Below are 55,522 nucleotides of genomic sequence, written 5' to 3' on the forward strand. Positions count from 1 at the left end.
TCGTCGAAGATCAGCAGACTGCAAATCGTAGCTTATGTCAGTGTCCGAATTTCGGGGGGTAGCTCAGTCCGGCTTCGCCGGAGAGCATTTCGGCCGCCTTGCAGGCCAGTGCAGCGAGCTTTCCATGCGGATAGTCGAAACGGGCCCGGCGCATCGCTTTGATGTTTATGCATTCGGGGTGATCGCTGGCCCTTCGGCATGCGGCCCAATGGACAAGAATGGTCTTGCGCGCCTGCTGGGGGCTGCCCCAACTTTTCCTCATCTCCTCAGGGCTGTCTTGCAACACAAAGGTCCGGTGCCTTACGTCAAGGTCGAACTCGGTTGCCAACCTGCGCAGGCGGGACGAGATGTTGAAACACCAGACGCAAACAACGTCGTGGTAGAAAACGATGGTCAGAGGACGGGCCATCACGCGGCCTCCGACCTGTCTGCGCCCGTCGCAAGCTGTGCGGCGATCCTTGCTACATGCGCGCCTTGGAACCGTGCACCGGCAAGGTCGGTCTCGGTCGGTGTCAGCGCGCCATCGGCACCGGCGATTGTTCCCGCGCCGTAGGGCGCACCACCGATGATCCCCTCCCGAGACGTCTGGCCCGCAAATGTGTAGGGCATCCCGGCGATCAGCATGCCGAAATGCTGCAGCGGAATCTGGGTGGAGAGCAGGGTTGCCTCATGGCCACCATGCTGGGAGCCTGTAGAAGCAAAGACCCCCGCGACCTTGCCGACCAGCGCGTTCTGCGCCCACAGGCCGCCGGCCTGGTCGAGGAACTGCTTCATCTGGCCCGCCATCATCCCGAAACGGGTCGGCGTGCCGAAGAGAATACCATCGTAATTGGCGAGATCGCCAGGAACGGCCTCGGACGTTTCGTCAACAACAAAGCCCGCCTTTTCGCGGACCGCTTCCGGGATTGTCTCGGGAATGCGACGGATATCGACCGTCGTGCCGGCCACGCTACGGGCGCCGTCGGCTTCGGCCTCTGCGAGCGTGCGAACATGGCCATAGCTGGAATAATAGAGAACGAGAATGCGGGTCACAGGAGATCTCCTTGGCTGTGTTTGAACTGCCAGGAAGATCGGTCATTGCGCGCACTGGAATAACCGGCGCGCTGTAAGATCACTCTTTACACAGGTTGACGAATATCAATCCCGCAGGGCCTCTGTGAGATTGTCGAGGAACGCGGTCACACGCGCATCCAGCCCAAGCCGGGAGCCCGTGAGCGCAAAAATTCCAGGTGCCGGTAGTTCGTAGTCCGGGAGCACACGGACGAGCGTGCCGTTTGCCTCTTCGGCATCAGAGATGAAATCAGGCAAGGTCCCGAGCCCCCGTCCTGAGATGAGAAGATCCCGGAGGACAAGGCTATTGCCGACCCGCACCGCTGGGTCGAGGGGCACATCAATGATCCTGTCAAGCCCGTGCAACGTCCATGTCGTCAGGTGATCCGCGAACAGGAACCCCATGATACGGTGTCGAACAATCTCGTCCGGTGACGTCGGGGAGCCATGCTTGGCGACGTATTCGGGAGAGGCAAAGATACGTTGCCGGATGGTTCCGATCTTGCGGGCGATGAGCGCCGAATCCGGCATGATGGGACGGATGCGGATCGAGACATCGAAGCCGCCCTCAATCATGTCGACGACGCGATCATCGAGCGAAAGCGTCACCCGCAAGTCGGGATATTGGTCAAGGAAGTTCGGCAGCATGGGCGCGATCACCACCTGACCGAACGAGCTCGGCGCGTTGATCTTGAGATGCCCGGTGACCTCTCCGGCACCCTCGCGGATGCGGTCCTCGATCTGGTCAACGGCGCTTAGAATTCGGAGTGCCTCGTCATAGAAAAGCTGGCCGTTTTCAGTCAGCGACATCGTGCGTGTGGTGCGTGTCAGCAAGCTTGCGCCAAGGCTTTCTTCCAGAAGCTTGACCTCTCGACTCAAAAGTGCGGGCGACACGCCAAGGTCCTCCGCAGCGCGCGCGAAGTTGCTGCGCTCGACGATGCGGCAAAACGCGTTCATGACCGACAGCTTGTCCATGATTGATTAAAAGCACGATCCGGGTATGAAAGAAATGACCGCATGCGAATGCTTGGCGAAACAGGCACCACGCAAAAGTAAGAATGGCTGTGCCGCAAAGCACTTTTCAGCATGAGTACCGGAAGCCTGAATTCTGGTTCCAGACTCTGGAGACACGCAATGACTCAACGGGGTTTCAAGGTCCGCGCGCTTGGTGAAATCGCCATAAGATGCGTCGACCTCCCTGCAATGACCGCTTTCTACCGGGATGTGATCGGGCTTGAACCTCTCAATGACGCAGACAGTAGTCCCATTGTCTTCTTACGAATTGCAGAGGGGTTCGGCGGGCATACCACCGTTTTGGCCCTGTTTCGTCATGATATCGAGGGTGCAGGTCGGACCTCTGGAAAAGCGACGCCACCCGAAACCGGGCCCGGATCATCTCTGCACCACCTTGCACTCACCTTGCCTTGGGGTGAGCAAGACGCCGTCATCGCATGGTACGAGCATCTTGGTCGTGACTACAAAGTGGAGTATTTCGATTGGGTCGGCTGGCGCGGCGTCTTCACCTTCGATCCCGATGGCAACTCCGTTGAACTCGTCGCCAAGGCCCCGGGCTGGTTTGGCCCGCCGAATGCGTAATCCGAAACATACGTCCGCTGGGTCTTATGGACACCGATTTTCTCGAACGGCCATTGCTGCCGTTCACCTTTTTACCGGACTCTGCAATGCGGCTCCCAAAACCGACCTTTACCCGATGTCTACATCCGGATTGCTAAAGGCCAAAGTCAGACGGTCCTTGAGGTAAGGGAGACGTGCTTGTGCCTTTGCAATCTTGCCAAGATGCAGATCGCCATAGATCACACTCGGCTCTGATCCCGCTCGGGCCAGGTCCTGACCGTCCGGCGTTGCGATAAAGCTTTCCCCAAGAAAGCGCAGCCCGTTCTCGTCGCCCGCGCTGTTGGCATACGCCAGAAAGACCCCGTTCTCATAGGCCCGCGTCGGGATCATCCTTTGCGCAACCCAGCCCCATTGCGCCCCAAGCGCGGTGGGCACGAGGATGATTTCGGCGCCCAGTGCGGCCACATGCCGGGCGGCTTCCGGGAACTCGGCATCGTAGCAGATCAGCGTGGCGATCCGCACATCACGGTAGGTGAACAGCGCGCAGCCTTGGCCGGGCGTGAAATGATCCCGCTCGAACCCCGGCGGGATGGCCAGTTTGCGGTGCCCGCCCAAATGCGCGCCATCGGGGCCAAAGCACTGCGCCGCGTTAAAGATTGCGCCGCCATCGCGTTCCGCAAAGCCGTAGTGGATGGCGACGCAATACTGACGCGCCAATCCGGCGATGCGCCCGGCGGTCGGGCCATCGGCGTGCTCGGCGCGGGCGGCGACCTGATCGCCGATGTTGTAGCCTGTGGCAAAAAGCTCGGGCAGCAGGAGCAAGTCAGCCCCTTGCGCGGCAGTCTCAGGCAGGATGCCCGCCAACCAATCCAGCCGGTTGCCCGGCGCAGGCAAGTCCGCCGGGGCCTGACCGACAGCCAGATGGAACACGCCCCGCATGGTCAGTGCTCCGATATCAGCAGGGTGCGGGGGTAATCGGTGATATAATCAAAGCCACTTTCCGTCACCACGATGCTGTCGCCGATGCGCCCCGCCGTGACCCCGTCGACCGAGATACCGCCATCGACCGCAAAGGTCATGCCGGGTTTCAGGATCGTGGTGTCACCGGCCTTCAGTTCCGGCGCCTCAAGATAGGCGACGCCGATGGAGCGCCCCGTGCGATAGCCCGTCTCATACCCGCGCACGGCATAGATTTCGTTCGCCGCGGCGGAGACCTCTTGAGCTTCGATACCGGGGCGGATGGCGGCCAAAGCAGCTTGCTGGGCGTCGATCGCGGCTTGCTGCACGCGCGCGGCCTCGTCCGTTACCTCGCCGATATGGAACATGCGATCAAAGCCCAGCTTGTATTGCTTGAACTGCGCCATGTTGCAGAAGCAGAAATAGACCGGATCGGCGCGCTGATACCGCCGCACAGAGGCGCGCCGATGCACCATCGATGTGTCGCGTCCGCTTTGCAGGATTTGAAGGTTGTGGATCATCGGCGAGACAAAGCGGTCCCACCCGGTATCGGTCAGGAAGTCCGCCGCCTTGCGCGAGCCCTCCTCGATCACCGCCAGCGCGCTTTCGTACTCCGGCAGGCCCTCGCGCAGGCTGCCATGGGCAGCGGCCATCATCGCACCCGCGATCTGGCCCGCCTGTTTCATCACCTCGATCTCGAACGGCGTCTTGATCATCCGCAGCGCACCAAGCACGGGTGAGATGTCCTTGATCGGCACGCCGGGATAGCTGTCATCGAGAAAATTCCGCACAATCGCTGGGATCGAGCCACGCTCGACCCAAACCGCCTCGGGCGCTTCACCCAGCGCCCCGGCGAGCGCACGGCCCCAGCTGTTCTGGCCCATATCCTCCCAGGTGCGCACATCCTCGACCCAGGTCATGGCAGCCACCATCTCGGACTCCATCAGCGGCGTGATGACGATGGGGGCGTCCTCGGCATTGACCACCAGCATCGTAGGGCGGCCGAATTCGATCCCCAGGTAGCCCCAGAACCCGGCCAGATAGGCGATAGAGCTTTCGTCGGTGAAAACCGCCCGGCGAATGCCGAGATCCCTCATGCGGGTCTGAAGATCGCGGGTGCGGGTGCGTGCCTGATCGAGCATGATGCAATCCTTTGAATGGACCGTGAGAGCCGGCTGATTGCATTAGCTGTATGCAGCCACGCCGTCAAGGCGAGCCAATTGGCGACATGTTGCCAGAAAAACACCTCTCATGTATGCAGCATGGGCAAGGAGCCGTAAACGATGTCAACCGATCCCGATGCGCCGAAAACCACGGTCGAGACCATTCAGGCCGAAATTCTTCGGCGCATCTGCTTTCTCGACTACAAGCCGGGGGACCAGTTGAAGGAGGCTGAACTGGCCACCGAATTCGGTGTCAGCCGCACCCCGGTGCGCGACGCGCTCAGCCGGATCAGCCATCTGGGCCTGGTCGAGACCCGAAACGGCGTCGGCACTGTGGTTGTCGCCCTGACGGATACGCAGATCCGCCATGTCTATGACATGCGGCTGGAACTGGCGGGGCTCATCGGCCGCATATCGCCCAATGCCATCACCGATCGGCACCGACAGTCGGTCAAGGCGATGCTGGCAACCGCACACGCCCTTGACGGGCACTTCGACGTCCGCCGATATGTCGAGATCAACCATGACCTGCACGAACTGATCGCCAGCCTGATCGGCAACGAAACGCTGCGGGCATTCTGGTGGCAGACCTACTACCAAGCGGCCAGCACATGGCACCGCGTCGGCACCCTCTTGGGGGCAGATGCCGCGCAGGCACTGGAGGCGGAATTGCTCGATGTCGCCACCGCGCTGGAGCATGACGACGCAGAGGCCATCGGATACATCCAGCGCACCCATATTGGATACGGCTACAAACGGATCAAGACGCATATCCTCGGCTCTGCGAAAGTATAGAGGCAGTCTTAAGACATGGGCTGCGACCGGTCCAGCGCGGGCTTTCGCCAAGATGTCCACTGCTGCGGCGCGGCCGCTCCGGGGAGGACTTTCGGTCAGGATCAAGGGTGGCAACATAGCAGTCGGTCTTCGGCGCCGCTGCCGATCCGACGAGCAAGCCTCCGTCGATATTGAGTTCGGCCCCGGTCATGTAGGCCGCCTCATCCAAGGCCAGCATGACCGCGAGCGCCGCGACCTCGTCCGGGTCGCCGAAGCGGCGCAGGGGCGCGTCCGCGACGAAACGCCTCGCGGTCGGGACCGGTGCCCAGCATCGGCTCCCACATAGGGGTCAGCACGGCGGCCGGGTGGATCGAGTTGCAGCGGATATTGAGCCCCTGCTCGGCGCAGTAGAGCGCGACCGATTATGTGTGGTTGCGAACCGCGGCCTTCGAAGACTCATAGGCCGCCGCGGCCGGGATACCCACGAGGCCCGAGCGGGACGAGATATTGATGACCGCCCCCGCGCCCCGGGGGCGCATCGCCCGGATCGCGTAGCGACACCTCCTATACCGAGGACCACCTGATCAGGATGGTCGCAGACGGGATCGGCACGACCTTGAGGCCGAGATCGAGACGCACCGCCGGATCCTCGCCTATGCCGCGCAGCGTCCGACGGTCTACCTGCCCAGTCACGATCCCGGCGCGCCCCGTCGACTGGCCGATCGGGCCACCCTTGACCCGCACGGCAAGGCACTCGCGAGCACACAAGTCAGGGGAGAGGCGGCATGAGGTTCGAGAACCAGATCGACCTGTCGGTGCCGAGAGACACCGTCTTCGCCTTCGTCGCCGACCAACGCAACATTCCGCTTTGGAATGACTACGTGGTGGACGTGAGACAGGAGAGCGGAGACGGCCCCGCGGTCGGGGCGCGCTACTTCCAGACGCGGAAGACCGACAGTCAACATACCGAAATCACCAGTATGGATGCCGGAAACAGCCTGACCGTGGAGACCGTGGAGGGTGCGCCGGTCGCCCGCCGGCATATCGGGTTCCGGCCGACCGGGCGCGGCACCCGCCTCTTCGACAGTTGGGATCTCGAAACCGGATACCCGGGCGTGATCGCGTTTTTCGCCGTCCGCCGGATCAGGCGCGCCGTCGCGTCGAACCTGGAAAAGCTGAAGCATTTGCTTGAGGACGGCGAGGTGCAGCGTCAGGAGGGTCGCCTGGTCACGGTCAACAGACGCGCCGACGCGGAACGGTCAGGCACCGGTAGTCCAAAGAACGGTTCGTCCCGTAATGCCGTCTGGACGTTCTTGCCGACCGGAGCGAGAGCCGCTTTTGTCTGCCATGCAGACATTGGAGTATCGTGCAGCGGAAATCAGGATCCGCCCCCTGCGTCGGTGACAACCGGCCCCCGCCGGTCTCGGCCGATTGTGTTGAAATAGTCGGTGTGCTGCGAATAAGAAGCACAATCTGCAGAACATCCTCCCGCGAAAGCTCCGTCGCGCAAACACAGTTTGCCCAAGGGTGACATGAGGGCCCGCTATTCCAAAATTTTTAGACGAATTTCAAGTTGCAGAGTTTTTCAACACAATCCGCCCGTAATGTCATCCGCAGCGCAAAGACCCCACTCAAGCCGCGATTTATGGGCAATGGACTTTCAGCTTCACTATACGCCCCACGCGCTGACACAGCGCGTCAGTTCATCGGCCCATTGAGCAGCCTGGTGAGAACTTTGCGTTCGGTGCAAGATTTCCATTTCGAGAATGGAGACCACATACAGGCAAAAGAGATCAAATTGCACAATATATGGTGTACAGTTCTCAATTATTGTAGGTTTGGAGCGGGCGACGGGAATCGAACCCGTATCATCAGCTTGGAAGGCTGAGGTCTTACCATTACACAACGCCCGCAGCGCCATTGCGTGTAAAACAGCGCGACGCGCGGGTCAAGCGGCTGCCGGGCCGTTCAGTAGGATTGCGCCTTGCGAAGGCGCGTCTGTCGCCCCTCCTCTGCGATGGCCCCGCCCAGCGTTGTGACCCCATTGTCGCGCAGCAGCGCCAGCATACGCACAAAGACCTCGGCCGTGGCCACCGTGTCGCCCATGGCGGTATGGCGCGCCTCGGGCGGGATATGCACGCCGAACCGGTCGCAGAGCGCGTCGAGCGTATGCTGCCCGGTATGGTCGAACAGCCCCGCCGACATCAGCACGGTGCACAGCACCGGATTGTCAAACCGCCGCCCGATCACCTGCTCCTTGAGCCGCAAAAACGCCAGATCGAACGGCGCGTTATGCGCCACCAGCACCGCACCCTGACAGAAATCGTGAAACCGCTGCCCGGCCTCGGCAATACCCGGCGCACCCTCGACCATCGCATCGGTGATGTGGTGCACCCGGGTCGAGGCGGACGGGATCGCCCGACCCGGATTGACCAGCGTGTCAAACGTCTCGCCGCGCAGGATGCGCCCGTTGACGATGCGTAGCCCCGCGATCTGCACGATCTCGTCGCCGCCACGCGGCGACAGGCCCGTGGTCTCTGTGTCGAAGACGACAAAGCTGAGATCCGACAGCGACCGCTCGGCCAGATCACCGCCGGGGGCCTCGGGCAGGTTGAAATCGTAGAATTCGGGCCGTGCATCGCCGGGGGCCAGAGCGGGTGACGCAGAGGCCAGCGGCAGCACGATCCGGTGACCGATAGTAGCCGTTTCGGCCCAGATGTCGGTCTGATGCGCGGCCAGCGCATCGCGCCCGGAATATGCACCATACGCCTCCGAGAGCGGGGCGCGCAGCCAGCCGGTCAGTTGCCCGTCGGTCACTGCTTCGCCCTGCCAGCCTAGGATCAGCCGGATCTCGCCCCCTTCCACCTCTGCCGAGAGGGTGAGCGCATCACGCGTCCTGTCCTCGGTCAGGTGCCGTAACACCTGCGCCAGCAGCGTGGTCACGGCAAAGCCGTCGCAGGCCAGCATCGCCTCGCTGCGGGCGATCCTGACATCGGCATCGGAATGCGCGCGCACCCCGTCGAACACATGGCTCACCGCGACCGGCGACATCGGCCAGCGGCGCGATTTGATCGCGGCATGGCGCGCGCTGAAATCATCGAGACAGGTGAATAGCCGCGCCACCTCTTCCTCGATCCCCTGCCGCATCCGCACGCGGTCTCCGGGCGCGAGATCATCCACCGATTGCAGCACTTCCAGCAGCGCGCCGATGGTGCCTGCGGGTCGGCGGACCCCCTCCATCAGCGCGGTGAAGAGGTGATCATGGGCGGCATGCGCGCTCAGATCCTCGGTCGCGTCGCGGAAGATCAGGACATGGCCCGACAGTTCCTCATCCGACAGGATCGGGCTGACACGGCCCAACAGGAACCGTTGACCATCGGCAGAAGCGGCGAGGAAAGTCTCGGCGGTGACTTCGCCGCGCACGCGGGCCTTTTGCATCCGCGACAGCGCGTCCATCACCGGCTCTGGCCGCAGGAAGGCCGAGAGCGGACGGTCAAGCCCGATCTCGCCCAGCAACTCCTGCGCCATGCGGTTATACAGCATCACCCGGTTGTCGGGCGTGGCCACCACCGCGCCCTCGCCCAGATCGCGAAACAGCGCCTCGAAGAGCGCCTTTTCCCGGGCGATGCGGGCGGTCTCGCGCTCGACCGCGCGTTGCCGGGCGGCGCGCGCCTCTGATAGCGCGGCGTTGATCGCGTTGGCGGCGGGGGCCAGCGTGCTGAGATGCTTGGCCTGTCCCTCGTCGATCTGCAAGTCCACATCTGCGCGGGCGCGGGTGGTCAGATCCGAGGCGAGCGCGAGGATCGGCTTGGCGACGTTTTCATCGAACAGCAGCCCGATCCAGGCCGCCAGCCCCAGCAGCCCCAGCCCCCCGATCAACCCGGCGATGACATAGCCATCGGGCGGCCCGCCCGCGCGCATATGGCCCAGAATCAGTGCCCCCGCGATCAACGCCGCACCGCCCAACCCGATGGCGGCAAAAAACAGCGCAAAGCGCAGCCGCAGGCCCAACCGCTCGGTCAACCGCTCGATCATGGCGTGCCCTCCCCCAGCAACGCATGGATTTGCGCGGTGAGGTCCGCCATGGCAAAGGGCTTCGTCATGAACGCATCGGCCCCCGCGGCCAGCCCCTTGCGCCGCTCCGCCGCGCCACCGCTTGCCGTGATCATCAGCACCTTGATACCGTTGAGCGCCGCATCCCGGCGGATCAATTGGCAAATCTCGTAGCCCGAGCGTTCCGGCAGCATCACGTCGAGAACCACCAGATCCGGGCGCGCCTCGGCCAGCGCATCGAGGGCCGCATTGCCCGACGCCACCCGCCGCAGGGCATAGCCCGCCCGCCCGATCAGATGGGTCAGCGCCAGCGCGATGTTGTCCTCGTCCTCGACGAGCAGAACGGATTTTTGCGACATTGCGGGCCTCCTCTCCCGGTCATGTCCGATGCACTCACGTCTGGCAGAGCGCCTCGCTCAGCGGATCATCCTCGGCCATGCTCCTCCACGCGGCCTCGGACGGGTCGGCCAGCGCCGCCGCACTCACATCGGCGCGCGCACCCTCTGCGCAGTTCACAAGCTGCGGGCGTTTCGCGGGCGGTGTCCAGCGTGCGAAAAAATAGAGATCGGCCAGCAGGATACCGGGGGCATCGGGGTTGGTCTGCACGCTCTCACGATCGAGCGCCATGATCCGCGTGGTCTGCGGGATGACATAGGTCCAGGGTTTCCAGACCCGCGTCTCCTCGACCGTGACCAGAACCTCCACCCCCTCGGGCAGCCCGTCGGTGGTGCGCCCGGCCCAGCTATATTCCGACCAGATCGCATAACCCAGCATGGCGATCCCGGCCATCACCGGGGTAATCCATTTGGGCAGACGTCCGCCGCTCAGATGCCCCGCGATGAGGGCGAGACCGGCGGCGACCGCACCTGCGGCGAATGTGGCGATGAGTTCAAAGAACATGGGTCATCCTCTTGCCCCGCGTGACTGTCCGATGGCTGATTGCATTGTCTTGACCACCATGAAGGCATCGCGCAGGTGATTGCGCTCCAAATCCGACAGATCGGACGGGTTCATGAAGTTGTCGGGCGTCTTGCCCCCCGCAATCTGCGCGGCCTGATGGCGCAGGCGCGTCTCGGCAATGAGGTCATAGGCATCGAGCAGATCATGCGCGCCGCTCTCCGAGATCACGCCGCCCGCGCGCGCGCCCTCGATCCGGTCGCGGGTGCCCGCCTCTTCCAACGAGCCCAGCAGCGCATAAATCCGCCCCAGATCGACCACCGGCACGACGCCGGAATGCTTGAGGTCGATGGTGTTCTTGTGATCGCCCGACCGGATAAGAGCAAACCCCCGAAATAGTCCCAGCGGCACGGTATGCTTGAGCGCGTTCGAGATCATGTGCGCCACGAAGATCGAGTTCTTCTTGGCCTGCGCCAGAACCTCGGCCTGCAGGTTGTCGAAGAGCGCCGCCTCGCCCGCGATGGCGCGCAGGTCGAACATGACCGAGGCCAGCATCTGCGCCTCGTTGTCGGGCTGCGCGATCCAGCCCGCGAAATACTCGCGCCACACCCGGCGCGGCTGCCGCCAGCGCGGGTTGGTCGCCATCATGTCGCCGGGGCAGTAGAAGAACCCGCAGGTATCGAGCCCGTCGCTGACGAACTTGGCGAGATCGGCGAAATAGGCGTCGTGTTGCGCGGGGTCAAAGGCGTCGTCGAGGATCAGGCAATTGTCCTGATCGCTGATGCCGGTCTGCTCGCGCCGCCCCTGAGAGCCGCAGGCGGCCCAGAGATAGGGAACCGGCGGCGGGCCAATCCGCGCCTCGGCCAACCGCAAGAGCCGCCGGGTGATCGCATCGGTGATATCGGTGATCCGGCGGGTGATCGAGGCGGGCTTGACCCCCGCCCGCACAAGCTGCGCCAGAAGACCCGGCACACGCTCCATCACATGCGCCATGTCATCGGGCGTATCGGCGTGGGTGATATCGGCGACCATGTGGCTCGCCGTGGCGGCCTGTTGGCGGAACAGGTCGGTCTTGCCGATCATCCCCACCACGCGCCCGCCTTGTGCCACCGGCAGATGGTTGACCTTCAACTCCGACAGCAGCATCAGCGCATCGAGGCCAAGCCGCCCCGGCGCGATGGTCACCGGGTCCGGCGTCATCACGCGGCTTACCTTGATTTGCCCGTCCAGCCCCTCGGCCAGCACCTTGTTGGTCAGGTCATGGGCGGTGATGATGCCCGCGAGCCTGTCATCCTCCATCACCACGACCGAGGAAATTACGTGATCGCGCATCAGTCGCGCAACCTCTGTAATGGTGGTGTCCGGCGGGCAGGTGACGGGATGCTGCGCCATCAGGTCAGAGACCTGAAGCGCTGTAAGGCCGGTGGCGTAGGGTCCGCTGTCGGTCGGGTCTGTAGGCCGTGCACGCGCAAACCAGCGGGCGATCCCGTCACACCTCTCCATAAGATCCAGGAAATGCGCCGTGGGGATCAGGATCAGGCGTGCGGGCTCCGAGACGCGGGCCGTCAGTTGCGCGGTGCCGTCGCGCAACAGGCCACGTTCACCCATTATGTCGCCGGGGCCGCGATGCGAGACGAGGTCATTGGCCCCGGTCTGGATGTCGAACGCGCCCGAAATGACAACGTAAAGCCCCCTGAGCGGCGCGCCCTTGGCAAAGAGCGTCTCGTCTATTGCCAGTTCGATCAGGTCGAGGTCGGGCGCGAGGCGCGCGCGCATCTCGTCCGTCAGCGCGTCGAATGGCGCCTGCGCACACAGCGTGTCGATCAGGGCGGGGTCGGTCTGGCGCATCGCCGGGCCTTTCTGGGGAAGTATCTGAAAACAGTCTAAAAGCGCCCGTGATAGCCGTAAATACCGGCGGGCGGAAATCGACAGGGGCGGCCATCGCCGCCCCTGCCATGTTCGTTCAGTGATCGACAGCCGCCGCCGCACCCCTGGGCACGCGGACGCTTTCGACCAGGTCCTCGATCTCTTGCGGGATCGGGGCCGTCATCTTCGACACGGTGAAGGCCACCGCGAAGTTGATCATAGCCCCCACAGCCCCGAAGGAGGTCGACTTGATCGTGCCAAGCAGCGGATCGGCATCGGTGAAGCTGTTGGTGTCGGGAATGAACAGCCAGCCCTTGTGCAGGAAGATGTAAATCAGCGTCACCGCGAGACCCGCGATCATGCCGGCCACGGCACCCTTGTTGTTCACCTTGGTAAAGATGCCCATCATCAGCGCCGGGAAGATCGAGGCCGCCGCCAGACCAAAGGCCAGCGCCACGGTTTGCGCGGCAAAACCCGGCGGGTTGAGGCCCAGATAGGTGGCCACCACGATCGCCGCCGCCATCGCGACACGCGCCGACAGCAACTCGCCCTTTTCCGAAATGCCCGGATTGAGCTGCCCCTTGATCAGGTCGTGGCTCACCGCCGAGGAGATGGCCAGCAAGAGACCGGCAGCCGTCGACAGCGCGGCGGCAAGACCACCGGCAGCGACAAGACCAATCACCCAGCCCGGAAGGTTGGCGATCTCGGGGTTGGCAAGCACCAGGATGTCGCGGTTGAAGTTGGTCAGCTCGTTGCCTTCCCACCCGTTCGCAGCCGCCTTTTCCTGCATCTCGGCGTTCTTGTCGTTATAGTACTGGATACGCCCGTCGCCGTTCTTGTCTTCCCAGCCCAGAAGGCCGGTCTTCTGCCATGTGGCCATCCAGTCATACTTGGCATCGGTTTCGATCTGCTCGACGGAAACCGCCTGCGCATCGGTGCCATTGGGCCACATCAGGTCGGTGATGTTGAGCCGTGCCATCGCACCCACAGCCGGGGCGGTGAGGTAAAGCAGCGCGATGAACACCAGTGCCCAGCCCGCCGACCAGCGGGCATCTGCCACGCGGGGAACGGTGAAGAAGCGCATGATGACGTGCGGCAGACCGGCGGTACCGATCATCAACGACAGGGTGAAGAGCACCATGTTGAACGTGTCGCCGTGATGGGCGGTGTACTCGTTGAAGCCCAGTTCGCGCACGATCTGATCGAGTTTCGCCAGAAGCGGCTCGCCGGATGCGACGTGATCACCAAAGAGACCCAGCGCCGGGATCGGGTTGCCCGTCAGTTGCAGCGAGATAAAGATCGCCGGGATGGTATAGGCCATGATCAGCACGCAGTATTGCGCCACCTGCGTATAGGTCACGCCCTTCATGCCGCCGAACACCGCGTAGGCAAAGACCACACAGGCCCCGATCAGCAGACCGGCGGTGTTGGAGATCTCCAGAAAGCGGCCAAAGGCCACGCCGACGCCGGTCATCTGACCGATCACATAGGTCAGCGACGCGACGATCAGACAGATCACCGCCACCATGCGTGCGGTAGGTGAATAGAACCGGTCGCCGATGAACTCGGAGACGGTGAACTTGCCGAACTTGCGCAGGTAAGGCGCCAGCAGGAGCGCCAGCAGCACGTAACCGCCCGTCCAGCCCATCAGGAAGGTCGAGTTGTCATAGCCGGTGAAGGCGATGAGGCCCGCCATCGAGATGAACGAGGCAGCCGACATCCAGTCGGCGGCGGTCGCCATGCCGTTGGTCACGGGGTGAACCCCACGGCCAGCCGCATAGAATTCAGAGGTCGATCCGGCGCGTGCCCAGATCGCGATGCCGATATAGAGCGCGAAGGATGCGCCCACGAATATCAGGTTGAGTGTAAACTGATCCATTGTCCCCGGCTCCCTTATTCTTCACCGACGCCGTGTTCGGCATCGAGTTTGTTCATCCGCCAGGCGTAGAAGAAGATCAGCGCCAGAAAGACCAGGATCGAGCCTTGCTGTGCGAACCAGAACCCAAGGTCGGTGCCGCCCACGGCGATCCCCGACAACATGGGGCGCAACAGAATGCCGAACCCGAACGAGACCAGAGCCCAGATCACCAGGCTCCAGAGAATGATGCGCACATTGGTTTTCCAATATGCCTTTGCGGCTTCCTTATCGGACAAAGCGTGTCCTCCCTTTTGTCAAAGGTTTCCTCCTGCCCGGGCCGGGACCATCCCGGCGCGGGCCTTCCCTTACGCGGTCGCCTGTTTGACGATCGTGTTCAGCTCTTGCGCCACGGTGCCGATCCCGGCCATGGCATCGACGCGGACGAGCACGCCCCGCGCGTCGTAATAGTCGATCAGCGGCGCGGTCTGCGCATGATAGGCGCGCAGGCGGCTCTCCACCGTTTCGGCATTGTCATCGGCGCGGCGCGTCATTTCGGTGCCGCCGCATTTGTCGCAGATACCCTCGACGGCAGGGGTCTTGAACGTGTCGTGATACCCCTCGCCGCAGCCCGCGCAGGTGAAACGTCCGGAAATCCGCGTCACCATCGCGGCGTCATCCACCTCGAGGCTGATCGCGGCACGAATACCCGCACCAAGATCGGCCATCAGCCCATCCAGCGCCTCGGCCTGCACCGTGGTGCGCGGAAATCCGTCGAGAATGACGCCATTTGCACAGTCAGGCTCAGCCAGCCGGTCGCGCAGGATCGCGATGACGATCTCGTCCGAGACCAGATCGCCCGCCTCCATCACCGCCTTGGCCTGTTGGCCCGCGTCGGTGCCCGCCGTGACGGCGGCGCGCAGCAGATCGCCCGTTGAGAGCTGCACCAGCCCGAACGCGTCCTCCAGCATCCGCGCCTGCGTGCCCTTGCCCGCGCCCGGCGGCCCGAGCAGGACCAGATTGGCGGCGGTTTGTGCTGTCTTGGTTCCGTCCATTGTCACAGCCCCCTCATGCGCCGGCGCGGTTGGTGATGAGATCATCCACCACCGAGGGATCGGCCAGCGTCGAGGTGTCGCCAAGGCTGTCGAAATCGTTCTCTGCGATCTTGCGCAGGATGCGGCGCATGATCTTGCCCGAGCGCGTCTTGGGCAGGCCCGGCGCCCATTGAATGACATCCGGCTTGGCGATCGGGCCGATTTCCTGACGCACCCAGTTGGCAAGCTGCGTGCGCAGCTCGTCCGTGGCCTCGACCTCGTCCATCAGGGTGACATAGCAATAGATGCCCTGCCCCTTGATATCATGCGGATAACCGACCACGGCAGCCTCGCTGACGGTCGCATGCGCAACCAGCGCGCTTTCGACTTCGGCAGTGCCCATCCGGTGCCCCGAGACGTTGATCACGTCATCGACACGGCCGGTGATCCAGTAATCGCCATCCGCGTCGCGGCGGCAGCCGTCACCGGAGAAATAGTAGCCTTTGAACATCTCGAAATAGGTCGAGACAAAGCGTTTGTGATCGCCCCAGACGGTGCGCATCTGACCGGGCCAGCTATCCTTGATCGCCAGCACGCCCTCGGTCGCGCCGTCCAGCTCGTTGCCCTGATCGTCGAGCACGACAGGGGCCACGCCAAAGAACGGCTTGGTCGCCGAGCCGGGCTTGGGGTTGGGCGTCACACCGGGCAGCGGCGTGATCAGGATACCGCCGGTTTCGGTCTGCCACCACGTGTCCACGATGGGACAGCGGCCCTTGCCGACATTCTCGTTATACCAGTTCCAGGCCTCGGGGTTGATCGGCTCACCGACCGAACCGAGGATGCGCAGGCTGCTCAGGTCCGACCCTTCGACCGGGGCGGTGCCCTTGCCCATCAGCGCGCGGATGGCGGTGGGGGCGGTGTAGAACTGTGTGACCTTGTGCCGCTCGCACACCTGCCAGAAGCGGCCCGCATCCGGGTAGGTCGGTACGCCCTCGAACATCACGGTCGTGGCGCCATTGGCCAGCGGGCCGTAGACGATATAGCTATGCCCGGTGACCCAGCCCACATCGGCGGTGCACCAGTAGATATCACCCTCGTGATAGTCGAAAATGTACTCATGCGTCATCGACGCGTAGGTCAGATACCCGCCGGTGGTATGCACCACACCCTTGGGCATGCCGGTGGAGCCGGAGGTATAGAGGATGAAGAGCGGATCTTCGGCATTCATCTCCTCGGGGGCGCACTCGGCACTGACCTTCCCGGCCTCTTCATGCCACCAGAAATCGAGGCCCTCGCGCCACGCCACCTGATCGCCGGTGCGCTGAACCACGAGGCATTTGACGTCGTCGGTGTCATGCAACAGCGCCTGATTGACGTTGTCCTTGAGCTTGGTCTTGCGCCCGCCGCGCGGCGCATGATCGGCGGTGATCACAACCTTGGCGTCACACCCGTTGATCCGCGCGCCCAAGGCGTCAGGCGAAAAGCCCGCGAAAACGATGGAGTGAATGGCACCGATCCGGGCACAGGCCAGCATGGCATAGGCCGCCTCGGGGATCATCGGCAGGTAGATCACCACCCGGTCGCCTTTTTCGACGCCGAGCGATTTCAGCACATTGGCCATCTTGCCGACCTGCGCGTGCAATTCGCGGTAGGTGATATGCAACGCCTCGTCCGTCGGCTCATCCGGCTCCCAGATGATCGCGGTCTGATCGCCGCGCGTCGCCAGATGCCGGTCAACGCAGTTCGCCGCGACGTTGAGCGTGCCATCCTCGAACCACTTGATCGACACGTCATCATAGGCGAACGAGGTGTTCTTCACCTTGGTGTAGGGCTTGATCCAATCGAGCCGCTTGCCGTGCTCGCCCCAGAACCCCTCCGGATCCTGAATGGATTGCGCGTACATGCGGGCATAATCGTCCGCGTCGATGTGATGGCCGCGCGCATTCGCACCTGCAGCATTAATGACATCATCCATGGCTTTAATTCCTCCATCCCTGGGACCATGTGACAGCCGGTCACGATGGCCTTGCACTCCACGGGATACTATACGCAATGATACGTAAAAATTTAACACATCATACTTACCCCTTATAAATTATGTGAAAAAATCTCACTTACCGACCTCACAGATAGTAAAATATTTTACTTACGAGCTTTCACTCAGGTTTTCCACGCCTCGCGCTGTAATCCACTCGGGTGGCGCGTGCCGCCACGTCACATTCGCGCGACGGAAGCCCGCCACGCGACACGCTGCGGCACTCTGCCGCAAGCTGCAGAAATGACGCGACGTCATATTTTCCCCGGTAGATTCGTATCCGATCCCGCGGCCCGCCGAATTGGCCTTGCACCCGCCTCTGGACACGCCATCTTTGGCGCAAAGGAGACCCGCGATGCCCTATGCCCATTCCGACAGGTCCGAGGCGATCCTCGCCCATCCAGCACCGGATGTGACGACCCGCGAAAAGCTGGAAGGCGGCAAACGCTTTACCATGGCGACCGAATTCGAACCGGCGGGCGATCAGCCGACAGCGATTGCCGAACTGAGCGAAGGGGTCCGCGACGGCGAGCGCGACCAGGTCCTTCTTGGGGCAACCGGCACCGGCAAGACCTTCACAATGGCCAAGGTTATCGAGGAGACACAGCGCCCCGCCATCATCCTCGCCCCCAACAAGACGCTCGCCGCGCAGCTTTACGGCGAGTTCAAGGGCTTCTTCCCCGAGAACGCGGTGGAATACTTCGTCAGCTACTACGACTATTACCAGCCCGAGGCGTATGTGCCGCGTTCCGACACCTTCATCGAGAAGGAATCCCAGATCAACGAACAGATCGACCGGATGCGCCACTCGGCCACCCGCGCCCTTCTGGAACGTGACGACGTGATCATCGTGGCCTCGGTATCGTGCATTTACGGCATCGGTAGCGTCGAGACCTACGGCGCGATGACCCAGGACCTGAAAACCGGCGAAAGCTATGATCAGCGCAAGATCATGGCCGATCTGGTGGCGCAGCAATACAAGCGCAACGACCAGGCCTTCCAGCGCGGCAGCTTTCGGGTGCGCGGCGACAGCCTCGAAATCTTCCCCGCCCACCTCGAGGATCGCGTCTGGCGGCTCAGCTTCTTCGGCGAGGAGTTGGAGAGCATCACCGAATTCGACCCGCTCACCGGCGAAAAGACAGACACGTTCGACCAGATCCGCGTCTACGCCAACAGCCACTACGTGACCCCCAAGCCGACGATGCAGCAGGCCATCATCGGCATCAGACGCGAGCTGCGCACCCGCCTCGACCAACTGGTCGGCGACGGCAAACTCTTGGAGGCGCAGCGGCTGGAGCAGCGCACACAGTTCGATCTGGAGATGCTGGAGGCGACCGGCGTCTGCAACGGCATCGAGAACTATTCACGCTACCTCACCGGCCGCGCCCCCGGCGAGCCGCCCCCCACCCTCTTTGAATTCATCCCCGACAACGCCATCGTCTTCGCCGACGAGAGCCACGTCTCGGTCCCGCAGATCGGCGGCATGTACAAGGGCGACTACCGGCGCAAGTTCACGCTGGCCGAACACGGCTTTCGCCTGCCCTCCTGCATGGACAACCGCCCCCTCAAGTTCGAGGAATGGGACGCGATGCGCCCGCAATCGGTCTTCGTCTCCGCCACCCCCGCCAAGTGGGAGATCGAGCAGACCGGCGGCGTCTTCACCGAACAGGTGATCCGCCCCACCGGGCTCCTGGATCCGCAGGTGGAAATCCGCCCCGTCGAGACACAGGTCGATGACTTGCTCGACGAGGTGCGCCGCGTCTCCGAGGCGGGCTATCGCACGCTCTGCACCACGCTGACCAAGCGCATGGCCGAGGACCTGACCGAATACCTGCACGAACAGGGCATCCGCGTGCGCTACATGCATTCCGACATCGACACGATCGAGCGGATCGAGATCCTGCGCGACCTGCGCCTCGGCGCCTTCGACGTGCTCATTGGCATCAACCTCCTGCGCGAGGGGCTGGATATCCCCGAATGCGGACTGGTGGCCATTCTGGACGCCGACAAGGAGGGTTTTCTGCGCTCGGAGACCTCGCTGATTCAGACCATCGGTCGCGCCGCGCGCAACGCCGATGGCCGGGTGATCATGTATGCCGACCGCATCACCGGCTCGATGCAGCGCGCGATGGACGAAACCGACCGCCGCCGCGCCAAGCAGATCGCCTATAACGAGGAACACGGCATCACCCCCGCCACGATCCGCAAGAATGTCGATGACATCCTGCAAGGGCTCTACAAGGGCGACGTGGACATGAACCGCGTCACCGCCAAGGTCGACAAGCCGATGGCCGGGGCGAACCTGCAAGCGGTACTGGAAGGGCTGCGCACCGACATGCGCAAGGCCGCCGAGAATTTGGAATTCGAAGAGGCCGCACGGCTGCGCGACGAGGTCAAGCGGCTGGAGGCGGTGGACCTGGCGGTGGCCGACGATCCTCTGGCCCGGCAACAGGCGGTGGAAAAGGCCAGCGACGCCGCCGTGGGCTCACGCGGGCGATCAACGGCAGGACGTCCGGGGCAGCACGGGGGGAATGTGAAGCGGCGGGGGAGATAAGGACTATTCAGGAGCAATACTTCAGAGGTAGAAGATGCTAGGAGGACTTGAATGCCGCTAGATGACGCGATTCTTGGAAGAGGTGTTTACACACCGAGGGAAGCAGCGCGTCTCATTGGAACGAGCGCGCAGCAAGTCCTAAGATGGACGCGAGGAAGCGGTCCAAATCCACCCCTCTGGCGCGCACATTATCAATTCTTAGATGAAGACATAACCGAGATCAGCTTTCTTGATCTCGTCGAGGTACGAGTTGTGGCGGCGCTTAGGCGTGCTTCAATTTCGCTACAGGCAATTCGCTTTGCAATTTCCTTTGCTGAAGAAAAATACGCATTAGATCGGCCCCTGGCCTCACAGTCGTTCAAAACTGACGGAACTGAGATATTGATGGATGCCGTAGAAAAAGACGGTGAGTTCGTTAGCCTTTCGAAGAAGCGGCCCGGCCAGAAAGTCTTCCGCGAAATTATATCTCAATCGCTCAATGATTTGGAATACGAAGGAAACTTGGCAGCTAGGTGGAGGCCGCGACAGTTTTCATCAGTAATCATTGATCCATCTCGTCATTTTGGCGATCCGATCTTGGATAAATACGGCGTTTCTACTGGCGTAGTTTCGAAAGAATTTAGAGAGTTCAAGAACTTGGCATACCTTTCAAAGATTTACGAAATTCCCTCTACCGAACTTAAAGCATGTATCTCGTTCGAACGAAGCTTAGACGAGGCACATGACTAAGGTACTTTTTGACCACAACATGCCTCCAAGTATTGCTCGTGCGCTGAATGAGCTAATAAAACTCGACGGCCACGAAGCTTTTGCACTTCGAGAAAAATTCCCAACCAACATTTCGGACATCGATTACTTCAATCAATTGGGGATAGGATGGATAGTGATTTCGAAAGATCTACAAAATTCCCGAAAGAAGGCCGAAAGGGCGGCAATTCTACGGAATAAAGTGGTTGCTTTCTATTTGTCTCCAGCTTTGCTGAAGAAAAAAATTAACGAGCAAGCAGCGGCAATCATCTGGCATTGGGACAAGATACTCGTACAACGAAACGCGGTGGAAAACGGCTTATTTCAGTTGCCGGAGAACAAGTCAAAATTCAGGTCGCTTTGACCGTTTCCAGCCACCCTGCCCGCCTTGACCTTACCTTAACCAACCGTCCCACATGCTCACATCATGCGAAACCGAAACTCGCCCCTCTCGCCCGAGGTCTGGCTGCATGACCTCTTCACCTCACGCGCGGTCCAACAAGGCACCGTGATCCGGCGCAAGGCCCGCGATATCGAGCGCTTCGCGGGAATGGAGCGGTTCATGCGTGAAATCCACCGGCGCGGCTATCGGGCGGTCGAGAACTCGGGCCAGATCATCATCTTCTGCAACCGCGCGCCGATCCGCTGGCTCACACCACCGCCGATTTCTTCAAAAGAAATCGGACCGAAGTCTTTTCAAGACTTCGGCGCACGACATCGGCCGTGACCCTCACACCGCCCGCCGTCTGCGCCCGATCCGCGCCGCGCCCCATGCGCCCAGGACCGCGCCCAGCCCGTCGGCCACCAGATCGGCCCATTCGGCGCTGCGCCCCATATATGGCTGCACGATCTCGATCAGCCCGCCATAGACCAGCCCCATCAGCGCGACCGCGCGCCACAGATGGGGAAAGCGCCATGCCAGCGGCACCGCCAGCACCGCGAAGGTCACGAAATGCGCCAGCTTGTCGAGGCCGGGCACGCCCGCCGGTCCCGGCGGCAGCGGCAGCAGCGTGATCAGCGCGATGACGAGCGCCAGAAGGGCGGTCAGGGCATGGGCCATGACCGCTTGGCTAACGCTGCCTGATGCCCGGCGCAAGCGGGCGTTCAGAAGTCGAACAGGTCTTCGAGGAATCCACCGCGTTTCTTGCGCGGTTTCCCGCCATGATCGTCGCGATACCCGCCGCTGTCGCGGTGGTCGCGCGGCGGCGGGGCCTCGGGTGCCGACCGGTCGATGATCTTGTCGAGCTCGCCCCGGTCGAGCCACACGCCGCGACATTTCGGGCAATAGTCGATCTCGACCCCGGCACGCTCGGCGAGCACCAGTTCGGCTCCGTCAATCGGGCATTGCATCGGCCACCTCCTGTCTGTTTCCCCGATCAGGTGGGGGCCGCGGGGCCGTTTGGCAAGGTCCTTCCCGTCAGCGGACCACATGCACCGCGCAAGGCGCGTGACGCACCACCTTGGCCGCCGTCGAGCCCAGCAGCAGGTCCTGCATCCCGGGGCGGTGGCTCGCGATGACGATACAATCGGGGCTGTGGCTCTCGGTCCAGTCGAGAATGGTGCGCGACGAATGCCCTTCGACCACATGGGCGCTGGCATCGGGCAGGTCGGCGGCCAGTTCGGCGAGGCGCGCCTCGACAGCCTTGCGCGCCTCGCTCTGATAGCCGGCCGGCAGGTAAGAGGCGGCATAGGCAGGCACCTGCTCGATCACGTGCAGCAGGCTGATATGGCCCGCCTCGCCCGCCAGCAGGCGCGCGACGGCAAGGGCCCCGGCGCTGTCGCGCTCGGTGTCGAAGGAAACGGGCACCAGAACATGGGCATACATGAGGCTGTCCTTTCGCGTTGATTTGCCGCAGTTTCGCGCGAAAGGCCGACGGCCGCCTTGATCCAGATCACACGCTGCGCGGTCACTCCTGCGCGGCGCGCATCTGCTCGGCGATCTGCGCCGCCCATTCGCCGATGATCGGCAGGAACTCGATCTGGCTGAGCGACCAGACCACCACCGACAACAGCACCGTCGCGCCCAGCACCGTGCCCAGCCCCACCGCCAGCCCGCGCGCAAAATTAAAGGCGAGCAGGCGCGGCAGGTTGTTGTGGATGCGCACGAAGCGGTGGCTGTTGAGGCGCGCCACCTCGGTGCGCAGGGCGTGGACCTCGCGGGCAAGGTCTTCGGATTCGCGCGGCGGTCCGCCCATCACAAGACGGTCGCCACGTCGTACATGACCGGCTCGAATCCCTTGCACAGGGCGTTGATCTCGCGGTTGCGCACGCGCATCTCGTCACCGCGCAGCATCGCCTGGAAATCCTCGCGGGCACGCCATTGGGAGTAGTTGGCGATACGGGTCTGCGCATCGTTGACGTGCAGCGCCGCGGCGATGAAGCCGGGCTGCTTCGAGATCACCTCACGATAGGCGGTGGTGAGCAGGTCGAGCACGTCCTCGCATGTGCCCGGCGTGACCTCGAAGGTGGTCAGAACGGTCTGGTGGTGACGGTCTTGGCTAATGGTGAGCATGGCGCTGTCCTCCTGCCTGTTGAGTAGCACGGTGCGTCATGGCGGTAAATTCCGCGTCGGTCTTAACCTGCGGTTTACCCTTGTTGACGAGGGTTAAGGCGGGGGTAACCATGCTCGAACGCCTGATCCTCGTCCTCGCGCTGCTGCCGTGGCTCGCCACGGCCGTTCAGGGCGGGGCGTGGCCGCGCGCCAGGGGCGAAGGGTTCCTGTCGACCTCGGCCACGGTCGAGGGGCCCGACGAATTCGGCCTCTACCGGCAGAACTTCAGCCTCTATGCCGAGTACGGGGCCACCGCGCGGCTGACCTTCGGGGTGGACCTGGGCGGTGACATTCAGCGCATGACCAAGGCCATCGGGTTACTGCGCTGGCCACTGGGGCGGCCGTCGCGCCCCCTCAAGCTCGCGCTCGAGATCGGCGCGGGGCAGGTGGAGGGCGAAAACGCCCTGCGCCCCGCGGTCTCGGTCGGGCGCGAGTTCAGCCTCGGCACCCACCACGGCTGGCTCAACGCCGATACCCGCGCGATCCTCTTCACGGGCGGCGGCACCGCCTACGAGACCGACCTGACCGCTGGGCTGTCGCTCGGCGCGCGCATCAAGGCAATGGTGCAGTTCCAGGCCGGCGTGCCGGCGCAGGGGCGCGACTACCTGCGCCTCGCCCCCTCCCTCGTCTACGAGGCGCGGCCCGGTACACATATCGAATTCGGCGTGTCCGAGCCGCTCTCGGGCGGCGGCGAGCGCGGGATAAAACTCGGCCTGTGGCGCAAGTTCTGAGCGATCAGACCGCGTCGTCGATCCGCACCCGCAGGATCACCTTTCCCGAAACCGGCTGCGGCCAGTGCAGGTGGATCCGGTCCCTCTCCGGCCCCTGTCGCGCCTCGAACCACGGGCTGGCATGCACCGCGTTGCCACCGCCATCGCGCAACACCCCCTCGGCCAGCACCGATTCGACCGTCTGCGCCCACGCCCCGAACGGCAGCCGCGGCGCCGGGGTCACCACCCACGTTGCCGCGGCGCTGGCCTCGATATGCACCATCGCCAGCGGGCTCCGGGCCGGGACGTCCACGTTGTGAAAGCTGTTCCCGGCGAACGTGATGTTGCCCACCCGGTCGTAATCGAGATCGGCAAAGCTGGTATCCACGCTCTCCACACGGGTGATCGAGCCGATCGCGCGGAACGTGTTGCCGGTCACGATCATGCCGTCGAGGAAATGCCCCGGCCCGTGCGGCCTGACCACGATATAGGTGAACCACGGTGCCACATCGCTGGCGAGAAACACGTTGCCGGTGATGCTCAGCGCGCTGAACGAGAATTCGCTGGCGAAATCGGGGGCGTGATCGTGCTCGTTGCCCCAGTCGATGAAACAGTTGTCGATATAGTTGCCGCTGATCGTGCCGCGATTGTTGGTCCGGGTCAGCACCCAGCCCGCGCTCCGCACACCCCCCGGCGCGGAATCGCCCTGAAAGACGTGGTTGCCGCTGATCAGCGAGCTTGACCCGGCGATCACCGCGAAATGCCGAAAGAACGTGGCGCGGCAGTCGCGCACCTTGAGATCGTTGGCATTGGCGTTGAAGCCGATGGTGCGGCGCTCGCTCACGACAAGCGGGGCCTCGTCCGAGAGAAACTGGCAGCGGTCGATCATCATGCCCTGATCGCCCTCGCCATGGCTGGTGATACCGCGATCCTTGGGCCGCGTGAAGAAACAGTCGCGAAAATGGTTGGCCGATCCCTGCGGCGGCAGCAGAACCCCGCTGCAATCGCCCGTGCACTGGAAATCCACCTCCGAAAACGCCATCCGCGACACGTCCTGGAAGCCGCTGAAATCCAGCATGTACTTGAACCGGCGAAAGGTGAACATCTGGGTTCCGGCGGCGTCGAACAGCGGCTGGCTTATCGTCAAACGCCCCGCCGCCACGTTGCGCGACGTGACATAGACCTCGCGCCCCACGCCATCCCCCTCGACCAGCGCGCCCACCGGCACGTTGGCCACGTCGACCACCCCGGTCAGCTCCCTGACGGCGGTCCCGGGGCTGTAGGTGGCTTGCGAGGTCACCACCTCGGTGTCGAAGGCGGGTGTGGGAAAGACCGAGAATTGGCCGTTCCGGATCACGTGGCGCTGGTTGTAGGTGGTGCGGTTGCCGACCGCAGCCTGCATGTCGACGGGCGCGCGCAGCGCGATCTTGCGCCCTGCCAGATCGAGCGTCACGTGCCCGGCATTGTTCAGCAGCGCCTGATACGCCTTCCTGAACGCGAGTTCGCTGTCGCCGAAGGCGTCGATATAGGCGGGCAGGTCGAAATTCTTGGTCAGCGCGAGGATCGCCGCGTCGGGCATCACCACCGTCCCCTCGAACCGGATGCGGCTCTGGATCGTGGTGCTGCTCCCGAGGAAATACGTGCCCGCGGGCACGATGATCTCGCGGCCCCCCGCCGCCGTGTCGGCGGCCTCGAAGGCGGCGTGATCGTCACTCACCCCGTCGCCTATGGCCCCGTAATCGCGCACATCGACCGTCGCGATCACGTCGCGCAGGAAGAACCGGCTCACATCCTCGATCCCGATGTCGTCGATGCGCACCACGCCCCCCGACGGCCCGGTGAGATCAAGGCCGAAATGCCCGAACATCGCCTGCGGCCCCCAGACCATGTCGACGCCGGTGCGCTGCCCGGTGCCGACGATGGCGCTCACCTCGACCACCTCGCCATAGGTAGTCAACGTCACCTGCGGCCCGGTCACCGTCACGCCCGACAGCGGCGCGCCGCCCGCGTCCCCGGCAAAGGCGGCGATGCGCACGTCCGGCAGGTTGCCCGCGATCGCCTTCACGCGCGCCCGGATACGCAGGTAACAGCCCGGCAGGACCGGCGTCTCGCCCATGTAGCGCAGGCGCTGCACCGCCTCGACCTTCTGCACCTCCAGCGCACCCCCGAAATCCTGGTCGGCAGGAACAAAGGCCGCATTGGGCGCGCTCTCGTAGGTGTCCGATCCGGGGCGGCCATCGCCGCTCGACCATTGATCGAGCCCCGCCGCAAAGGGCGGAGGCATGAAGACGATGCCTTGGGTTATTGCCTTGTTCATGGGGGTCCCTTTCCATCTGCGCGCCTGCGGGTCGCGTGCCGGGAAAGGGAGCTATCAACGCCCGGTTAACCGGGTCTCAGGCCGCCGTGACGGTGCGCCGTGACGGTGCCCCCTGCGGCGCTCAGACGGCTTGGTCGGGGGCTTCGCGGATGCGCACGCCGTTGATACGCATCTCGCCGTCGATCCCGACCAGCTCGTATTCGGCGATCCAGCCGCGCCCGGCGGCATCGCGCAGGAATACCTCCTGCCACAGACGGCCCCCCATCTCGCGCGCCTCCAGGAACGTCACCTCCGAGGGCCGCCACACCATCGGATAGCCCTCCCGCACCATCCGGCCAAAGGTCTCCGGTGTCTGGAATTTCTCCTGGATGAACGGGCTCGCGAACCCGTAGGCGCGGCCAAGTTCCCCGGCCTCGAACGCCGCGATCTGGTCCGAAATCACGGCGCGCGCGACGCTTTCCCCGGCCCGGAGCGGCGCGACGGCCAGAAGGGTCAACAGGATCGACAGGATGAAATGTCGCATGATCTTTCCTCCGCTGTTTGCGGGGGAAATAGCCCGGATCACCGCACCTGCAAGCTCTCGAGAAACGCGAGCAGGTCGGCCATCGGCTGCGTGCTGTGCAGCACCTCGCCGGTCTCGTCGCGGATATCGAGCGCCTCGCCCGCCAGCAACTCGCCGAATACCGGCATCTCGTTGCCATGCGCGAGGATCGGGTCGCGCCCGTCGATCCGCCAGACCACCCGGCGGCGCGGAAACGTCCCGTCATTCTGCGCCGCCAGCCGCGTGAGGTCCGGCGGCGGCGGAGTGAGCACCCGGGTCATCGGGCCATCGCCCGCGCCGGTCTCGCCATGGCAGGCGCCGCAATAGCGATCGTAGAGCCGTTCGCCGATATGCGCATCCTGCGCGGCGGCGATGCCTGCCGCCGCGATCACCAACCCTGTCAGCAGCCATCTCATGGTGTCACCACCCGTCCCTTGTCGAGCCGCACCACCCGGTCCATCCGCGCGGCAAGGTCGAGGTTGTGCGTGGCAATGAGCGCCGCCAGCCCCTCGCCCCGCACCAGCCGCTCCAGCGCGGCAAACACCTGATCCGAGGTGCCGGGATCGAGGTTGCCCGTGGGCTCGTCGGCCAGCAACAGCCCGGGGCGGTTGGCCAGCGCGCGGCAGAACGCCACCCGCTGCTGCTCGCCCCCGGACATGGCCGCCGGACGGTGATCGGCACGGTCGGCGATACCCACTTCGCCCAGCAACTCCAGCGCCCGCGTCCCGGCCTCGCGGCGCGGCACGCCATTGGCGCGCTGCGGCAGCACCACGTTCTCCAGCGCCGAGAATTCCGGCAGCAGGTGGTGGAACTGATAGACAAACCCGATCGCGCGCCGCCGCAACGCCGTGCGCCGCCGGTCGCCCAGCCCGGTGGCCGCCTCGCCGCCGATCCCGACCGTGCCGACATCGGCGGTGTCGAGCAGCCCGGCGATGTGCAGCAGGGTGGACTTGCCCGCCCCCGAGGGCGCCACCAGCGCCACCATCTCGCCGGGATGAACCTGCAGGTTCACGCCCCGAAGCACGAGGATCTCGCCCACGCGGCCGCGATTGTATCCCTTCTCGACGCCGTCGAGGCGCAGCATCGGTTCACTCATAGCGCAGCGCCTCCACCGGGTTCATCCGCGCCGCCCGCCGCGCCGGAAAGATCGTCACGACAAAGCTCAACCCCAGCGACAGCGCCACCGCGGTCAGCACATCCCCCGCCTCCAGACGCGCGGGCAGGTGATATATGCCGCGGATGGACGGGTCCCAGACCTGCCCGCCCATCATCACGTTCACAAGGGAAAAGATCGGGTCGATATAGATCGCGAAGAGACAACCGAGGATCACCCCGAACAGCGTCCCCAGCAGGCCGGTCAGTGCGCCACAGATGAAAAACACCCGCAATACCGACCCTTCGCTCAGCCCCATCGTGCGCAGGATGCCGATATCGCGGCCCTTGTTCTTGACCAGCATGACAAGGCCCGAGGTGATGTTGAGCGCCGCGATCAGCACCAGGATCGACAGGATGACGAACATCACATTATCCTCTACTTCCAATGCCCTGAGGAACGCACCGCTGGAATCCCGCCACGTCCAGACCAGCGCCCGCTCACCCGCCGCGCGCAAGAGATCGGGCACCATCGCCTCGATCCGCTCGGGGTTTGTCACCATCACCTCGATCTCGTCGGCGCGTCCGTCGCGGTTGAAAAACCGCTGCGCCTCGGCAAACGGCAGGTAGACGCGCACCCGGTCGATGTCATAGCGTCCGGCGGTGAAGATATAGACCACCTCGTAGGCGTTGATCCGGGGGCTTGTGCCCAGAGGCGTCTTGACCCCGTCGGGCGAGATGATGCGGATGCGGTCGCCGACGCCGAGGCCCAGCTCGCGCGCCACGCCCGAGCCGATGGCGATCCCCTGCGCGAAGCGGGAGAGATCGCCCTGCGCCGTTTCGGGGTCGGCCACGCGCGGGATAGTGGCGAGATGTTCGGGTGCGATTCCAAAGACTTCGACGCCCCCATTGCGCCCCTGCGCCGTCGCCATCACCTGTCCCTTGACCAGCGGCGCGGCGCGGGTGACCTGTGGCAGCGCGCGCAGGCGTTCGGCCATGGCGTCATAATCGGCGATGGTCCGGTCCATGCGGCCCGTCACCGGGTCCGCCTGACCGGCCATGTAGACCGTGGCATGGGCGTTGGCACCGAGGATCGTATCGACGAATTCCGCGCGGAAACCCGAGCGAACAGAAAGGGTTGCGATGAGGGCAAAGACGGCCAGCGTGATCCCCAGAAGGCTGATCCAGGTCATCACGCTGACCCCGCCCTCGGCCCGGCGCGCGCGCAGGTAGCGCCACGCGATCAACCATTCGAATGCGGCGAAAGGGGGGGGCGTCGCGGCCATGTCGGCTCCTTGCGGGAAATCGCGCGGACAGTGCGGTTTTCAAGGGGGGGCGTCAAGGGCGGCGCGGCGGCACCGGAGAAGGCCGACGGGGACAGGCAGGGTGCCCGCGAGGCGGGGCAATCGGATTAACGCAGCGATGTTGCGGTGAAACCCCTGTCGGTATTGTGTCGGTATCGCGCCGGTATCGTATCGGTGCGGTGCCAGGCGCGAGCGATGCTTGACGCGGCGACCGGTGACGGGGTGTGTCCGCCGCTCGACGTCCGTGCGCTGCCGGGGTTGCGAAATCCTGAAAGGATTTCGGCCCGATTTCTTTTGAAGAAATCGGGGAGGCGGCGGGTTGGCACCCGCCCTGCGGCTGGTCAGGCATCATCCAACCGCGTCGCGGCGATGCTTCAATGACAGTCGCAGGGTCCTTCGGGTGGCCCGGCGGTCATCTGTTGGCAGTGGCCAGCGGACGTAAAATATACCGTGTCGTGATCGGCTCAGATACGCATGTCGCTTGATGTTGTGTCACCCCCCGTGTGTCACACCACTCCGGTATTCAGCTAGCATATTGATCTGAAGGAAGGTTGGTGGAGCCTAGGGGGATCGAACCCCTGACCTCTTGCATGCCATGCAAGCGCTCTCCCAGCTGAGCTAAGGCCCCGTTTTTCCGACCCTTCCGGGACGTGCGCCGCACTTAGACAAAGCGGGCAGCGGGATCAAGAGGAAAATCCCGCATGTGCGGGATTACATGTCCTCGTCGGACTCCACGTCGGCGATGTCGTCGAGCGAGACCGTGTCCTCGTCATCGTCCTCGAGCAGATCGTCGTCGATCTCGACCTCGACCGCGTCGTCGCCCTCGATCAGGTCACCGCTCTCGGATTCCTTGGTCGTGGCCTTCGACTTCTTCGTGGCCGCGTCCTCGGCATCGGGCGTCATGGCCCGTGACTTGCCGGATACGATCTCGACCACCTCGCCGGTGTAGGGGCTGACGACGGGGTCCTTGTTCAGGTCATAGAAACGCTTGCCGGTGGTCGGGCAGACACGCTTGACGCCCCATTCTTCCTTGGGCATGGGTGATCCTCTTTCAACTGTCGATCTTGCACGCGATCCGGCGCACCTGCCATAACCATGATACCGAGTCAAAGGCTTTGCGGCGGGTGCGCCGTCACGTTTGTCGGAGGCTATATGGGCCAGCATCTCATCCCCGGCAACCCCCCCGTTGCCGTCACCCTGCGCCGCAGCGCGCGGGCGCGGCGGCTGTCGCTTCGGGTGTCGGGGCTGGACGGTACGGTGACGCTGACACTGCCGCGCGGGGTGAGCGAGGCGGAGGCGCTTGGTTTCGCGCGGAGCCGGGCGGACTGGCTGCGCCGGACGCTGGCCGCGCAGCCCGATCGCGTGGACATCGCGCCGGGTGCGGCGCTGCCCGTCGAAGGCGAGATGCGGCGGATCGTGGCGGGGACGGGACGGCAGGTGCGGCTCGATGCGGACGAGATCCGTGTCCCCGGCCCCGCCGAGACGCTGGCGCCGCGGCTGCGCGCGTGGCTCCGGGCGCGGGCGCGCGACCGGCTGGCGGCGGCCTCCGACATCCACGCGGCACGGCTGGGGCTCGGCTATGCCCGGCTCACGCTGCGCGATACCCGCTCGCGCTGGGGGTCGTGCTCGGCGCGCGGCGGGCTCAGCTATTCCTGGCGGCTGATCCTCGCGCCGCCCGGGGTGCTCGATTACGTGGCCGCGCACGAGGTGGCGCACCTTGCGCAGATGAACCATTCGCCCGCCTTCTGGGCGGTGGTGGCGCGGCTCCTGCCGGACTACGACGCGCCGCGCGCGTGGCTGCGTCGCGAGGGGGCCGGGCTGCACCGGTATCGGTTCGATTGACCGGGTCCGCGGTTGACTGGCGCGCGATTTGTGATCACATGCCGCCATGCTGATCGCACCGCGCCCCGATCCGGCCCCGGCGGCCCATGACCGTACCTATCGCGCGCTGCGCACGCGCATCATGCATGGTGAGATCGCGCCGGGACAGGCGCTCACCCTGCGCGGCATCGCCGCCGAGTTCAGCGTGTCGATGACGCCCGCGCGCGAGTCGCTGCGGCGGCTCGCCGCCGAGGGGGCGCTCACCATGTCGAGTTCGGGCCGCGTCTCGACGCCGGAGCTGGGCAACGAGCGGATCGAGGAGCTGGCGGCGCTGCGCTCGCTTCTGGAGGTGGAGCTGGCGAGCCGCGCCCTGCCGCGCGCGCATATCGCGCTGATCGACCGGCTGCAGACGATCAACGCGCGCATCGCCGAGGATATCGCCCGGCACGATGCCGTCGGCTATATCCGCCGCAACCTGGAATTTCACCGCACGCTCTACCTGCGCGCGCAGGCCCCCGCGATGCTGGCGATGGCCGAGACGGTGTGGCTGCAACTCGGCCCCACCATGCGCGCGCTCTATGGCCGTCTGCGGCAGAAGGAGCCACCGCATTTCCACCGCCTGATCATCGCCGCGCTCAAGGCCGGGGACGAGCCGGGGCTGCGGCTCGCCGTGCGCTCGGACGTGACGCAGGGGCTGCGGATGCTGGTGGGCTGAGCGATGGCGTTCGGCCCCATCCTCATTGCGCTCGGCGTGCTGTTCCTTGTCGGTCTGGCCGCCGATGCGGTCGGGCGGCGCACGCGGCTGCCGCGGGTGACGCTGCTGCTGATCTGCGGCATCGCGGCGGGGGGCGCGGGGCTCGATCTCATCCCGCAGGACCTGAAGTCGCTGTACGACCTGCTGTCGGTCACGGCGCTGACGATGGTGGCGTTCGTGCTGGGCAACACGCTCACGGGCGAGACGCTGCACCGGCACGGTCGCGCGATCCTGTCGATCTCGATCGTCGTCGTCCTGGCCACGGTGGCGCTGGTGGCGGCGGGGCTGTGGCTGCTGGGGGTGCCCGCGCCGGTGGCGATCATCCTCGGGGCGATCGCCACCGCCACCGATCCGGCGGCGACGCAGGACGCGCTGCGCCAATCGGGGGCGCGCGGTGCGTTTCCCGATCTGGTGCGCGGCATCGTCGCGGTGGATGACGCCTGGGGCGTGCTGGTCTTCGCGCTCGCCGTGGCGGTGGCGGGCGGTTTCGCGGGCGGCGTGGCGCTCTCGCATCTCGGGCACGCACTGTGGGAGATCGCCGGGGCGCTGGGGCTCGGGCTGCTGGTCGGGGTGCCGGCGGCGCATCTCACCGGGCGGCTCGCCCCGGGCGAGCCGCAACTGACCGAGGCGCTGGGGGTGGTGTTCCTCACCGCCGGGCTGGCGCAGGTGGCGGAGGTGTCGTTCCTGTTGGCCGGGATGGCCGCGGGGGCGGTGATCGCCAACCGCGCGCACCACCACGAGCGCGCCTTCCACGAGATCGCACATATTCAGTGGCCGTTCATGATCCTGTTCTTCGTGCTGGCGGGGGCGTCGCTGGATACCGGGCGCATCGCCGGGTTCGGGATGGTCGGCGCGGCCTATGTCGCGCTGCGCATCGCGGCGCGGATGGCCGGGGGCTGGATCGGCGGGACCCTGGCCGGCACCCCGGCGACGCACCGCCCGTGGTATGGCGTGGCGCTGTTGCCGCAGGCGGGCGTCGCGGTGGGCATGGCGCTGATCGCGGCGCGCGAATTTCCCGATCAGGCCGACCTGATCCTGGGGCTGACCGTGGCGACCACCGTCATCTTCGAGGCGATCGGCCCGCTGGCCACGTTGGTCGCGGCGCGGCGGGCGGGCAACGACGACGGCTGAGCGCGGTCAGGCGGCCAGCCCCCGCGCCCCCAGTTCGAGGAATTTCTCGCGCCGGTCGCGGATGAGCGCGGCGCGATCCTTGGCCGCCAGCCCGTCGATCATCGCCGAAATCGCCGTGCCGACCGCCGCGATGGTGGCGTCGCGGTCGCGATGCGCACCGCCCAGCGGCTCGGGGATGATGCGGTCCACCACGCCCAGCCGGACGAGGTTCTGCGCCGTCAGGCGCAGTGCCTCGGCGGCCTCGCGCATCTTTTCGGCATCCTTCCACAGGATCGAGGCGCAGCCCTCGGGCGAGATCACCGAATAGACCGAATGTTCCAGCATCGCCACGCGGTTGGCGCTGGCAAAGGCCACCGCGCCGCCCGATCCGCCCTCGCCGATGATGACAGAGACGAGCGGCACACCGATCCGCAGGCAGGTCTCGGTGGCGCGCGCGATGGCCTCGGACTGCCCGCGCTCCTCGGCGCCCTTGCCGGGATAGGCACCGGGCGTGTCCACCAGCGTCACCACCGGCAGGCCAAAGCGGTCGGCCATCTCCATCAGGCGCACCGCCTTGCGATAGCCCTCGGGGCGGGCCATGCCGAAATTGTGCACGAGGCGGCTCTGGGTGTCGTGCCCCTTCTCCTGGCCGATCACCATCACCGGGCGATCGCCCAGCCGCGCGAGACCGCCCATGACGGCGGCATCCTCGCCGAACACCCGGTCCCCGGCGAGCGGCGTGTATTCGGTGAACAGCGCGGCGATGTAGTCGCGGCAACGCGGGCGCTCGGGGTGGCGCGCCACCTGGCATTTGCGCCACGGCGTCAGCGACTTGTAGAGATCGCGCAGCATGTCGGCGGCCTTGCGGTCGAGCGCGCCGGCCTCCTCCTCGACATCCATCTCCTCGCTGGAGCGCGCCAGCGCGCGCAGTTCCTCGGCCTTGCCCTCGATCTCGGCGAGGGGTTTTTCGAAGTCGAGATAATGGGTCATCGCGCGTTCGCCTTCCGGTCTGCCGCGGGGTTATATGGCGGGCCTCGACGCGATTTGCAATCATAACGGTGCGGGCGGGGGTGCGGGCGGGCCGGTTGCCGGATCCGCAATCGCGCGGTGCCCGGCGGCGCAATTGGCCTGTTGCGGTCGTTGGGTGCTTGTCTCCGGCGCGGAATCAAGGCCGAAGGCCGCCGCGCCATCGCATGTCCGCCCCGTCGCACCAAAGGTGCGCCGATACAGTCGGCACGCCTTTGGCGTGACGGACAGGCGATGTGGCTCAGCCAGCGCGCCGATTGCATGTTTTGCGGGAAAGCAGACATAAAGTGCACTGAAGAACCGTCAGATCGCCTGCCCGCGGACATGCGACGGCGCGGCTCACCCCGACGTCCGCTTCAGGCAAGGGACGCGGCCCGGTTTTGACATCGCCGCCCTGCCGTGCATGGTGCCAGCGACACAACGCCGGAGCGCCGCACGAATGCTGAAATGGATCGACATGCCCCCCGTCTGGCTCGCGGGCTTTCTCGTGCTGGCGTGGGCACAGGCGACCTGGGCCCCCATGGGCTTGAGCCTTGGCGGCGGATGGGTGGATTTCGCGGGCGGCGTGCTGGTCGGCGGCGGTGTGCTGCTGATCGCGCTGGCGGCGATGGAATTTCGCAAGCACAAGACCACCATCGTGCCGCACGAGACGCCAGAGCGGCTCATTCAGTCGGGCATATTCAAACGCTCGCGCAACCCGATCTACCTGGGCGACGCGCTGATCCTCGCGGGGCTGATCCTGCGCTGGGACGCGGTGCTGGCGCTGCCGCTGGTCCCGGTTTTCGTCTGGGTGATCGAGCGGCGATTCGTGGTCCCCGAGGAGAACCGCATGCGCCGCACTTTCCGGGCCGATTTTGCCCGCTATTGCGAAAAAACCCGGCGTTGGCTGTAGCAGCCGCCGCAAACTTGATATCGCAAGTCGCAAAATAGTGTGAAATAACCGCTTTTATGAGAACCGGCCCGGCACCGGGTGGCCGGCGGCCATCGACAGACAGGATCTGCCAGAGGGGGACAGGAAACGTGAAAATCGGAACGCCAAAGGAGGTGATGGAGGGCGAGAATCGCGTCGCGATGACGCCGGACTCTGCGCTTCAGCTTCAGAAACTGGGATATGACTGCGCGATCGAGACCGGCGCGGGCGAGCGCGCGGGATTCGCCGATGCCGCCTACGAGGAGGCGGGCGTCGAGATCGTCAAGACCGCCGCCGCGCTGTGGAAGGCCGCGGACGTGGTCGCCAAGGTGCGTGTGCCCACCGAGACCGAGTTGAAACGGCTGCGCACGGACCTGACGCTGATCTCTTTCTTCAACCCCGGCGGCAACGAGGCCGGGCTGGAGACGGCAGCGAAGAAGGGTGCCACCGTCATCGCCATGGAAATGGTGCCGCGCATCAGCCGCGCACAGAAGATGGACGCGCTGAGCTCGATGGCCAATATCGCGGGCTACCGCGCGGTGATCGAGGCCGGCAACAATTTCGGCCGCTTCTTCACCGGGCAGATCACGGCGGCGGGCAAGGTGCCGCCCGCCAAGGTGCTGGTCGTGGGCGCGGGCGTGGCGGGGCTCGCCGCCGTCGGCACGTCCACCAGCCTCGGCGCGATCACCTATGCGTTTGACGTGCGCCCCGAGGTGGCCGAACAGGTCGAATCGATGGGGGCGGAATTCGTCTATCTCGATTTCGAGGAGGAACAGAAGGACGGCTCAAGCTCGGGCGGCTATGCCTCGGTCTCGTCGCCCGAGTTCCGCGAGGCGCAGTTGGCCAAGTTCCGCGAGCTGGCGCCGGAGGTGGATATCGTCATCACCACCGCGCTCATCCCCAACCGCGAGGCACCCGAGCTCTGGACCGAGGACATGGTGAAATCCATGAAGCGCGGCTCGGTGATCGTCGATCTGGCCGCCGAGAAGGGCGGCAACTGCAAGCTGACCGTCGCCGACGACAAGATCGTCACCGAAAACGGCGTGACCATCATCGGCTATACCGATTTCCCGAGCCGGATGGCGACGCAGGCCAGCACGCTCTATGCCACCAACATCCGCCACATGATGACCGACCTGACCCCCGAAAAGGACGGGCAGGTGGTGCACGACATGGAGGATGACGTGATCCGTGGCTCCACGGTGACGCACAAGGGCGAGATCACCTGGCCGCCGCCGCCGCCCAAGGTGGCCGCGATCGCCGCCGCGCCCGCGAAGGAAAAGCCGAAGGAACTGACCGCGGAAGAAAAACGCGCGCAGGAGATCGCCGCGTTCAAGGCGCAGACCAAGAGGCAGGTCACGCTGCTGGCCATCGGCGGCGCGCTGGTGCTGTCGGTGGGCCTCGTGGCCCCGGCGAGCTTCATGCAGCACTTCATCGTGTTCCTGCTGGCGGTGTTCGTCGGATTCCAGGTGATCTGGGGCGTGAGCCACAGCCTGCACACGCCGTTGATGGCGGTCACCAATGCGATCTCGTCGATCATCATCCTGGGCGCGCTGATGCAGATCGGGTCGAGTTCGGTGGTCATCACGATCCTCGCCGCGCTCGCGGTGTTCATGGCGGCGATCAACATCTTCGGCGGCTTCCTCGTGACACGGCGCATGCTCGCCATGTTCCAGAAATCATAAGGCGGAGGGGATCATGGATTTCGGATTCACCATAGCGGCCTACGCGGTCGCGGCGGTTCTCTTCATCCTGTCGCTTGGCGGGCTGTCGGGGCAGGAAAGCGCCAAGCGCGCCATCTGGTACGGCATCACCGGCATGACCATCGCCGTTCTGGCGACGATGGTCGGGCCCGGTCAGGGGCTGTGGCTCTTGTCGGCGGTGCTGATCGCCGCGGGCGCGGCGGTGGGCTACCAGCTCGCCACGCGGGTGCAGATGACGCAGATGCCCGAGCTGGTGGCGATCATGCACAGCCTCGTGGGCCTTGCGGCGGTGTTCGTGGGCTTCAACGCCGACCTTGAGATGAGCCGCGTCGCGGCGGCGTTTGGCGAGGCGGGCCTCGCCTTTCCCCGGCCCGAAGAGGTCTCGGCAGAGGCGGCGGCGTTCGCCAAGGAATTCAGCGGCTTTGCCGCCATCGTGGCCAAGAAGACGGCGGTTGAGGTCAATATCCTCAAGGTCGAGCTGATGCTGGGCATCTGGATCGGCGCGGTCACGTTCACCGGCTCGGTGATCGCCTATGGCAAGCTGGCGGGCAAGGTGGACGGGGCCGCGAAAAAGCTGCCCGGCGGTCACGTTCTCAACGCCGGTGCGGCGGCGCTGTCGCTGCTGTTCGCGGCGATGTACCTTGGCGGCGCGGGCGTGTGGACGCTGGTGCTGCTGACGCTTCTGGCGCTCTTTATCGGCTATCACCTGATCATGGGGATCGGCGGCGCCGACATGCCGGTGGTGGTGTCGATGCTCAACAGCTACTCGGGCTGGGCGGCGGCGGCGATCGGCTTCAGCCTCGGCAATGACCTCCTGATCGTGGTCGGCGCGCTGGTCGGCTCCTCGGGGGCGATCCTGAGCTACATCATGTGCAAGGCGATGAACCGGCAGTTCGTCAGCGTGATCCTCGGCGGGTTCGGCGGGGCCTCGGGCCCGGCGGCGGAGATCGAGGGCGAGCAGGTCGCCATCGACGCCGACGGTGTCGCCAACGCGCTCAACGAGGCTGACTCGGTCATCATCGTGCCGGGATACGGCATGGCGGTGGCGCAAGCGCAGGGTGCCGTCAGCGAGCTGACCAACAAGCTGCGGGCCAAGGGCAAGACCGTGCGCTTTGCCATCCACCCGGTCGCGGGCCGCCTGCCGGGGCACATGAACGTGCTGCTGGCCGAGGCCAAGGTGCCCTACGATATCGTCATGGAAATGGACGAGATCAACGAGGATTTCCCGGATACGGACGTGGTCATCGTCATCGGCTCCAACGATATCGTCAACCCGGCGGCACAGGACGATCCCAACAGCCCCATCGCCGGCATGCCGGTGCTGGAAGTGTGGAAGGCCAAGCAGGTGTTTGTCAGCAAACGCGGCCAGGGCACCGGCTATTCCGGGATCGAGAACCCGCTGTTCTTCAAGGACAACACGCGGATGTTCTATGGCGATGCCAAGGCCAGCGTGACGAGCCTGCTGGGCAAGATCGAGTGAGCATCGTTCCAGGCCGCAGACAGATAGGGCGCGGCCTGCGGGTCGCGCCCCTGTTTGTTGGCGGGCGCGGGCGAGCTATCGGCGCATGGCCCGCGTGAGCCTGCGCCAGGGCCGCCCGTCGATCGCGGCCAGTCCCGCGCCGATGAGTGCCATTCCGATCATGTGCCGCAACAGCAGCACCTCACCCAGGATGAGCGTGCCCAGCAGGATGGCACTGGCCGGGACCAGGAATGTCACCAGCAGCAGGTTGGTCGCGCCCGCCGTCGCGAGGATGCGGAAATAGAGCGTGTAGGCCAGTGCGGTCGACAGCGTGGCCACCCCGACCAGAGCGCCGATGGCCGCGGGACCGGGGGGCGGAAGGGTCCATGGCCGGTCGATGATCAGCACGAGGGGAATTAGGATCAGGCTGGACGAGATGACCTGCCCGGTGGCCGTGCCCATGGGGCTGACCCCCATGGCGCGAAAGCGTCGCCCGTATATCCCGGCCAGGGCATATGACATCGCGCCCCCGAGGCACATGACCTGGGCCGCGACATGGACCCCGAGATCACGCAGCGCGCCCGCGCCGATCATCACCGCGACCCCGGCGAAACCGGCCAGCACGCCGGCGATCCTGCCCCCGGTCATGCGTTCGTCACGAGTCAGAAGGTGGGCCAGCAGGACGGTAAAGAGCGGTGTCGCGGCGTTCAGGATCGACGCCACGCCCGAGGCGATATGCTGCTGGCCCCAGACGATCAGCGAAAACGGCAGGGCGTTGTTCATCAGCCCCATGCAGGCGAAGGCGGCCCAGATGCGGCCGCCGCGGGGCAGGCGCTCTCCGCGCAGGCGCAACACCGCCAAGAGGAGGACCGCGGCGAGCGCCACGCGGCCCACGACCACGGTGAATACCGGCAGGTCGCGCACCGCCACCTCGTTGAAGAAGAAGGAGCCGCCCCAGACTGTGGCAAGCGCCAGCAGCATGCCCCATTCGCGCGCGGTCATCGGGCGCTGTGCCCGTGGTTCGGCCGGTATTGATGCGTCTGTCGTGCTCATGGTGTCAGATGTGCCCGGAACGGGGCGGGGTTGACGACCCGTTTCTTGCGGATTGGGCGCGCGCATCGCGTGCGCATTCGCCTTTGGCACCCGGCGGGATTTGGAGTATTTTGACCAGGAAGAAGATCACGCGTTGTGCGGTATACCTTTGTGTTCCGCTAAATCATTGGGTTTTCAGGGAAAAACTCTTTTGCGCGGGGACGTGGCGCGCTAAGGAGCGGCACAGGATCAGGAGACCGGCCCATGCCCCCCATCGCCGACCATCCGCTGCGCTACGAGTTGACCAACGAGTTGCACGCGCGGCCCTTTCCGACGCTGGCCGCGCCCTGCACGGCGATCTATCTCGCCGTCAAGCGCGAGCAGGACGCCGCCAAGCGCGACCGCGCCGCCGATCTGGCGCATCTGACGTCGCTGCTGGACCGCTACGGTGCCAAGCATCCGCAGCCCGGGGCGACGCATTACTTCGGCGAAATCGGACGGCACCGGCTCAAGTGGGAGAGCCATACCGAAATGGTGACCTACACGGTGTTCAGCGACGGGGTCAGCACGCGGCCCTTCGATCCGGCGGATTTCGACGTGTTTCCAGCCGATTGGCTGGAAAAGGCACCGGGGCAGCGGATGACCTCGGCGATGATCCGCGTGGTGCCGTGGGAGAGCCGCGAAGCCACCCGTGGCGATATCGACCGCTGGTTCGTGCCCGAGAGCGTGGCGATGGCGCGGGTGCTCGAAGATGCCGGGGTGGTCGCCGGGGATTTCCGGATCGACCCGGCCGGGCACCTGCGGTTCTCGCTGCACGTCGCGCCGGGCACCGGGCAGCGGCGGATCGGGCGGATCGTGCAGCGGCTGTGCGAGATCGAAACCTACAAGACCATGTCGATGCTGGGCTTTGCCCGGGTGCGCGAGATGAGCCGCCAGATGGGCGAGACCGACAGCCGCCTGAGCCGGCTGGTGGGCGACATGACCGGCGGCAGCCAGCCCGCCGAGGACACGCTCGACGGGCTGCTGGAGGTGTCGGCGGAGCTGGAAGCGCTTGTTGCGCAATCATCTTTCCGGTTCGGGGCGACGGCGGCCTACGAGCAGATCGTGCACCAGCGGATCGGCGCGCTGCGCGAGACGCGGTTCGAGGGGCGGCAGACATTCAAGGAGTTCATGATGCGGCGCTACGATCCGGCGATGCGCACGGTGCAGGCCACCAAGGACCGGCTGACGGCGATGTCGGACCGGGCGATGCGCGCGGGCGATCTGCTGCGAACCGGGGTGGACGTGGAAAGAAGCGCGCAAAATCAGGCACTTCTGGAAAGCATGAACCACCGCGCCGATCTGCAATTGCGCCTGCAACGCACCGTCGAGGGGCTGTCGGTGGTGGCGATCAGCTACTACGCGGTGTCGCTGGCGGGCTATCTGCTCTATCCGCTTGTGGATTTGTTGAGCGTTTCCAAGGGAATGGTGACCGCCACGGTGACCCTGCCGGTGGTCGCGCTGGTGTGGTGGCTGGTGCAGCGCATCCGCAGGAAGCTGCACTGAGGCGTTGCCATGCCGGGGCGGCGGGCGCATGATCGGGCGATCAAACGGTCAGGAGATGCCGATGCCATTTGCCGATTTCATCATGAATTTTCAGGCGCTTGACCTACCCTCCCCTGATGATGTGGTGCAAAGCCGCGCGATCCGGTCGGAGCAGGGATTGTGCGTTTTCTTCACCTTTCTGCAGGACATGGACCTGCCGCCGCACAGCCACGGGCCGCAATGGGGCACGGTGGTGGAGGGTGAGATCGCGTTTACCATAGGCGGCGAGACGCGGCGCTATGGCCCCGGCGACAGCTATGACATCGGCGCGGGCGTCGAGCACGGGGCGCGCATCAGGGCGGGCACGCGGGTGATCGACGTGTTCTCCGAGCCGGACCGCTACCCGCTCAGGTGACGTAGTGCAGCCCGTCGAACTGCTGCCGCCAACCTGTCGTTTCAGGGCGCAAACCTGCAGGTTCGGGGCTGTTGAGCGCGCGGGCGATCAACCGCGCCATGACCGTGGCATGATCGGGCGTCACGCCGCGGCGGACGATCTCGGGCGTGCCGATGCGCAGCCCGTTCATGTCCCCCGCGACCGGCGCCGCGGGCAAGCCGATGCCGCAGGCGAGAAAGCCTGCCTGCCGGAGATGTCGTGCCGCCGCCTGCCCGCCGCCGAACGCGGCGGCCTCGAGCGCGAACTGGTGCGAGCGGGTGGCCACGCCCCCGGTCTTGAACACCGGCAGCCCCTCGGCCTCGAGCGCCTCGGCCAGCGCCTGCGCGGTGGCGATCATCTGCGCGGCATAGGCGCGGCCATGCTCCTGCCAGTCGCACAGCGTGATGGCGAGGGCGGCGGATTTGGCGGCGTCGAAATTGGCGGTGAGGCCGGGAAAGGCGATGGCGTCGAGGCGCTGCGCGATCTCGGCGTCGTTGGTGACGATGAGGCCGCCCGCCGGGCCGCCGAGGCTCTTGTAGGTGCTCATCGTCATCAGGTGCGCACCCTCGGCGAGCGGGTTGCGCCACGCGCCGCCGGCGATGATGCCGCATTGATGGGCGGCGTCGAAGAGGAGGTACGCGCCCACCTCGTCGGCGATGGCGCGGGTCTCGGCCACCGGGTGCTCGGAGAGGTTGAGTGAGGCACCCAGCGTGATGAGGCGGGGGCGGGTGTCGTGCGCGAGGGCGCGCAGGGCGTCCACATCCACGGTATAGCCGTCCGCCGCCACCGGGGCCTCGACGATGCGCAGCCCGTAGAGCCCGGCGCAGCCGTCCGCGTGATGGGTGACGTGCCCGCCGATGGCGGCGGGCGGCGCGATGATCGTGTCGCCGGGCTGGCAGGTGGCCATGAACCCCATGAGGTTGGCGATGGCGCCGGAGGGGGTGCGGATCTCGGCGTAGCGCGCGCCGAAGACCTGCGCCGCGAGGGTGGCCGCGATCACCTCGATCTCCTCGATCGCCTCCAGCCCTGTCTCGTACTTGTCGCCGGGATAGCCGAGCGAGGGGCGCGAGCCGAGCCCCGAGGCAAGGAGCGCCTCGGCGCGGGGGTTCATCACGTTGGTGGCGGGGTTGAGGTTGAAACACTCGGCGTCGTGGATGCGGCTGTTTTCCTGCGCCAGCGCATCGATGCGGGCGGCGATGGTGTTGGGCACCTCGGCGGCGGTGCGAGTGGCGATGGTCTGGACGAGGTCTTCGCAAGGGCCGGGCACCCAGTCGCGGCGGGCAAGGGGCATGGGGTGTCTCCATTGGTGGTCGGGCGGTACTCTGCGCGCGATGCGCGGCGGGCGCAAACCGGAAATGCGCGGGGATGGACATGGGTGCCGGTTCTGGCCTTAAGCTGCCGTTAGGGAGAGCCGCGCCGGGATCAAATTCCCGAACGTCCGCTCCAGGCCAATCGCAACCTTCACGGCGTGTTCGGCCACAGGCGGCTTCGTCCCGCGGACCTGTTCCCAGACCCTGATCCGGCGATCAGGGGGCAGCGGAGGCAGGCGCACCCCCCGTCCCGACCTCCGCGCGTTTCGTGCCGGGGAGCCGCCAAACCACACTGGCCATTCCCTTGCCGCTGCGCTATCTGGCACGGGTCGAGACAAGGGGGCGCGCGATGTCTGAGAAAGCCGCATTCGAGACGCCGGGGCCGGTGGAATCCGATCTGGGCCACGCGATCTCTCCGACCGAGGAAATCATCGCCGAGATCGCGGCGGGGCGGATGGTGATCCTCGTCGATCACGAGGACCGCGAGAACGAGGGCGACCTGGTGATCGCCGCCGAATTCGCCACGCCGGAGGCGATCAACTTCATGGCCATGCACGGGCGCGGCCTGATCTGCCTGCCGATGACCGCCGAGCGGATCGACCGGCTGGGCCTTCCGATGATGGCGGTCAACAACTCGTCGCGCCACGAGACCGCGTTCACCGTCTCGATCGAGGCGCGCGAGGGGGTCACGACGGGGATTTCCGCCCATGACCGGGCGCTGACCGTCGCCACCGCGATCAACGAACAGAACACGATGGCCGATATCGCCACGCCGGGGCATGTCTTTCCGCTGCGCGCGCGGCGCGGCGGCGTGCTGGTGCGCGCGGGCCACACCGAGGCAGCGGTGGATATCGCGCGGCTGGCCGCGCTCAACCCGGCGGGCGTGATCTGCGAGATCATGAAGGAGGATGGCAGCATGGCGCGGCTGCCCGACCTGATCGAGTTCGCCGACGCGCACGGCCTCAAAATCGGCACCATCTCGGACCTGATCGCCTATCGCCACCGCCACGACAACCTGGTGATCGAGACCGGGCGCGAGCGCGTCACCTCGTGCCACGGCGGCGCGTGGGACATGCGCATATTCGCCGACCAGATCACCGGCACCGAACATGTCGTGCTGACCAAGGGCAACGTGACCGACGGCGAACCGGTGCTGACGCGGGCGCATGCGCTCAACGCGCTGGAGGACGTGCTGGGCATCGGCGCGCAGGCGGGCCACGGCCCGGCGGGCAAGCTGCCGCGCGCGATGGAGATCATCGCCCGCGAGGGGCGCGGCGCGGTGTTCCTGTTCCGCCAGCCGCGCCCGGAACTGGCGGGCGAGATGGCCGACGAGGACGGGCCGCGCACGATCAAGCACACCGGGCTTGGCGCGCAGATCATGGCGGTGCTGGGAATACACCGGCTGGTGCTGCTGACCGACAGCCCCGATACGCGCTACCTGGGCCTCGATGCCTATGGCATCACCATCAAGGGCACCCACCCGCTGAGCGAGGAGTGAGGACATGGCCGAGCACGAATACACCCTGCCGCGCGCCGAATTCGACAGCCCGGTGAAGCTGCTCATCGTGGTGGCTCCGTTCTATCGCGACATCGCCGACAACCTGATCGCGGGCGCGGTGGCCGAGATCGAGGCCACGGGCGCGAGCCACGAGATCGCCGAGGTGCCCGGCGCGCTGGAGCTGCCGACGGCCATCGGGATTGCCGAACGGATGTCGAATTTCGACGGCTACGTGGCGCTGGGCTGCGTCATCCGGGGCGAGACCACGCATTACGAGACGGTGTGCAACGACAGCTCGCGGGGGCTCATGCTGCTGGGGTTGCAGGGGCTGTGCATCGGCAACGGCATCCTGACGGTCGAGACCCGCGCGCAGGCGGAGGTGCGCGCCGATCCTGCGCGGATGAACAAGGGCGCGGGGGCGGCTGCGGCGGCCTTGCATCTGGTGGCGCTGGCCCGTAAATGGGGCGGCCCGCGCAAGGGGGTGGGATTCCAGCCCGCCTCGGGCGAGTACCGCATCGCGGGCCAGACGAAGGACGACCCCAAGGCATGAGCGACCATCCCGCCCCGGCACGCCCGGGCAGACACAGCATGAAATCGGCGGCCCGGCTCTATGCCGTGCAGGCGCTCTACCAGATGGAGCAATCCGGGCAGGGCAGCGACGCGGTGCGGCGCGAGTTTCTCGACCATCGCTTCGGGGCCGAGATCGACGACGGGGTTGAGATGGCCGAGGGCGACGCCGACCTCTTTGGCCTCATCCTCGACGAGGCGGTGAACTGGCAGGGCAAGATCGACCAGATGACCGACCGCGCGCTGGTGGCGAAATGGCCGATCGCCCGGATCGACCCGGTGCTGCGGGCGCTGTTCCGCGCCGCCGGGGCCGAGTTGGGCCAGAAGGGCACGCCGCCCAAGGTCGTGATCATGGAATATGTCGAGGTGGCCAAGGCGTTCTATCCCGATGGGCGCGAGCCGAAATTCGTCAACGCCGTGCTCGACCACATGGCGCGCGAGGCGCGGCCCGAGGCGTTCTGAGGGGCGCGCGCGGGTCTGGCCTGGAGCGGTCGTTAGGGTAAGCCGCGCCATCGACAGGCCGCGGGGTGGCGATGTAACGGTTTTTCCGGGCACTTTATGTCTGCTATCCCGCAAAACCTGTAATCGGTGCGCGAGCTTGGACAAATCGCCAGTCCGTCACGCCAAAGGCGTGCCGCGTATACCGGCGCACCTCCGGTGCGACGGGGCGGCCTGGCGATGGCGCGGTGGCCTTCGGCCTTGATTCCGCGCCGGGACCAGAGAGGCGAATGTCAGGTACAGGCCAAATGATGCATAAACGCACCTTCCCCTTTGCCGCGCGCCGTATCGCCGCTACGCTGCGCCCACGCAGACCGGAGACCCGATGACACCCGACGGAAAACACGCCCTCGTCACCGGCGGCGGCACGGGCATCGGCCTTGCCATCGCCCGCGCGCTGGCGGATGCCGGGGCCGAGGTCACCATAACCGGCCGCCGCGCGGAGGTGCTCGACGCGGCGGCGGGCCCGCGCCTGCACCCGCAGGTGATGGACGTGACAGACGAGGCCAGCGTGACCCGGGGCGTTGCACAGGCCATCGCCGCCCGCGGCCCGGTGCAGATCTGCATCCCCAACGCGGGCATCGCCGAGGGCCGCGCGCTGCACAGGACCGACACCGAATTCTGGCGGCGCATCATGGCCACCAATCTCGACGGGGCGTTCTGGACGGTGCGCGAATGTCTGCACGACATGCGCCGCGCCGAATGGGGCCGCGTCGTCGCGATCTCTTCCATCGCGGGGCTCAGGGGGCTCAAGGGCGCCTCGGCCTATACCGCGTCCAAGCACGGGCTGATCGGCCTCATCCGCGCGCTGAGCGAGGATTACCTCGGCACCGGGCTCACCTTCAACGCGGTCTGCCCCGGATACGTCGATACCGGGATCGTCAGCCGCAACGCCGCCGCCATTTCCGAGCGCACGGGCATGACCGAGGACGCCGCCCGTGCTACCATGATCGCCGCCAACCGCCACGACCGGCTGATCGCCCCGGACGAGGTGGCGCAGGCGGTGCTGTGGCTCTGCGGGCCGGGATCGTCGAGCGTCAACGGCCAGTGCATCGAGATCGCGGGCGGACAGGTCTGAGGAGGCCACGATGACGGATTTCGAGGCGACGCGCGCCATGTTTCACCTCCCCGAGGGGGTGATCTATCTCGACGGCAACTCATTGGGCCCCCTGCCCCGCGCGGCGACCGCGCGGATGGCGCGCACGATGCAGGACGAATGGGGCGAGATGCTCATCACCGGCTGGAACCGCGCCGGGTGGATGGCGCAGCCGCGCGCCCTGGGCGACCGGATCGGACGCCTGATCGGGGCGGAGCCCGGCACCGTGGTGCTTGGCGACACGCTGTCGGTCAAGGTCTATCAGGCGCTCGCCGCCGCGCTGGACATGCGCCCCGGCCGCCGGGTGATCCTCAGCGACAGCGGCAATTTCCCCTCCGATCTCTACATGGCCGAGGGGCTGATCCGGGCACTCGACCGCGGCCTTGAGCTGCGCGTCGTCGCCCCCGAAGAGGTGGCCGACGCGATCACCGAAGAGGTCGCGGTGACGCTGCTGACCGAGGTGGATTACCGCACCGGACGCCTGCACGACATGGCCGACCTCACCGCGCGCGCCCACGCCGCAGGCGCGCTCACCATCTGGGATCTGGCGCACAGCGCGGGCGCGCTGCCGGTGGACGTGGCGGGCGCGGGGGCGGATTTCGCGGTGGGCTGCACCTACAAGTATCTCAACGGCGGCCCCGGCGCGCCCGCCTTCATCCACGTCGCCCCGCGCCATGCGGATGCCGCCTTTCCGGCGCTCTCGGGCTGGCTGGGTCACGACGCGCCGTTTGACTTCGAGCCTGCCTACCGCCCCGGCGCGGGCGTCGAGCGGATGCGCGTGGGCACGCCGCCGGTGCTCGCCATGGCCGCGCTCGACGCGGCGCTTGATGTCTGGGACGGGGTGGACATGGCGGATTTGCGCGCCCGGTCCATCGCGCTGTCGGAGATATTCATCGAAGGGGTCGAGGCCGCCTGCCCGATGCTGACCCTCGCCAGCCCGCGCGACCCCGCAATTCGCGGCTCCCAGGTCTCGTTCCGCTTCGCAGAGGGCTACGCCGCGATGCAGGCGCTGATCGCGCGCGGCGTGATCGGCGATTTCCGCGCCCCCGACATCATGCGCTTCGGGTTGACGCCGCTCTATACCGGCGAACGGGACGTGCGGGCGGCCATCCGCATCCTGACGGAGGTGATGCAGCAGCGCCTGTGGAACGATCCCGCCTGCCGCGCGCGCCACGCCGTGACCTGAGCGGCAACGCGCGTCGGGTCTGAATTCGGTCACAATCCATCCAGAATTAACCGAAATGTCCACTCATTGCCGCCGCACCCGCACTGTATCCGATCTGGAAACAGACAGGTGCGCATGCCATACCCGGCCCGGTCAGCCGGCACCCGGCGGCAGCGATGAGGAAGGACAAGGGCAGTGCCGACATACACGGTGAATATCTACAACAACGACCCGTTGTTCATCCTGTCCGGAACGGTCGGCAACACCGCAAGCTGGACCGGAGAGGCCAAGCCGTCCGGCACCGCGACGATCACCGACAACGAGCCGGGCGTCGAGGGCACGACAATCGACAGCAACGCGTCGGGCGGCGAAAGTGCCACCGCCGACATCACGGTTGGCGGCAGCACCTCGACCGGAGCAGGCATCTATGCCGAAGAAAGCTGGACCCTGCGCGACACGGTCACCGGCGAGACATTCAACGTCATCACGTTTCGCGTCACCAGTGGCGGCGCGACCGGCTATTATACCCTGTCCGAGACACCGCTCGTCTCCGGGCGAAGCTATGAGACGCTGGAGCATGACACCGATCCCGATGTGACCGCGGGCGATCCGGCGTTCAGCATCGACGACTATGTGGAGGCCGGCTTCGAGGTCGACGGGACCGCGGGCGATGACAATATCGACGCGGGCTATGTGGATACCGACGGCGACTCCGTCGGCGGGGGCAACGACACCGTCCTGGCGGGGGCAGGCAATGACACCGTGTTCGCGGGCGCGGGCGATGACACGGTGTTCGGCGGCACCGGCAACGATTCGATCCATGGCGGCGCGGGCGATGACAGCCTTTCGGGCGGGGACGGCGATGACACGCTGATCGGCGGCGCGGGGGCGGATACGCTTAGCGGCGGTGCCGGGCTCGATATTGTCGATTATTCCGCCTCGGACGCGGCGGTGAATGTCGATCTCAGCACCGGCAGCTATGGTGGCGGCGACGCGACGGGCGATACCGGCTCTGGAGTCGACGGAATCATCGGATCGGATTTCAACGACACGCTGACCGGCTTTGACGGCATTTTCGATGGCGGCACCACCACGAATTACATCGACGGCGGCGCGGGGAACGACCTCATCGACGGGCTTGACGGCGGCGATACGCTGATCGGCGGGGCGGGCGACGACACCGTGCTTGGCGGTGGCGGCGGCGACCAAGTGTTCGGCGGCAGCGGCGACGACACGCTCTCCGGCGGCAGCGGCGACGACGTGATCCGGGGCGATTCCGACCCGTCGGCCTCGTCCTCCGAATCGCTCAACTGGGGTGCCGAAGGGGCCAGCGGCACCGACATCTCGTCCGGTGTCAGCCAGGACACCGGCGGCATGACCGTCACCGCGTCCTTTGCCAGGGGGCCGATCAACGACGTCATCGAGACCTCCGGCACCACCCAGCATACCGAAGCGGGCGAACCGTTCGATCCCAATTCCGCCCTCTACCTGACCTCCGGCAGCGGCGCTGGCGACAACGTGACCGTCACGCTGGGCTTTGCCGCCGAGGCCGGGTCTGGCCTCGCGGACGAAGTCTCGAACGTCTCCTTCCGTGTCAACGATATCGACCAGGGCAGTTGGCAGGACATCGTGACCATCACCGCCTTCGACGCGGCGGGCAACCCGGTTCCCGCGACGATCACCGTGTCCGGCGATGACAGCCTTTCGGGCAACACCGTGACCGCCGGGGGCGGCGGCGACAGCGCCGACGAAGCGGCCGGGTCGATCCTGGTCGAGGTCGCGGGTCCTGCCGCCTCGGTCGTGATCGACTATGACAACGGCGACACCGGCGGGCAGGCGCTGTGGGTCACCGATGTGCATTTCGACACCATCACCGCCGACGCCGCCGCCAACGCCGACAGCATCGACGGCGGCGCGGGCGACGACACGCTTTACGGCGAGGCGGGCAACGACACGCTGACCGGCGGCGCCGGCGCGGACCAGCTCTTTGGCGGGCTGGGCGACGACACCATGTTCGTGTCCGAGGGCGACACCGCCGACGGCGGGGACGGCGATGACCTGTTCGTGCTCACCGATCTGGCCGGGCCCGGCACGGGCACCATCACCATCACCGGCGGCGAGACCGGCGAGACGAATGGCGACACGCTGCAACTGACCGCCGATGTCGGTCAGGACGACATCACCTTCACCAATACCGATGACGCGGCAGGGGGGCTGTCGGGCAGCTTCACGGTCAACGGCACGCAGGTCACCTTCTCCGAGATCGAGAACATCATCTGCTTCACCCCCGGCGCGCGCATCCTCACCGAGACGGGCGAGCGCCCGGTCGAGAGCCTGCGTCCCGGCGACATGGTCATCACCCGCGACCACGGCGCACAGCCCGTCCGCTGGACGGGGCGGCGCACCGTGGCGGGCACGGGCCGCTTCGCCCCGGTCCGGGTGGCGGCGGATGTGCTCGACGGGGCGCGCGCGCCGCTCACCGTCTCGCCGCAGCACCGGCTGCTGTTCACCGGCTACCGGGCCGAACTGCTGTTCGGCTGCGACGAGGTGCTGGTTGCCGCGAAGCATCTGGTGGACGGGCAGACGGTGACCCGGACCGATCAGGCGGCGGTCACCTATATCCACCTGATGTTCGACCACCACGAGGTGATCTATGCCGAGGGCGCCGCAACCGAGAGCTTTCACGCCGGCGAGGCCGGCCTCGCGGCCATCGACGGGGCGGCGCGCGAAGAGCTGTTCGCGATCTTTCCCGAGTTGCGCAGCCACCCCGACCGTCACGGGCCCACCGCGCGCCCCTGCCTGCGCCGCCACGAGGCGCGGCTGCTGATGCCCGCCGCCTGACGGCGCGCGCCGCCCACATCCCGCCACGATCGCGCCAGATTACCGCTCGCCCGCCGCCGTCATATCGCCCCGCGGCGGTCCAACAGCCGCCAAACAGCCGCATTAACCTGATGTGGAGGTCCGGCGTTGCAGACTGCGCCGCAGCCGGGCGCACCGCGTTGACCGTTGGACAGGTATGTCATGCCCAGAGCAACCGAACTGAACGTCGATACCACTGCCTCCGCGCTGGAGATGGCCGAAACCATGTTCGGCGACGGCGTCACCGTCATATCGGCAAGTTACAGCGGCGCGGGCGGGGCGTCGGGCACCTATTCGGGCGGCAACGGCACGCTGGGCGGGATCAGCCCCGGCGACGAGGGCGTCATCCTCTCGACCGGGCGGGCGCGGGATTTCACCAACGATTCCGGCAGTTTCAATACCAACACCGACCCCGACACATCGACCGACTGGGGCGAGGACGGCGAAGAGGACGAGGACGACGACGACGACGAGGACGAGGACGACGACGACGACGAGGACAGCACCGGCAACAGCGAGGCCGACGACCAGCTCGAAGAGATTTCCGGCCAGAGCATCTTCGATGCCGCCGTCCTCGACGCCGTGTTCGTGCCCGCGGGCGACACGCTGACCATGCAGCTCGTGTTCTCTTCCGAGGAATATCTCGAATTCGTCGATCAGGGCTTCAACGACGCCGTCGGCGTCTGGGTCAACGGCAGCTACGTCCCGCTGGAGCTTTCGCAGGGAGGCAGCACCGATATCTCCATCGACACGATCAACGACGACACCAACGCCAACCTCTACCTCGACAATGCGGACGACCGGTTCAACACCGAGATGGACGGCACCACCGTGGTGCTGTCGCTGACCGCCCCGGTCAATGCGGGCGAGCAAAACGATATCCGCATCGCCATCGGCGACGGCGGCGACGGGGTGTACGATTCCAACCTGCTGATCATGGCCGATTCGGTCCAGACCATGAACATCGCCGAGCTTGACACGCTGGCGCAGGGCCCGGACACGACGCAGGTCCACAACATCCTCGCCAACGATCAGGGCGAGGGGCACAGCATCACCCATATCAACAACACCGCCGTCAGTCCCGGCGATACCGTCTCCCTGCCCACCGGCGAGCAGGTCACGCTCAACGCCGACGGCACCGTCTCCATCGCCACCGATGGCGACATCGGAACCAACAGCTTCAGCTATTCGACGGTGGACGGGACCGGCACCCCGGCCACCGGCTTCGTCAGCATCGAGACCACCGAAACACCCCCCGATTTCATCGTCGAGGGCAGCGCCGCGGGCGAGGTGATCGACGCCGCCTATACCGGCGACCCCGAGGGCGACCGGATCGACGCCACCGACCATTCCGACGCCTCCGATGCCGATTTCGTTCAGGCGGGCGGCGGCGATGACACCATCCTGTCGGGCACCGGCGACGATACCGTGGACGGCGGCGCGGGCGATGACGTGATCGACGGCGGCACCGGGGCCGACTCGCTGATCGGCGGCGCGGGCGACGATACCATCGCCGTCGCGCAGGGCGACAGCGCCGAGGGCGGCGACGGCGACGATACCTTTACCCTGTCCGCGATCGCGGGCGAGAGCGGGCCGGTCAGCATCACCGGCGGCGAGGGTGACGAAACCGGCGGCGACACGCTCGTGCTCACGCCGGATGTGGGCAAGGACGACATCGGGTTCACCAACACCGACGATGAAAGCGGCGGGCTCTCGGGCAGCTTCACGATGCCCGACGGCACGTTCGTCACCTTCTCCGAGATCGAGAACATCATCTGCTTCACCCCCGGCACGCGCATCCTCACCCCCCGCGGCGAGCGCCCGGTCGAGACGCTGCGCGAGGGCGATATGGTCATCACCCGCGATCACGGGCCCCGTCCCGTGCGCTGGACCGGGCGGCGCACGGTGCCGGGCGGGGGGCAATTCGCGCCGGTGCGGGTGGGCCCCGCGATCTTCGGCAGCGGCACCGGCGGGCTGCTCGTGTCGCCGCAGCACCGGCTGCTCGTCACCGGCTACCATGCCCAATTGCTGTTCGGCAGCGACGAGGTGCTGGTCGCCGCCAAGCATTTCGTCGGCGGCACCGATGCGTTCGTCGCGCCCTGCGCGGCGGTCACCTATATCCACCTGATGTTCGACCGCCACGAGGTGATCTATGCCGAGGGGCTGGCCACCGAGAGCTTCTTTGCCGGCGACGCCGCGCTCTCGGCGGTGGACGCACCCGCGCGCGAGGAGCTGTTCGCGATCTTCCCGGAACTGCGCAGCAGCGCGTCGCAGCACCGCGAGACGGCGCGCCGCTGCCTGCGCGCCCGCGAGGCAAGCCTGCTGCGCGAGCGTCTCGCTGCCTGACGCTCAGGCCATCTGCCGCAGCGGCGCGCGCCCCGTCCTGGCCCAGTCCCGCACCGCGTCGCCGAAGGCGGTGAACAGCGGGCGGCTCACTGGGTCAGCGGCGGCATTCCATTCGGGATGCCACTGCACCGACAGCGTGAATCCCGGCGCGCCGCGCACATAGAGCGCCTCGGGCGTGCCGTCATGCGCCCAGCCGTCGATCACGATATCGCGCCCGGCGGCGATCACGCCCTGCCCGTGCAGCGTGTTGGTCATCACCTCCACGGCGCCCATCAGCCGGTGAAACACGCCGCCGGGCTGAAACCGCACCTTGTGGCGCAGGGCGAACTGCTCTTCCACCGTGCCGTCGGGCGGCATCCGGTGATTGACGCGCCCCGGCAGATCGCGGATCTCGGGGTGCAGCGTGCCGCCCAGCGCCACGTTGACCTCCTGAAACCCGCGGCAGATCCCCAGGAACGGCTGGCCGCGCGCCACGCAGGCGCGCACCAGCGGCAGGCTGATCGCGTCGCGCGCGCGGTCGAACGCGCCATGCGCCTCGGTCGGTGTCTCGCCATATTCCTCGGGGTGGACATTGGGACGCCCGCCGGTCAGCACGAACCCGTCGCACACCTCCATCAACTCGGCCACCGAGACATAGCGCGGATCGCTCGGGATGATCAGCGGCACGCAATCGGCCACCTCGGCCACGGCGGCGGAGTTGATCGTGCCGCCCGCATGGGCCGGGTAGCGGTCGTTGATCGTGTAGCTGTTGCCGATGATGCCGACGACGGGGCGGGCCATGGGGGGTCCTTCTCGATCGCTGAACTTCGCCTGTGGTCCATAGATATAGCGTGAAACGGGATAACGAAACATCACTCTGCGCACAGGAGGGGCGCGCGATGGCGCGGATTTGCGCAGTCCGGGTCACCGTGTGCTCAATCCCTGACGCCGCGACACATGCGCCGCCGCAGGCGCGCGGGAACCGACAGATGACCGACCTCGCCATGGCCGGCAAGACAGCTCGGCCCATGCCGCCGGAAAGCCCCGTTGCAGGCCCCTGCCGATGCGCCTAGGCTCGCGCCGACCCATGGCAGGAGACGACCAGATGAAGGACGCAAGCCCCCAGCCGGTTTACCTGGCTGACTATACCCCGCCTCCCTTTCTCGTGGACGCGGTTCACCTGACCTTTCGTCTTCACCCGGAAAAAACCCGCGTTCTCAGCAGGATAGAGTTTCGTCCCACCCCCGGCGTCCCCGCGAGCAGGTTGTTTCTCCATGGCGAGAACCTGCATCTCATCGACGCGAAGATCGACGGCACGGCCATCACGCCCGAGATCACCGACGAGGGCCTCACCACCGATGCGCCCGACGCCCCTTTCACCTTCGAGGCCGAGGTCGAGATCGACCCCGCGGCCAATACCGCGCTTGAGGGGCTGTATCTTTCGAACGGGATGTTCTGCACGCAATGCGAGGCCGAGGGATTTCGCAAGATCACCTACTACCCCGACCGCCCCGACGTGATGGGCGTCTTTACCGTGCGCATCGAGGGTGATCAGCCGGTGATGCTGTCCAACGGCAACCCGGTGGCACGCGGCGACGGCTGGGCCGAATGGCACGATCCGTGGCCCAAGCCCGCCTATCTCTTTGCGCTGGTGGCGGGCGATCTGGTGGCGCAGTCCGATCGCTTCACCACCCGCTCTGGCCGAGAGGTCGATCTCAACATCTGGGTGCGCCCCGGCGACGAGGACAAATGCGCCTTCGGCATGGCGGCGCTCAGGAAGTCGATGACATGGGACGAGGAGGTGTATGGCCGCGAATACGATCTCGACATCTTCAACATCGTCGCCGTGGACGATTTCAACATGGGCGCGATGGAGAACAAGGGATTGAATATTTTCAACTCCAGTTGCGTTTTGTCCACATCAGAGACGGCAACGGATGACAATTTCGAACGTATCGAGGCCATCATCGCGCATGAGTATTTCCACAACTGGACCGGCAACCGGATCACCTGCCGGGACTGGTTTCAGCTCTGCCTCAAGGAGGGGCTGACGGTGTTTCGCGATGCCGAATTCACCGCCGACATGCGCTCCGCGCCGGTCAAGCGCATCTCCGACGTGATCGCCCTGCGCGCCCGGCAGTTCCGCGAGGATGCAGGCCCGCTCGCGCACCCCGTCCGACCCGAAAGCTTCATCGAAATCAACAACTTCTACACCGCAACCGTCTATGAGAAGGGCGCCGAGCTCATCGGCATGCTCAAGCGGCTGGTGGGCGACGAGGGCTATGCGCGCGCGGTCGATCTCTACTTCACCCGCCATGACGGGCAGGCGTGCACCATCGAGGACTGGCTTGCGGCGTTCGAGGACGCCACCGGTCGCGACCTCGCGCAGTTCAAGCGCTGGTATTCAGAGGCGGGCACGCCGCGCCTGCGCGTCACCGAAAGCTTCAACAACAGCACCTATACCCTTCATTTCGAACAGGAAACGCCGCCCACACCGGGCCAGCCGGAAAAGCATCCCCGCGTCATCCCCATCGCCGTCGGCCTGCTTGGCCCCAATGGCGACGAGGTGGTCCCCACCCGCGTCCTCGAGATGACCGGGACGCGGCAGAGTTTCAGCTTCGACGGGCTCGCGGCCCGCCCCGTGCCCTCGATCCTGCGCGATTTCTCGGCCCCCGTGATCGTCGAACGCGAGACCACCAACGCCGAGCGCGCCTTCCTTCTGGCCCACGACACCGACCCGTTCAACAAGTGGGAGGCCGGGCGCGCGCTGGCGCGCGAGACGCTGCTGGCGATGATCCGCGACGGTGCCGCGCCGGACCCCGCCTATCTTGACGCGGTGCACACCATGCTGCGCGACGACACGCTCGACCCGGCGTTCCGCGCCCTCGCGCTCGGCCTGCCGGGCGAGGACGAACTGGCGCAGACGCTCTTCGGGCTGGGCGAGACGCCCGACCCGCAGGCCATATGGGAGGCGCGCGAGGCGCTCGACATCACCCGCGCCGACGCCATGCAGGGCACGCTCGACGCGCTCTACGCGGCGCATCAGGTCACCGCCCCCTACCGCCCCGACCCGGATCAGGCCGGGGCGCGGGCGCTGGCCAATGCGGTGCTCGGCCTCATCACCCGGCGCGATGGCGGCGCGCGGGCGCTGGCGCAATACGACGCCGCCGACAACATGACCCTGCAACTCGCGGCGCTCGGCTGCCTGCTGCGCGCGGGCAAGGGCGCGGACGTGTCGGACGCCTTCTACCGGCAATGGCGGCACGACCGGCTGGTCCTCGACAAATGGTTCGGCCTGCAAATCCTCAGCGCCGACCCCGCCGAGGCCGCCGAGACCGCCGCGCGCCTCACCGAACA

At 65.9% G+C, this 55,522-nt stretch carries 54 protein-coding genes and 2 tRNA genes (1 of these 56 cut by a window edge); 24 read left to right on the forward strand and 32 right to left on the reverse strand.

The window, feature by feature from the left end; genetic code table 11:
- Window positions 1-37: 37 nt before the first annotated feature.
- The 3 genes from ACFFU4_RS05365 to ACFFU4_RS05375 form a co-directional block, all read right to left on the reverse strand.
- Window positions 38-409 carry a hypothetical protein gene (locus tag ACFFU4_RS05365; RefSeq protein WP_377067835.1) on the reverse strand — a complete coding sequence of 124 codons (372 nt, stop codon included), beginning with the start codon at window positions 407-409 and terminating at the stop codon, window positions 38-40.
- The gene (wrbA, locus tag ACFFU4_RS05370) at window positions 409-1,032 is read right to left on the reverse strand and encodes an NAD(P)H:quinone oxidoreductase (protein WP_377067837.1); all 624 of its coding nucleotides are present in this window, start codon (window positions 1,030-1,032) and stop codon (window positions 409-411) included. Before wrbA ends, ACFFU4_RS05365 begins: the two co-directional genes overlap by 1 nt.
- Before the next feature lie 105 nt (window positions 1,033-1,137).
- On the reverse strand, window positions 1,138-2,025 hold the full coding sequence (locus tag ACFFU4_RS05375; protein ID WP_377067839.1) for a LysR family transcriptional regulator: 888 nt from the start codon (window positions 2,023-2,025) through the stop codon (window positions 1,138-1,140).
- 159 nt (window positions 2,026-2,184) lie between these two features.
- Here ACFFU4_RS05375 and ACFFU4_RS05380 point away from each other — a divergent pair, with 159 nt between their 5' ends.
- The gene (locus ACFFU4_RS05380; RefSeq protein ID WP_377068221.1) at window positions 2,185-2,646 is read left to right on the forward strand and encodes a VOC family protein; all 462 of its coding nucleotides are present in this window, start codon (window positions 2,185-2,187) and stop codon (window positions 2,644-2,646) included.
- A gap of 108 nt (window positions 2,647-2,754) precedes the next feature.
- On the opposite strand, the gene ACFFU4_RS05385 is transcribed toward ACFFU4_RS05380, so the two are convergent.
- Together ACFFU4_RS05385 and ACFFU4_RS05390 are read right to left on the reverse strand one after the other, a co-directional pair.
- Window positions 2,755-3,564 (reverse strand): carbon-nitrogen hydrolase family protein, encoded by an 810-nt coding sequence (locus ACFFU4_RS05385; RefSeq protein WP_377067841.1) that lies wholly within the window; start codon window positions 3,562-3,564, stop codon window positions 2,755-2,757.
- Window positions 3,565-3,566: 2 nt separating this feature from the next.
- On the reverse strand, window positions 3,567-4,724 hold the full coding sequence (locus ACFFU4_RS05390) for a M24 family metallopeptidase (protein WP_377067843.1): 1,158 nt from the start codon (window positions 4,722-4,724) through the stop codon (window positions 3,567-3,569).
- A gap of 141 nt (window positions 4,725-4,865) precedes the next feature.
- On the opposite strand from ACFFU4_RS05390, the gene ACFFU4_RS05395 reads away from it, so the two are divergent.
- Window positions 4,866-5,540 carry a GntR family transcriptional regulator gene (locus ACFFU4_RS05395; RefSeq protein WP_377067845.1) on the forward strand — a complete coding sequence of 225 codons (675 nt, stop codon included), beginning with the start codon at window positions 4,866-4,868 and terminating at the stop codon, window positions 5,538-5,540.
- Here the strand turns inward: ACFFU4_RS05395 and ACFFU4_RS05400 are convergent.
- On the reverse strand, window positions 5,506-5,802 hold the full coding sequence (locus tag ACFFU4_RS05400; protein WP_377068223.1) for an SDR family oxidoreductase: 297 nt from the start codon (window positions 5,800-5,802) through the stop codon (window positions 5,506-5,508). The genes ACFFU4_RS05395 and ACFFU4_RS05400 overlap by 35 nt on opposite strands.
- A gap of 139 nt (window positions 5,803-5,941) precedes the next feature.
- On the reverse strand, window positions 5,942-6,058 hold the full coding sequence (locus ACFFU4_RS05405; protein ID WP_377067847.1) for an SDR family NAD(P)-dependent oxidoreductase: 117 nt from the start codon (window positions 6,056-6,058) through the stop codon (window positions 5,942-5,944).
- 246 nt (window positions 6,059-6,304) lie between these two features.
- Here ACFFU4_RS05405 and ACFFU4_RS05410 point away from each other — a divergent pair, with 246 nt between their 5' ends.
- Entirely contained in the window at window positions 6,305-6,964 is a 660-nt protein-coding gene (locus ACFFU4_RS05410; RefSeq protein WP_377067849.1) for an SRPBCC family protein, read from the forward strand.
- Between the two features lie 394 nt (window positions 6,965-7,358).
- Here ACFFU4_RS05410 and ACFFU4_RS05415 read toward each other — a convergent pair.
- From ACFFU4_RS05415 to acs, 9 genes are all read right to left on the reverse strand, one after another.
- A tRNA-Gly gene (locus ACFFU4_RS05415) sits at window positions 7,359-7,432 on the reverse strand.
- A 55-nt stretch (window positions 7,433-7,487) separates the two neighbouring features.
- Window positions 7,488-9,554 carry a 3'-5' exonuclease gene (locus tag ACFFU4_RS05420; RefSeq protein ID WP_377067851.1) on the reverse strand — a complete coding sequence of 689 codons (2,067 nt, stop codon included), beginning with the start codon at window positions 9,552-9,554 and terminating at the stop codon, window positions 7,488-7,490.
- On the reverse strand, window positions 9,551-9,931 hold the full coding sequence (locus ACFFU4_RS05425) for a response regulator transcription factor (protein ID WP_377067853.1): 381 nt from the start codon (window positions 9,929-9,931) through the stop codon (window positions 9,551-9,553). Before ACFFU4_RS05425 ends, ACFFU4_RS05420 begins: the two co-directional genes overlap by 4 nt.
- Before the next feature lie 34 nt (window positions 9,932-9,965).
- Window positions 9,966-10,472, reverse strand: coding sequence for a hypothetical protein (locus ACFFU4_RS05430; protein ID WP_377067855.1), 507 nt, complete (start codon window positions 10,470-10,472; stop codon window positions 9,966-9,968).
- Between the two features lie 3 nt (window positions 10,473-10,475).
- Window positions 10,476-12,317, reverse strand: coding sequence for a DUF294 nucleotidyltransferase-like domain-containing protein (locus ACFFU4_RS05435; RefSeq protein ID WP_377067857.1), 1,842 nt, complete (start codon window positions 12,315-12,317; stop codon window positions 10,476-10,478).
- A gap of 115 nt (window positions 12,318-12,432) precedes the next feature.
- Window positions 12,433-14,214 carry a sodium:solute symporter family protein gene (locus tag ACFFU4_RS05440; RefSeq protein ID WP_377067859.1) on the reverse strand — a complete coding sequence of 594 codons (1,782 nt, stop codon included), beginning with the start codon at window positions 14,212-14,214 and terminating at the stop codon, window positions 12,433-12,435.
- Window positions 14,215-14,228: 14 nt separating this feature from the next.
- Window positions 14,229-14,489, reverse strand: coding sequence for a DUF4212 domain-containing protein (locus ACFFU4_RS05445; RefSeq protein ID WP_050662583.1), 261 nt, complete (start codon window positions 14,487-14,489; stop codon window positions 14,229-14,231).
- A gap of 69 nt (window positions 14,490-14,558) precedes the next feature.
- Window positions 14,559-15,245, reverse strand: a complete 687-nt coding sequence (locus tag ACFFU4_RS05450; protein ID WP_377067861.1) for an adenylate kinase — start codon at window positions 15,243-15,245, stop codon at window positions 14,559-14,561.
- Between the two features lie 13 nt (window positions 15,246-15,258).
- Window positions 15,259-17,199, reverse strand: coding sequence for an acetate--CoA ligase (gene acs, locus ACFFU4_RS05455; RefSeq protein ID WP_377067863.1), 1,941 nt, complete (start codon window positions 17,197-17,199; stop codon window positions 15,259-15,261).
- 415 nt (window positions 17,200-17,614) lie between these two features.
- Here acs and uvrB point away from each other — a divergent pair, with 415 nt between their 5' ends.
- The 4 genes from uvrB to ACFFU4_RS05475 all read left to right on the forward strand — a co-directional run bounded on the left by uvrB (window position 17,615) and on the right by ACFFU4_RS05475 (window position 21,287).
- A complete protein-coding gene (gene uvrB / locus ACFFU4_RS05460; RefSeq protein WP_377067865.1) occupies window positions 17,615-19,813 on the forward strand; it encodes an excinuclease ABC subunit UvrB in 2,199 nt (732 codons plus the stop codon).
- Between the two features lie 51 nt (window positions 19,814-19,864).
- Window positions 19,865-20,542, forward strand: coding sequence for a hypothetical protein (locus tag ACFFU4_RS05465; protein ID WP_377067867.1), 678 nt, complete (start codon window positions 19,865-19,867; stop codon window positions 20,540-20,542).
- On the forward strand, window positions 20,535-20,924 hold the full coding sequence (locus ACFFU4_RS05470) for a PIN-like domain-containing protein (protein ID WP_377067869.1): 390 nt from the start codon (window positions 20,535-20,537) through the stop codon (window positions 20,922-20,924). The genes ACFFU4_RS05465 and ACFFU4_RS05470 overlap by 8 nt, the downstream gene beginning before the upstream one ends.
- A 63-nt stretch (window positions 20,925-20,987) precedes the next feature.
- Window positions 20,988-21,287, forward strand: a complete 300-nt coding sequence (locus ACFFU4_RS05475) for an aspartate aminotransferase (RefSeq protein ID WP_377067871.1) — start codon at window positions 20,988-20,990, stop codon at window positions 21,285-21,287.
- Window positions 21,288-21,290: 3 nt separating this feature from the next.
- On the opposite strand, the gene ACFFU4_RS05480 is transcribed toward ACFFU4_RS05475, so the two are convergent.
- The 5 genes from ACFFU4_RS05480 to ACFFU4_RS05500 all read right to left on the reverse strand — a co-directional run bounded on the left by ACFFU4_RS05480 (window position 21,291) and on the right by ACFFU4_RS05500 (window position 23,072).
- The gene (locus ACFFU4_RS05480; RefSeq protein WP_377067873.1) at window positions 21,291-21,620 is read right to left on the reverse strand and encodes a VanZ family protein; all 330 of its coding nucleotides are present in this window, start codon (window positions 21,618-21,620) and stop codon (window positions 21,291-21,293) included.
- Window positions 21,621-21,664: 44 nt separating this feature from the next.
- Window positions 21,665-21,910, reverse strand: coding sequence for a TFIIB-type zinc ribbon-containing protein (locus tag ACFFU4_RS05485; protein ID WP_377067875.1), 246 nt, complete (start codon window positions 21,908-21,910; stop codon window positions 21,665-21,667).
- Between the two features lie 67 nt (window positions 21,911-21,977).
- Complete coding sequence (locus ACFFU4_RS05490) at window positions 21,978-22,385, reverse strand: universal stress protein (protein ID WP_377067877.1); 408 nt, start codon at window positions 22,383-22,385, stop codon at window positions 21,978-21,980.
- Between the two features lie 82 nt (window positions 22,386-22,467).
- Complete coding sequence (locus ACFFU4_RS05495; protein WP_377067879.1) at window positions 22,468-22,755, reverse strand: DUF5665 domain-containing protein; 288 nt, start codon at window positions 22,753-22,755, stop codon at window positions 22,468-22,470.
- Window positions 22,755-23,072: an antibiotic biosynthesis monooxygenase family protein gene (locus ACFFU4_RS05500; RefSeq protein WP_377067881.1), complete on the reverse strand. Its 318-nt coding sequence runs from the start codon at window positions 23,070-23,072 to the stop codon at window positions 22,755-22,757. Before ACFFU4_RS05500 ends, ACFFU4_RS05495 begins: the two co-directional genes overlap by 1 nt.
- 110 nt (window positions 23,073-23,182) lie before the next feature.
- Between ACFFU4_RS05500 and ACFFU4_RS05505 the strand changes: the two genes are divergently transcribed.
- On the forward strand, window positions 23,183-23,842 hold the full coding sequence (locus ACFFU4_RS05505) for a hypothetical protein (RefSeq protein WP_377067883.1): 660 nt from the start codon (window positions 23,183-23,185) through the stop codon (window positions 23,840-23,842).
- Between the two features lie 4 nt (window positions 23,843-23,846).
- On the opposite strand, the gene ACFFU4_RS05510 is transcribed toward ACFFU4_RS05505, so the two are convergent.
- The 7 genes from ACFFU4_RS05510 to ACFFU4_RS05540 all read right to left on the reverse strand — a co-directional run bounded on the left by ACFFU4_RS05510 (window position 23,847) and on the right by ACFFU4_RS05540 (window position 30,113).
- Complete coding sequence (locus tag ACFFU4_RS05510; protein WP_377067885.1) at window positions 23,847-26,138, reverse strand: glycosyl hydrolase family 28-related protein; 2,292 nt, start codon at window positions 26,136-26,138, stop codon at window positions 23,847-23,849.
- A 121-nt stretch (window positions 26,139-26,259) separates the two neighbouring features.
- Window positions 26,260-26,661 carry a DUF4864 domain-containing protein gene (locus tag ACFFU4_RS05515; RefSeq protein WP_377067887.1) on the reverse strand — a complete coding sequence of 134 codons (402 nt, stop codon included), beginning with the start codon at window positions 26,659-26,661 and terminating at the stop codon, window positions 26,260-26,262.
- Window positions 26,662-26,699: 38 nt separating this feature from the next.
- Window positions 26,700-27,095 (reverse strand): c-type cytochrome, encoded by a 396-nt coding sequence (locus ACFFU4_RS05520; RefSeq protein WP_377067891.1) that lies wholly within the window; start codon window positions 27,093-27,095, stop codon window positions 26,700-26,702.
- Complete coding sequence (locus tag ACFFU4_RS05525; protein WP_377067893.1) at window positions 27,092-27,775, reverse strand: ABC transporter ATP-binding protein; 684 nt, start codon at window positions 27,773-27,775, stop codon at window positions 27,092-27,094. Before ACFFU4_RS05525 ends, ACFFU4_RS05520 begins: the two co-directional genes overlap by 4 nt.
- Window positions 27,768-29,057, reverse strand: a complete 1,290-nt coding sequence (locus ACFFU4_RS05530; protein WP_377067895.1) for a lipoprotein-releasing ABC transporter permease subunit — start codon at window positions 29,055-29,057, stop codon at window positions 27,768-27,770. Before ACFFU4_RS05530 ends, ACFFU4_RS05525 begins: the two co-directional genes overlap by 8 nt.
- Window positions 29,058-29,627: 570 nt before the next feature.
- A tRNA-Ala gene (locus ACFFU4_RS05535) sits at window positions 29,628-29,703 on the reverse strand.
- Between the two features lie 83 nt (window positions 29,704-29,786).
- Window positions 29,787-30,113 (reverse strand): TIGR02300 family protein, encoded by a 327-nt coding sequence (locus ACFFU4_RS05540; RefSeq protein ID WP_377067897.1) that lies wholly within the window; start codon window positions 30,111-30,113, stop codon window positions 29,787-29,789.
- A gap of 114 nt (window positions 30,114-30,227) precedes the next feature.
- On the opposite strand from ACFFU4_RS05540, the gene ACFFU4_RS05545 reads away from it, so the two are divergent.
- The 3 genes from ACFFU4_RS05545 to ACFFU4_RS05555 are packed head-to-tail and all read left to right on the forward strand — an operon-like array spanning window position 30,228 to window position 32,781.
- Window positions 30,228-30,917 (forward strand): M48 family metallopeptidase, encoded by a 690-nt coding sequence (locus tag ACFFU4_RS05545; protein ID WP_377067899.1) that lies wholly within the window; start codon window positions 30,228-30,230, stop codon window positions 30,915-30,917.
- 46 nt (window positions 30,918-30,963) lie between these two features.
- Window positions 30,964-31,611, forward strand: coding sequence for a GntR family transcriptional regulator (locus ACFFU4_RS05550; protein WP_377067901.1), 648 nt, complete (start codon window positions 30,964-30,966; stop codon window positions 31,609-31,611).
- 3 nt (window positions 31,612-31,614) lie between these two features.
- Entirely contained in the window at window positions 31,615-32,781 is a 1,167-nt protein-coding gene (locus ACFFU4_RS05555) for a cation:proton antiporter (RefSeq protein WP_377067903.1), read from the forward strand.
- A gap of 6 nt (window positions 32,782-32,787) precedes the next feature.
- Here ACFFU4_RS05555 and ACFFU4_RS05560 read toward each other — a convergent pair whose 3' ends face one another.
- Complete coding sequence (locus ACFFU4_RS05560) at window positions 32,788-33,750, reverse strand: acetyl-CoA carboxylase carboxyltransferase subunit alpha (RefSeq protein ID WP_377067905.1); 963 nt, start codon at window positions 33,748-33,750, stop codon at window positions 32,788-32,790.
- Window positions 33,751-34,225: 475 nt separating this feature from the next.
- Between ACFFU4_RS05560 and ACFFU4_RS05565 the strand changes: the two genes are divergently transcribed.
- From ACFFU4_RS05565 to ACFFU4_RS05575, 3 genes are all read left to right on the forward strand, one after another.
- A complete protein-coding gene (locus ACFFU4_RS05565) occupies window positions 34,226-34,678 on the forward strand; it encodes a methyltransferase family protein (RefSeq protein WP_377067907.1) in 453 nt (150 codons plus the stop codon).
- Between the two features lie 128 nt (window positions 34,679-34,806).
- Complete coding sequence (locus ACFFU4_RS05570) at window positions 34,807-36,381, forward strand: Re/Si-specific NAD(P)(+) transhydrogenase subunit alpha (RefSeq protein WP_377067909.1); 1,575 nt, start codon at window positions 34,807-34,809, stop codon at window positions 36,379-36,381.
- 13 nt (window positions 36,382-36,394) lie between these two features.
- Entirely contained in the window at window positions 36,395-37,879 is a 1,485-nt protein-coding gene (locus ACFFU4_RS05575; RefSeq protein ID WP_377067911.1) for an NAD(P)(+) transhydrogenase (Re/Si-specific) subunit beta, read from the forward strand.
- Window positions 37,880-37,954: 75 nt separating this feature from the next.
- On the opposite strand, the gene ACFFU4_RS05580 is transcribed toward ACFFU4_RS05575, so the two are convergent.
- Window positions 37,955-38,911: a DMT family transporter gene (locus tag ACFFU4_RS05580; RefSeq protein ID WP_377067913.1), complete on the reverse strand. Its 957-nt coding sequence runs from the start codon at window positions 38,909-38,911 to the stop codon at window positions 37,955-37,957.
- 243 nt (window positions 38,912-39,154) lie between these two features.
- Here ACFFU4_RS05580 and ACFFU4_RS05585 point away from each other — a divergent pair, with 243 nt between their 5' ends.
- On the forward strand, window positions 39,155-40,435 hold the full coding sequence (locus tag ACFFU4_RS05585) for a DUF3422 family protein (protein WP_377067915.1): 1,281 nt from the start codon (window positions 39,155-39,157) through the stop codon (window positions 40,433-40,435).
- Window positions 40,436-40,496: 61 nt separating this feature from the next.
- Window positions 40,497-40,829 (forward strand): cupin domain-containing protein, encoded by a 333-nt coding sequence (locus tag ACFFU4_RS05590; RefSeq protein WP_377067917.1) that lies wholly within the window; start codon window positions 40,497-40,499, stop codon window positions 40,827-40,829.
- Here ACFFU4_RS05590 and glyA read toward each other — a convergent pair.
- Entirely contained in the window at window positions 40,822-42,138 is a 1,317-nt protein-coding gene (gene glyA / locus ACFFU4_RS05595; protein ID WP_377067919.1) for a serine hydroxymethyltransferase, read from the reverse strand. The genes ACFFU4_RS05590 and glyA overlap by 8 nt on opposite strands.
- Before the next feature lie 368 nt (window positions 42,139-42,506).
- Here glyA and ribB point away from each other — a divergent pair, with 368 nt between their 5' ends.
- From ribB to ACFFU4_RS05630, 7 genes are all read left to right on the forward strand, one after another.
- The gene (ribB, locus tag ACFFU4_RS05600) at window positions 42,507-43,655 is read left to right on the forward strand and encodes a 3,4-dihydroxy-2-butanone-4-phosphate synthase (protein ID WP_377067921.1); all 1,149 of its coding nucleotides are present in this window, start codon (window positions 42,507-42,509) and stop codon (window positions 43,653-43,655) included.
- Between the two features lie 4 nt (window positions 43,656-43,659).
- Window positions 43,660-44,205 (forward strand): 6,7-dimethyl-8-ribityllumazine synthase, encoded by a 546-nt coding sequence (locus tag ACFFU4_RS05605; RefSeq protein WP_377067923.1) that lies wholly within the window; start codon window positions 43,660-43,662, stop codon window positions 44,203-44,205.
- Window positions 44,202-44,684, forward strand: coding sequence for a transcription antitermination factor NusB (gene nusB / locus ACFFU4_RS05610; RefSeq protein WP_377067925.1), 483 nt, complete (start codon window positions 44,202-44,204; stop codon window positions 44,682-44,684). Before ACFFU4_RS05605 ends, nusB begins: the two co-directional genes overlap by 4 nt.
- 361 nt (window positions 44,685-45,045) lie before the next feature.
- Window positions 45,046-45,798, forward strand: coding sequence for an SDR family NAD(P)-dependent oxidoreductase (locus ACFFU4_RS05615; protein WP_377067927.1), 753 nt, complete (start codon window positions 45,046-45,048; stop codon window positions 45,796-45,798).
- Window positions 45,799-45,808: 10 nt separating this feature from the next.
- Entirely contained in the window at window positions 45,809-47,002 is a 1,194-nt protein-coding gene (kynU, locus tag ACFFU4_RS05620) for a kynureninase (protein WP_377067929.1), read from the forward strand.
- A gap of 174 nt (window positions 47,003-47,176) precedes the next feature.
- On the forward strand, window positions 47,177-49,822 hold the full coding sequence (locus tag ACFFU4_RS05625) for a Hint domain-containing protein (RefSeq protein WP_377067931.1): 2,646 nt from the start codon (window positions 47,177-47,179) through the stop codon (window positions 49,820-49,822).
- A 180-nt stretch (window positions 49,823-50,002) separates the two neighbouring features.
- Window positions 50,003-52,186 carry a Hint domain-containing protein gene (locus tag ACFFU4_RS05630; RefSeq protein WP_377067933.1) on the forward strand — a complete coding sequence of 728 codons (2,184 nt, stop codon included), beginning with the start codon at window positions 50,003-50,005 and terminating at the stop codon, window positions 52,184-52,186.
- A 3-nt stretch (window positions 52,187-52,189) separates the two neighbouring features.
- On the opposite strand, the gene ACFFU4_RS05635 is transcribed toward ACFFU4_RS05630, so the two are convergent.
- Entirely contained in the window at window positions 52,190-52,966 is a 777-nt protein-coding gene (locus tag ACFFU4_RS05635) for a gamma-glutamyl-gamma-aminobutyrate hydrolase family protein (protein ID WP_377067935.1), read from the reverse strand.
- A gap of 304 nt (window positions 52,967-53,270) precedes the next feature.
- Here ACFFU4_RS05635 and pepN point away from each other — a divergent pair, with 304 nt between their 5' ends.
- Window positions 53,271-55,522, forward strand: the 5' portion of a protein-coding gene (gene pepN / locus ACFFU4_RS05640) for an aminopeptidase N (RefSeq protein ID WP_377067937.1). It continues 301 nt past the right edge of the window; the window shows 2,252 of its 2,553 coding nt (coding positions 1-2,252); its start codon is at window positions 53,271-53,273; the stop codon falls past the right edge of the window.

The sequence above is a fragment of the Roseovarius ramblicola genome (genome assembly GCF_042430665.1).
Lineage (GTDB): Bacteria > Pseudomonadota > Alphaproteobacteria > Rhodobacterales > Rhodobacteraceae > Roseovarius > Roseovarius ramblicola.

What these genes read in the sequence shown, in the direction of transcription:
- ACFFU4_RS05365 (WP_377067835.1), bottom strand. Translation starts at nt 409, where the DNA reads ATGGCCCGTCCTCTGACCATCGTTTTCTACCACGACGTTGTTTGCGTC.
- ACFFU4_RS05375 (WP_377067839.1), bottom strand. Translation starts at nt 2,025, where the DNA reads ATGGACAAGCTGTCGGTCATGAACGCGTTTTGCCGCATCGTCGAGCGC.
- ACFFU4_RS05380 (WP_377068221.1), top strand. Translation starts at nt 2,185, where the DNA reads ATGACTCAACGGGGTTTCAAGGTCCGCGCGCTTGGTGAAATCGCCATA.
- ACFFU4_RS05385 (WP_377067841.1), bottom strand. Translation starts at nt 3,564, where the DNA reads ATGCGGGGCGTGTTCCATCTGGCTGTCGGTCAGGCCCCGGCGGACTTG.
- ACFFU4_RS05390 (WP_377067843.1), bottom strand. Translation starts at nt 4,724, where the DNA reads ATGCTCGATCAGGCACGCACCCGCACCCGCGATCTTCAGACCCGCATG.
- ACFFU4_RS05395 (WP_377067845.1), top strand. Translation starts at nt 4,866, where the DNA reads ATGTCAACCGATCCCGATGCGCCGAAAACCACGGTCGAGACCATTCAG.
- ACFFU4_RS05405 (WP_377067847.1), bottom strand. Translation starts at nt 6,058, where the DNA reads ATGCGCCCCCGGGGCGCGGGGGCGGTCATCAATATCTCGTCCCGCTCG.
- ACFFU4_RS05410 (WP_377067849.1), top strand. Translation starts at nt 6,305, where the DNA reads ATGAGGTTCGAGAACCAGATCGACCTGTCGGTGCCGAGAGACACCGTC.
- ACFFU4_RS05420 (WP_377067851.1), bottom strand. Translation starts at nt 9,554, where the DNA reads ATGATCGAGCGGTTGACCGAGCGGTTGGGCCTGCGGCTGCGCTTTGCG.
- ACFFU4_RS05425 (WP_377067853.1), bottom strand. Translation starts at nt 9,931, where the DNA reads ATGTCGCAAAAATCCGTTCTGCTCGTCGAGGACGAGGACAACATCGCG.
- ACFFU4_RS05430 (WP_377067855.1), bottom strand. Translation starts at nt 10,472, where the DNA reads ATGTTCTTTGAACTCATCGCCACATTCGCCGCAGGTGCGGTCGCCGCC.
- ACFFU4_RS05435 (WP_377067857.1), bottom strand. Translation starts at nt 12,317, where the DNA reads ATGCGCCAGACCGACCCCGCCCTGATCGACACGCTGTGTGCGCAGGCG.
- ACFFU4_RS05440 (WP_377067859.1), bottom strand. Translation starts at nt 14,214, where the DNA reads ATGGATCAGTTTACACTCAACCTGATATTCGTGGGCGCATCCTTCGCG.
- ACFFU4_RS05450 (WP_377067861.1), bottom strand. Translation starts at nt 15,245, where the DNA reads ATGGACGGAACCAAGACAGCACAAACCGCCGCCAATCTGGTCCTGCTC.
- acs (WP_377067863.1), bottom strand. Translation starts at nt 17,199, where the DNA reads ATGGATGATGTCATTAATGCTGCAGGTGCGAATGCGCGCGGCCATCAC.
- uvrB (WP_377067865.1), top strand. Translation starts at nt 17,615, where the DNA reads ATGCCCTATGCCCATTCCGACAGGTCCGAGGCGATCCTCGCCCATCCA.
- ACFFU4_RS05465 (WP_377067867.1), top strand. Translation starts at nt 19,865, where the DNA reads ATGCCGCTAGATGACGCGATTCTTGGAAGAGGTGTTTACACACCGAGG.
- ACFFU4_RS05470 (WP_377067869.1), top strand. Translation starts at nt 20,535, where the DNA reads ATGACTAAGGTACTTTTTGACCACAACATGCCTCCAAGTATTGCTCGT.
- ACFFU4_RS05475 (WP_377067871.1), top strand. Translation starts at nt 20,988, where the DNA reads ATGCGAAACCGAAACTCGCCCCTCTCGCCCGAGGTCTGGCTGCATGAC.
- ACFFU4_RS05480 (WP_377067873.1), bottom strand. Translation starts at nt 21,620, where the DNA reads ATGGCCCATGCCCTGACCGCCCTTCTGGCGCTCGTCATCGCGCTGATC.
- ACFFU4_RS05485 (WP_377067875.1), bottom strand. Translation starts at nt 21,910, where the DNA reads ATGCAATGCCCGATTGACGGAGCCGAACTGGTGCTCGCCGAGCGTGCC.
- ACFFU4_RS05490 (WP_377067877.1), bottom strand. Translation starts at nt 22,385, where the DNA reads ATGTATGCCCATGTTCTGGTGCCCGTTTCCTTCGACACCGAGCGCGAC.
- ACFFU4_RS05495 (WP_377067879.1), bottom strand. Translation starts at nt 22,755, where the DNA reads ATGGGCGGACCGCCGCGCGAATCCGAAGACCTTGCCCGCGAGGTCCAC.
- ACFFU4_RS05500 (WP_377067881.1), bottom strand. Translation starts at nt 23,072, where the DNA reads ATGCTCACCATTAGCCAAGACCGTCACCACCAGACCGTTCTGACCACC.
- ACFFU4_RS05505 (WP_377067883.1), top strand. Translation starts at nt 23,183, where the DNA reads ATGCTCGAACGCCTGATCCTCGTCCTCGCGCTGCTGCCGTGGCTCGCC.
- ACFFU4_RS05510 (WP_377067885.1), bottom strand. Translation starts at nt 26,138, where the DNA reads ATGAACAAGGCAATAACCCAAGGCATCGTCTTCATGCCTCCGCCCTTT.
- ACFFU4_RS05515 (WP_377067887.1), bottom strand. Translation starts at nt 26,661, where the DNA reads ATGCGACATTTCATCCTGTCGATCCTGTTGACCCTTCTGGCCGTCGCG.
- ACFFU4_RS05520 (WP_377067891.1), bottom strand. Translation starts at nt 27,095, where the DNA reads ATGAGATGGCTGCTGACAGGGTTGGTGATCGCGGCGGCAGGCATCGCC.
- ACFFU4_RS05525 (WP_377067893.1), bottom strand. Translation starts at nt 27,775, where the DNA reads ATGAGTGAACCGATGCTGCGCCTCGACGGCGTCGAGAAGGGATACAAT.
- ACFFU4_RS05530 (WP_377067895.1), bottom strand. Translation starts at nt 29,057, where the DNA reads ATGGCCGCGACGCCCCCCCCTTTCGCCGCATTCGAATGGTTGATCGCG.
- ACFFU4_RS05540 (WP_377067897.1), bottom strand. Translation starts at nt 30,113, where the DNA reads ATGCCCAAGGAAGAATGGGGCGTCAAGCGTGTCTGCCCGACCACCGGC.
- ACFFU4_RS05545 (WP_377067899.1), top strand. Translation starts at nt 30,228, where the DNA reads ATGGGCCAGCATCTCATCCCCGGCAACCCCCCCGTTGCCGTCACCCTG.
- ACFFU4_RS05550 (WP_377067901.1), top strand. Translation starts at nt 30,964, where the DNA reads ATGCTGATCGCACCGCGCCCCGATCCGGCCCCGGCGGCCCATGACCGT.
- ACFFU4_RS05555 (WP_377067903.1), top strand. Translation starts at nt 31,615, where the DNA reads ATGGCGTTCGGCCCCATCCTCATTGCGCTCGGCGTGCTGTTCCTTGTC.
- ACFFU4_RS05560 (WP_377067905.1), bottom strand. Translation starts at nt 33,750, where the DNA reads ATGACCCATTATCTCGACTTCGAAAAACCCCTCGCCGAGATCGAGGGC.
- ACFFU4_RS05565 (WP_377067907.1), top strand. Translation starts at nt 34,226, where the DNA reads ATGCTGAAATGGATCGACATGCCCCCCGTCTGGCTCGCGGGCTTTCTC.
- ACFFU4_RS05575 (WP_377067911.1), top strand. Translation starts at nt 36,395, where the DNA reads ATGGATTTCGGATTCACCATAGCGGCCTACGCGGTCGCGGCGGTTCTC.
- ACFFU4_RS05580 (WP_377067913.1), bottom strand. Translation starts at nt 38,911, where the DNA reads ATGAGCACGACAGACGCATCAATACCGGCCGAACCACGGGCACAGCGC.
- ACFFU4_RS05585 (WP_377067915.1), top strand. Translation starts at nt 39,155, where the DNA reads ATGCCCCCCATCGCCGACCATCCGCTGCGCTACGAGTTGACCAACGAG.
- ACFFU4_RS05590 (WP_377067917.1), top strand. Translation starts at nt 40,497, where the DNA reads ATGCCATTTGCCGATTTCATCATGAATTTTCAGGCGCTTGACCTACCC.
- glyA (WP_377067919.1), bottom strand. Translation starts at nt 42,138, where the DNA reads ATGCCCCTTGCCCGCCGCGACTGGGTGCCCGGCCCTTGCGAAGACCTC.
- ribB (WP_377067921.1), top strand. Translation starts at nt 42,507, where the DNA reads ATGTCTGAGAAAGCCGCATTCGAGACGCCGGGGCCGGTGGAATCCGAT.
- ACFFU4_RS05605 (WP_377067923.1), top strand. Translation starts at nt 43,660, where the DNA reads ATGGCCGAGCACGAATACACCCTGCCGCGCGCCGAATTCGACAGCCCG.
- nusB (WP_377067925.1), top strand. Translation starts at nt 44,202, where the DNA reads ATGAGCGACCATCCCGCCCCGGCACGCCCGGGCAGACACAGCATGAAA.
- ACFFU4_RS05615 (WP_377067927.1), top strand. Translation starts at nt 45,046, where the DNA reads ATGACACCCGACGGAAAACACGCCCTCGTCACCGGCGGCGGCACGGGC.
- kynU (WP_377067929.1), top strand. Translation starts at nt 45,809, where the DNA reads ATGACGGATTTCGAGGCGACGCGCGCCATGTTTCACCTCCCCGAGGGG.
- ACFFU4_RS05630 (WP_377067933.1), top strand. Translation starts at nt 50,003, where the DNA reads ATGCCCAGAGCAACCGAACTGAACGTCGATACCACTGCCTCCGCGCTG.
- ACFFU4_RS05635 (WP_377067935.1), bottom strand. Translation starts at nt 52,966, where the DNA reads ATGGCCCGCCCCGTCGTCGGCATCATCGGCAACAGCTACACGATCAAC.